The sequence below is a fragment of the Pontibacter sp. E15-1 genome (assembly GCF_022601975.1).
Lineage (GTDB): Bacteria > Bacteroidota > Bacteroidia > Cytophagales > Hymenobacteraceae > Pontibacter.
Map to the genome: position 1 here is coordinate 1 of NZ_JAKVIR010000016.1, position 57,671 is coordinate 57,671.

The 57,671-nt window shown below is 51.2% G+C and carries 41 protein-coding genes and 1 pseudogene (1 of these 42 running past the window's edge); 25 read left to right on the forward strand and 17 right to left on the reverse strand.

Annotation, left to right across the window (positions count from 1 at the left end; translation table 11 throughout):
* Positions 1-152 precede the first annotated feature (152 nt).
* Positions 153-698, reverse strand: coding sequence for a hypothetical protein (locus MKJ04_RS12440; protein ID WP_241641970.1), 546 nt, complete (start codon positions 696-698; stop codon positions 153-155).
* A gap of 624 nt (positions 699-1,322) precedes the next feature.
* Between MKJ04_RS12440 and MKJ04_RS12445 the strand changes: the two genes are divergently transcribed.
* Together MKJ04_RS12445 and MKJ04_RS12450 are read left to right on the forward strand one after the other, a co-directional pair.
* Positions 1,323-1,700 (forward strand): hypothetical protein, encoded by a 378-nt coding sequence (locus MKJ04_RS12445; protein ID WP_241641971.1) that lies wholly within the window; start codon positions 1,323-1,325, stop codon positions 1,698-1,700.
* Between the two features lie 207 nt (positions 1,701-1,907).
* Complete coding sequence (locus tag MKJ04_RS12450) at positions 1,908-2,600, forward strand: hypothetical protein (RefSeq protein WP_241641972.1); 693 nt, start codon at positions 1,908-1,910, stop codon at positions 2,598-2,600.
* Between the two features lie 352 nt (positions 2,601-2,952).
* On the opposite strand, the gene MKJ04_RS12455 is transcribed toward MKJ04_RS12450, so the two are convergent.
* Together MKJ04_RS12455 and MKJ04_RS12460 are read right to left on the reverse strand one after the other, a co-directional pair.
* Positions 2,953-3,654, reverse strand: a complete 702-nt coding sequence (locus MKJ04_RS12455) for a galactosamine-6-phosphate isomerase (protein ID WP_241641973.1) — start codon at positions 3,652-3,654, stop codon at positions 2,953-2,955.
* Positions 3,655-3,800: 146 nt separating this feature from the next.
* Complete coding sequence (locus MKJ04_RS12460) at positions 3,801-4,880, reverse strand: Gfo/Idh/MocA family protein (protein ID WP_241641974.1); 1,080 nt, start codon at positions 4,878-4,880, stop codon at positions 3,801-3,803.
* Between the two features lie 561 nt (positions 4,881-5,441).
* Here MKJ04_RS12460 and MKJ04_RS12465 point away from each other — a divergent pair.
* Together MKJ04_RS12465 and MKJ04_RS12470 are read left to right on the forward strand one after the other, a co-directional pair.
* Positions 5,442-6,122, forward strand: a complete 681-nt coding sequence (locus tag MKJ04_RS12465) for an ISAs1 family transposase (protein WP_241641975.1) — start codon at positions 5,442-5,444, stop codon at positions 6,120-6,122.
* Between the two features lie 9 nt (positions 6,123-6,131).
* Positions 6,132-6,530, forward strand: coding sequence for an ISAs1 family transposase (locus MKJ04_RS12470; protein WP_241641976.1), 399 nt, complete (start codon positions 6,132-6,134; stop codon positions 6,528-6,530).
* A gap of 93 nt (positions 6,531-6,623) precedes the next feature.
* Here the strand turns inward: MKJ04_RS12470 and MKJ04_RS12475 are convergent, their stop codons facing one another.
* Entirely contained in the window at positions 6,624-9,029 is a 2,406-nt protein-coding gene (locus tag MKJ04_RS12475; protein ID WP_241641977.1) for a TonB-dependent receptor plug domain-containing protein, read from the reverse strand.
* Positions 9,030-9,286: 257 nt separating this feature from the next.
* Here MKJ04_RS12475 and MKJ04_RS12480 point away from each other — a divergent pair, with 257 nt between their 5' ends.
* Complete coding sequence (locus MKJ04_RS12480) at positions 9,287-9,520, forward strand: hypothetical protein (RefSeq protein WP_241641978.1); 234 nt, start codon at positions 9,287-9,289, stop codon at positions 9,518-9,520.
* A gap of 170 nt (positions 9,521-9,690) precedes the next feature.
* Here MKJ04_RS12480 and MKJ04_RS12485 read toward each other — a convergent pair whose 3' ends face one another.
* Together MKJ04_RS12485 and MKJ04_RS12490 are read right to left on the reverse strand one after the other, a co-directional pair.
* On the reverse strand, positions 9,691-10,248 hold the full coding sequence (locus tag MKJ04_RS12485) for a PepSY-associated TM helix domain-containing protein (protein ID WP_241641979.1): 558 nt from the start codon (positions 10,246-10,248) through the stop codon (positions 9,691-9,693).
* 228 nt (positions 10,249-10,476) lie between these two features.
* Positions 10,477-13,632, reverse strand: coding sequence for a WD40/YVTN/BNR-like repeat-containing protein (locus tag MKJ04_RS12490; protein ID WP_241641980.1), 3,156 nt, complete (start codon positions 13,630-13,632; stop codon positions 10,477-10,479).
* A gap of 971 nt (positions 13,633-14,603) precedes the next feature.
* On the opposite strand from MKJ04_RS12490, the gene MKJ04_RS12495 reads away from it, so the two are divergent.
* The 3 genes from MKJ04_RS12495 (at position 14,604) to MKJ04_RS12505 (ending at position 22,455) form a co-directional block, all read left to right on the forward strand.
* Positions 14,604-17,570 (forward strand): SusC/RagA family TonB-linked outer membrane protein, encoded by a 2,967-nt coding sequence (locus MKJ04_RS12495; RefSeq protein WP_241641981.1) that lies wholly within the window; start codon positions 14,604-14,606, stop codon positions 17,568-17,570.
* Positions 17,571-17,581: 11 nt separating this feature from the next.
* Positions 17,582-19,063 carry a RagB/SusD family nutrient uptake outer membrane protein gene (locus MKJ04_RS12500; RefSeq protein WP_241641982.1) on the forward strand — a complete coding sequence of 494 codons (1,482 nt, stop codon included), beginning with the start codon at positions 17,582-17,584 and terminating at the stop codon, positions 19,061-19,063.
* Between the two features lie 236 nt (positions 19,064-19,299).
* Positions 19,300-22,455 carry a VPS10 domain-containing protein gene (locus tag MKJ04_RS12505; RefSeq protein WP_241641983.1) on the forward strand — a complete coding sequence of 1,052 codons (3,156 nt, stop codon included), beginning with the start codon at positions 19,300-19,302 and terminating at the stop codon, positions 22,453-22,455.
* A 123-nt stretch (positions 22,456-22,578) separates the two neighbouring features.
* Here MKJ04_RS12505 and MKJ04_RS12510 read toward each other — a convergent pair whose 3' ends face one another.
* The 3 genes and pseudogenes from MKJ04_RS12510 to MKJ04_RS12520 form a co-directional block, all read right to left on the reverse strand.
* A complete protein-coding gene (locus MKJ04_RS12510; protein WP_241641984.1) occupies positions 22,579-22,716 on the reverse strand; it encodes a hypothetical protein in 138 nt (45 codons plus the stop codon).
* A 38-nt stretch (positions 22,717-22,754) separates the two neighbouring features.
* Positions 22,755-23,102 (reverse strand): annotated as a pseudogene (locus MKJ04_RS12515) (transposase); the annotation flags it as partial.
* A 106-nt stretch (positions 23,103-23,208) separates the two neighbouring features.
* On the reverse strand, positions 23,209-23,394 hold the full coding sequence (locus MKJ04_RS12520; RefSeq protein WP_241641986.1) for a hypothetical protein: 186 nt from the start codon (positions 23,392-23,394) through the stop codon (positions 23,209-23,211).
* Positions 23,395-23,599: 205 nt separating this feature from the next.
* Between MKJ04_RS12520 and MKJ04_RS12525 the strand changes: the two genes are divergently transcribed.
* The 10 genes from MKJ04_RS12525 (at position 23,600) to hmpA (ending at position 32,082) form a co-directional block, all read left to right on the forward strand.
* Positions 23,600-24,085 carry a hypothetical protein gene (locus MKJ04_RS12525; protein WP_241641987.1) on the forward strand — a complete coding sequence of 162 codons (486 nt, stop codon included), beginning with the start codon at positions 23,600-23,602 and terminating at the stop codon, positions 24,083-24,085.
* 123 nt (positions 24,086-24,208) lie between these two features.
* On the forward strand, positions 24,209-25,219 hold the full coding sequence (locus tag MKJ04_RS12530) for an SDR family NAD(P)-dependent oxidoreductase (RefSeq protein ID WP_241641988.1): 1,011 nt from the start codon (positions 24,209-24,211) through the stop codon (positions 25,217-25,219).
* Between the two features lie 85 nt (positions 25,220-25,304).
* Positions 25,305-26,069 (forward strand): alpha/beta fold hydrolase, encoded by a 765-nt coding sequence (locus MKJ04_RS12535; protein ID WP_241641989.1) that lies wholly within the window; start codon positions 25,305-25,307, stop codon positions 26,067-26,069.
* 88 nt (positions 26,070-26,157) lie between these two features.
* The gene (locus MKJ04_RS12540; protein ID WP_241641990.1) at positions 26,158-26,628 is read left to right on the forward strand and encodes a hypothetical protein; all 471 of its coding nucleotides are present in this window, start codon (positions 26,158-26,160) and stop codon (positions 26,626-26,628) included.
* 194 nt (positions 26,629-26,822) lie between these two features.
* Complete coding sequence (locus MKJ04_RS22960) at positions 26,823-27,086, forward strand: beta-propeller fold lactonase family protein (RefSeq protein ID WP_410896823.1); 264 nt, start codon at positions 26,823-26,825, stop codon at positions 27,084-27,086.
* Positions 27,087-28,255: 1,169 nt separating this feature from the next.
* On the forward strand, positions 28,256-28,543 hold the full coding sequence (locus MKJ04_RS12545; protein WP_241642063.1) for a hypothetical protein: 288 nt from the start codon (positions 28,256-28,258) through the stop codon (positions 28,541-28,543).
* Positions 28,500-28,673, forward strand: coding sequence for a glutamate synthase-related protein (locus MKJ04_RS12550; protein ID WP_241641991.1), 174 nt, complete (start codon positions 28,500-28,502; stop codon positions 28,671-28,673). Before MKJ04_RS12545 ends, MKJ04_RS12550 begins: the two co-directional genes overlap by 44 nt.
* Positions 28,674-28,734: 61 nt before the next feature.
* A complete protein-coding gene (rnk, locus tag MKJ04_RS12555; protein ID WP_241641992.1) occupies positions 28,735-29,142 on the forward strand; it encodes a nucleoside diphosphate kinase regulator in 408 nt (135 codons plus the stop codon).
* An 85-nt stretch (positions 29,143-29,227) separates the two neighbouring features.
* Positions 29,228-30,250 carry a rod shape-determining protein gene (locus MKJ04_RS12560; protein WP_241641993.1) on the forward strand — a complete coding sequence of 341 codons (1,023 nt, stop codon included), beginning with the start codon at positions 29,228-29,230 and terminating at the stop codon, positions 30,248-30,250.
* Positions 30,251-30,864: 614 nt separating this feature from the next.
* Positions 30,865-32,082 (forward strand): NO-inducible flavohemoprotein, encoded by a 1,218-nt coding sequence (gene hmpA, locus MKJ04_RS12565; protein WP_241641994.1) that lies wholly within the window; start codon positions 30,865-30,867, stop codon positions 32,080-32,082.
* An 84-nt stretch (positions 32,083-32,166) separates the two neighbouring features.
* Here hmpA and MKJ04_RS12570 read toward each other — a convergent pair whose 3' ends face one another.
* The 7 genes from MKJ04_RS12570 to MKJ04_RS12600 form a co-directional block, all read right to left on the reverse strand.
* Positions 32,167-33,828, reverse strand: coding sequence for a helicase associated domain-containing protein (locus tag MKJ04_RS12570; RefSeq protein WP_241641995.1), 1,662 nt, complete (start codon positions 33,826-33,828; stop codon positions 32,167-32,169).
* A 182-nt stretch (positions 33,829-34,010) separates the two neighbouring features.
* Complete coding sequence (locus MKJ04_RS12575) at positions 34,011-35,453, reverse strand: Gfo/Idh/MocA family protein (RefSeq protein ID WP_241641996.1); 1,443 nt, start codon at positions 35,451-35,453, stop codon at positions 34,011-34,013.
* Between the two features lie 58 nt (positions 35,454-35,511).
* On the reverse strand, positions 35,512-36,807 hold the full coding sequence (locus MKJ04_RS12580; RefSeq protein ID WP_241641997.1) for a sugar MFS transporter: 1,296 nt from the start codon (positions 36,805-36,807) through the stop codon (positions 35,512-35,514).
* An 8-nt stretch (positions 36,808-36,815) separates the two neighbouring features.
* Entirely contained in the window at positions 36,816-37,478 is a 663-nt protein-coding gene (locus tag MKJ04_RS12585) for a carbohydrate-binding family 9-like protein (protein ID WP_241641998.1), read from the reverse strand.
* A gap of 4 nt (positions 37,479-37,482) precedes the next feature.
* Positions 37,483-38,631 carry a phosphotransferase enzyme family protein gene (locus MKJ04_RS12590; RefSeq protein ID WP_241641999.1) on the reverse strand — a complete coding sequence of 383 codons (1,149 nt, stop codon included), beginning with the start codon at positions 38,629-38,631 and terminating at the stop codon, positions 37,483-37,485.
* On the reverse strand, positions 38,621-39,559 hold the full coding sequence (locus tag MKJ04_RS12595; protein WP_241642000.1) for an NDP-sugar synthase: 939 nt from the start codon (positions 39,557-39,559) through the stop codon (positions 38,621-38,623). The genes MKJ04_RS12590 and MKJ04_RS12595 overlap by 11 nt, the downstream gene beginning before the upstream one ends.
* A 516-nt stretch (positions 39,560-40,075) precedes the next feature.
* Positions 40,076-41,116 (reverse strand): LacI family DNA-binding transcriptional regulator, encoded by a 1,041-nt coding sequence (locus MKJ04_RS12600; RefSeq protein ID WP_241642001.1) that lies wholly within the window; start codon positions 41,114-41,116, stop codon positions 40,076-40,078.
* A 771-nt stretch (positions 41,117-41,887) separates the two neighbouring features.
* Between MKJ04_RS12600 and MKJ04_RS12605 the strand changes: the two genes are divergently transcribed.
* From MKJ04_RS12605 to MKJ04_RS12615, 3 genes are all read left to right on the forward strand, one after another.
* Complete coding sequence (locus tag MKJ04_RS12605) at positions 41,888-45,010, forward strand: SusC/RagA family TonB-linked outer membrane protein (protein ID WP_241642002.1); 3,123 nt, start codon at positions 41,888-41,890, stop codon at positions 45,008-45,010.
* Between the two features lie 17 nt (positions 45,011-45,027).
* Positions 45,028-46,521, forward strand: a complete 1,494-nt coding sequence (locus tag MKJ04_RS12610) for a RagB/SusD family nutrient uptake outer membrane protein (RefSeq protein WP_241642003.1) — start codon at positions 45,028-45,030, stop codon at positions 46,519-46,521.
* A 139-nt stretch (positions 46,522-46,660) separates the two neighbouring features.
* Positions 46,661-47,983, forward strand: coding sequence for a DUF3472 domain-containing protein (locus MKJ04_RS12615; protein ID WP_241642004.1), 1,323 nt, complete (start codon positions 46,661-46,663; stop codon positions 47,981-47,983).
* A 481-nt stretch (positions 47,984-48,464) separates the two neighbouring features.
* Here MKJ04_RS12615 and MKJ04_RS12620 read toward each other — a convergent pair whose 3' ends face one another.
* Complete coding sequence (locus MKJ04_RS12620; protein WP_241642005.1) at positions 48,465-49,166, reverse strand: FadR/GntR family transcriptional regulator; 702 nt, start codon at positions 49,164-49,166, stop codon at positions 48,465-48,467.
* A gap of 165 nt (positions 49,167-49,331) precedes the next feature.
* Between MKJ04_RS12620 and MKJ04_RS12625 the strand changes: the two genes are divergently transcribed.
* From MKJ04_RS12625 to MKJ04_RS12640, 4 genes are all read left to right on the forward strand, one after another.
* Positions 49,332-52,649: a SusC/RagA family TonB-linked outer membrane protein gene (locus MKJ04_RS12625; RefSeq protein WP_241642006.1), complete on the forward strand. Its 3,318-nt coding sequence runs from the start codon at positions 49,332-49,334 to the stop codon at positions 52,647-52,649.
* A gap of 25 nt (positions 52,650-52,674) precedes the next feature.
* Positions 52,675-54,216 (forward strand): RagB/SusD family nutrient uptake outer membrane protein, encoded by a 1,542-nt coding sequence (locus MKJ04_RS12630; RefSeq protein ID WP_241642007.1) that lies wholly within the window; start codon positions 52,675-52,677, stop codon positions 54,214-54,216.
* Between the two features lie 245 nt (positions 54,217-54,461).
* On the forward strand, positions 54,462-55,400 hold the full coding sequence (locus MKJ04_RS12635) for a dihydrodipicolinate synthase family protein (protein ID WP_241642008.1): 939 nt from the start codon (positions 54,462-54,464) through the stop codon (positions 55,398-55,400).
* A gap of 9 nt (positions 55,401-55,409) precedes the next feature.
* A protein-coding gene (locus MKJ04_RS12640) for a sodium:solute symporter family transporter (protein WP_241642009.1) crosses the window boundary here: on the forward strand, positions 55,410-57,671 show its 5' portion. Its footprint extends 426 nt past the window's final position; 2,262 of the gene's 2,688 nt are visible here — the first part of the coding sequence; its start codon is at positions 55,410-55,412; its stop codon lies beyond the right edge, outside the window.

Consider the following 57,671-nt stretch of genomic DNA (forward strand, 5'->3'; position numbering starts at 1 on the left):
GTAAGGATTCACACCAGTACACCAACAGGGCCAGTAAATTGAAATAATGAAATGACACAGTTTAAATTACACTCCCTTACTTTCCGGAAACCGGCGCTACATAACAAAACATTAATCATTGGCCCTTTTATATATAAACTCAAAGAGTTCCATTAGGGAGAATCTTGGCAACAATTACAATTCTCAAGTAGTCTTTTGGCGCCTTTCTTCAGAGCCTTATCCACTGCCATAGAAACAGTGGAGGCATTGATAGTCGTCCTGCCGCGGTAGCCATCCTCTTGATCCTTGTTTGGCAATGATATTCCAGTCATTTCAGTCGTGGCAGAGAGGGTATAGACAAGTTTTCTTGTCTGGGTGGAGTAAAGCTTAAACCGCACTGTAGCCTTGGTCTCTTCGCGGTCTTGCGTGCTATTATATTGCTTCATCTGCCTGATTTCATCGGCAGTGTTGGAAGCATAGGCCATTCCTTCCGCTAAGCTACCGACGGTTAATTCAAAATAATAGGCATAGCCCATCTGCTGCATCTTGGCCAGGCTACTTGGATCAGTAGCTACCTCGGGTCTTATACCGTACATCCGCAGGTACATATCCTGCTCCACAGCATAGGCTGGCTGCAGCCCAGCCTCCCTGACCTGAGGTTCAAGCTTTTGATACAGTTCATAAGACTGGTTGGCCGATACGCCCACAGGCTCACCCATGAGCACTTTCTCTCCTGACACCAAGGCTACGGGGCACCCTCCAATGGAGGATATGTATCTGGTGGAGGGAATGCAGCCCATTGTGGAAACCATCACGAGTAGTAGAGCGGCAACTTTACGGAAGGAATACTTGACAGGAAGGATCTTCTCACAGATTAACAGTTGCTTTAGAATCAATACCCAAACCTCAGGAGTAAGTTGAACGCCACTTCACCTTGGTCTTCTAAGTCCCCGGCACTTTTTGCGACGATGCATCTATATCCCAACCCAATCCCGGCTCCGAAACTGCAATGGCGTCCGATGCTTCTTCAGACTCTATCCTCACAGAAGGAGGGGGCAGTAGAGGAGAATCATTAAAGGATTTACCCGGTGCTATGGCTATACAAGGGCTTTATTGTGGGACAAAAGTATGCAAAAAGGTACATAAACATAGTACGTGTACCATCATAGTACATGAGATAAGGAATGTGTACCACGATGGCACATAGATCGCCATGGCACTGATCACCGAAAAGTCTTCTGCTATATATAAAAATCGTTATCCTTATTGGCAAAATAAAGGTAGGCGCTTCCGTTTGTTTCTGTGAGTTACACGTTAAGCGGAGTATACGTATTAAAAAACAAATGTCAGAGAAAACCAAAAAGCAATTCGGCGTGTGGCTGGATTCTACCCATGCCACGGTCGTAGGCAGAGAATTAGCCGACAGTGGCGATTTCGTTATTTTGGCTGAGGCTAAGAACGATGGCCCGGGAAGCAACTCGAACGAAAACGCCGCAAACAACGCTGAACAGACCTTGCAGCAGAAATTTTTTAAAGAGATAACCACGCACATGCAGAACGCTGAGGAAGTACACGTAACCGGCACGGGTATTTCTCAGGAACAATTTATGCATTTTTTGGCGCAAACCGCCCAGTTTAAAAACACGGTGGCCACCGACAGTACTTCGCTTAGAATGAGCGACGAAAAACTGGTGGAGTATATTGACCAAAAATTTAAGTAACCGCTAAACTTCTTAAAAAGAGAGCTGACTCAAAATAGTTGAAGCGGCTTTCTTTTCAAGTGTCACCAATCAGGTAAACTGCGCAGGGATTTCCATGGTTTTATACCTGCCCACACAAGTAAGGGCCTATCATGCAGGCTGTTTGCTTTACCCGCACTATAGTCCTGAGTCCCTCCCGCAGTACTTGCCTTCTGAATAATTTACTCCATGAACTATACTATAACAATCAACAGCGCAAACACCGTAGAAGCCGTCTCGGAATATTGGTCAAGCGAGGACTACGTAAATTTACTTTTGAAATTCAATTACCCGGATGCCGAAAACGCAGCCAAAGCTAACTTGGAAGAATTGCTTTTGATGGCTATTACCGATTATGAACCCAATGAAGCAGCCGCAATCGTTCTGGAGTATAAGCTTGCTGACAAATTCAACGAGGGACAAATAAGTCAGATCTCCAATGATATGCTGCTTGACAAGATTTCGGAAGAATACCCCGATATCAGTTTGCACGCCCCGTTGTTCCACATCAACCAGCTTTTGCACAAAGCCTTCAATGGCAAATTCCCTAACGCCAAAGCCACGCAAATAAACCTCTCCGTTACTCCCTTAGACCAAGCGGAAGAGCGCGATTTCACGAAAGAGGATATACTGCACTTACTGGATAAAGGACTTGCTGACAGCAACCTGATCAAGCGGCTTTTCAGCGACCAGATGGCCGGTAACGAATCTTTCCCGGAAGCAGAAAATATTTTATGGCAGCTGGAACCTGTCAGCAACAGCGAGTACAACGTCTTAACATCCGATTATTGGTTGAGTAAGAATGATATAGTGGCAGGTGAATTTGAGGGGGTGCTTGAGCCAACTGCCGACTCAATGGAAATGGACAAAGCGAAAATTTAACCCGTCCCGGAGATGACCACAATAGAATAAGCATCTGACATTCTATGGGAATTGTTTTGGATTGCCTCGCCTACAAGGCAACCTTATTGTTTTGGCTGATTGAAAACACAGCGCCTGCATGCGCTGTAACACGGGTTACACTCCCTTTGCAGCCCCTAAGCGTGCAGTTACCTCGTAGCTGAATCGCCTTAGCCCTGTTGGAATAGATGGAGGAATGCCAAAACCGGCAATGCAGGAGTATACACACGGTAACCCGACCCTTTGCCTGCAGCTAGGAAAAATCCCAATGCTTACAAGGCAGTTTTATAATTCCAAAGACAGGCCTATCTGAAAAGCCTGTGGGGTATAAATATTAACCAACGATCATGCAGTCAACGTGTTGATGTGCCCAAAGGTGGGTGGCAGGATAATCGTTCGTGATCTTTCCTGAAAGCAGCTCCTGTGTAGCCTTTTGCTTGCCCGGCCCTGAGACCAGGAGTATGATGTGTTTGGCAGACAAGATATCTTGTATCCCTAACGTAAGCCCATAGCTTGGCTTTGTTTCCAAGCCAGCTACCATGGTATGGTCTAATGTGCTGGGAGCAAGTGTCGCAATATGGCAGTGCGCCACCAAATGTTCAGCAGGTTCATTCAGGCCAAGGTGCGCGTTCACGCCCATCCCTAAAATGCAGATGTCGATGGGGGATTGCGCAGCTAGTGCTGCCTGCACGCGTTTGCACTCTTCTTCAGGATGCTGTGTGTTGGCATCAAAACCGAAATACCTCCCATTATCAATACCCAATGGCTGCACTATGTGCTTTTGTAAGTAGTATTCGCAAGTGGCAGGGTGCTCCGCATACAAGCCGCCCCACTCATCAAGCTTTATGACACGCAGGCTTTTAAAGTCTTCGGCCCTTTTTATATGGTACTGCTGAAGTTGCCGGTAAAGGCCGGTAGGCGAGTTGCCTGTGGCTGCACAAAGCAGGAGGTTGGGCCTGGCTTGAATGGAAGCATAAACGGTTTGAGCTGCCTGCAGGCTCATGGCTTCATAGTCTTTAAAATATTGGATGTTCATTTGGCTTGGCTACGCAGTATATGAAGAAGTGATCTTGGAAGTTGAAATCCTTTCTGCTCCTGCGCCATACAGAGGGGCAGAAAGGATTTTGCCCAAACAGGTGTGCCTCCCACTATCGTGTTGGCACGGCGGTTGGTCCTGATGCCTTATTTTTTCCAGAGCCTGATAGGCTTTTCAGCATCCGTCTTAAAGGGCAGCGCTATTTTTTTCCCGGTTCCGGCCGATTCGTAGGCTGCAAATATTACCTCCAGCACGGCTTTGCCGTCTTCTCCGGTCACCAGCGGTTGCGTATCGTTTTTCACACAATCCACAAAGTGCTCAAACTCCTGCGGGAAACCATAGTTCCAGATTTCCTCATACATAGTATAGCTCCACCCTACGGTGCTTCCTGCTTTTTCTACGGCGTACCCTACGCCCTTCGTGCTATACGTTTGAATGGAATTGCCCTGGAGCACATCGGCATAGGCTACGCCCTCTGAGCCATGTATCTCTGCCCTGTCGTCCATGCCGCCCAGCTTGGTCCAGCTTTCCTCCATCATGGCCACCACACCGTCCTCAAACTCCAGAATCACGATGGCGTTATCGTCTCCTTTGGTTTTGCCCTGATGCACGGATGTGCTCATATGCGCGTAAACCGACTTGATAGGCACGCCCGGATGTAACCAACGGAAGAACTGGATGCCGTGGCAACCCATGTCCATGGTAACGCCGCCCCCTGATCTTTCAACATCCCAGAAATGATCCGCATGCGGGCCATCGTGTTTTTCGGATTGCTTGAACAGGACGGGTCTGCCCAGAGCGCCTTCGTCTAAGAGGCCTTTCAAACGCACATATTTGGGGGTAAAGCAAAGCTCTTCGGCATACATCAGTTTGACATTTGCCTTGTGACAGGCCGCTATCATCCGGTCGGCCTCCTCCAGATTCATAGATAGGGGTTTCTCCACCACGATATGTTTGCCAGCCTCGGCTATCTTCAGGGTTATATCGCAGTGGAGGTAATTCGGAGCCCCGATAACGATCATATCCAACGCGTCCATTTGTAACATTTCATCCAGATCGGTAAAGTAATTCGGGATGTTGAACTTTTCCGCAAAGCTTTTGGCGTTTCCCGCAGTGGGCGACATGACGGCCAGTACTTCAGCGTCTGCCACTTTCTTTAGCGCTTCAGCATGTATTGTGGAGATAAACCGTGACCCGATCAGGCCTACACCTACTTTCTTTTCCATAGATAGCTTGTTTTGTGATTTTATGTATTTGAATATGGCAAAGCGCCAAGGACTGCTATGGCGCTACGCGTTCTATACAGTAGTTAAAATCCTTCTTGCTTCAGGAAAGAGAAAGAATGGGCTCTCAGGTTATGGTTTTATTCCCAGTTTGCCTGCAGGCTATTTTTATAAAGGTATAGTCTTCTTCCTGTCTTCAATAGGCTTATACTAACGTAATCCTCCTTGCACACGTCAAAACGCTTTCCGGAGTTGTTTCGCCAACGGCAGCATTTGAAGGTATGCCCGTTCTTGTTGATACACAACGTTTAAGGTCTGTTTTTTTGATCCGAGTTTGTCGGTTTCTGAGGTAGTCAGGCTGTTAAGGGTTTAGGCCAGCTTGGGGTATCTAATTGCAGACTGCATATTTCCTTTCCTGTTTGGAGATGTAATTACTAATCTACAGTGGATAAGCCCATGAGGATAAAAAATGTCTTTTCGAGTTTTGATACGTTCAAATGCAGATTAAACGCATCAAATTTCCTTTTTTTGGATCAAAAGCAAGAAGGGCGTTGTTGAGCTGCGATGGAATGGCAACACTTTTTTGCAGGAGTGCCTGATTTTCGGATAGAGCGCAGCAAGCTGCACAAGCGGAGTGATATTCTGATGCTGAGCTTATGCGCCGTTTTGTGCGGTGCGGAGGACTTTGAGGACATCGCCACCTACGGGAGGCAGAAGGAGGCGTTTCTCCGCCGGTTCCTGCACCTTCCCCATGGCATCCCCTCCCATGACACGATCAACAGGGCCTTCAGCAGGCTGTACAAGGACAAGTTTGCCCAGAGCCTCTACAACTGGTCGGGGGAGCTGCTGGGCGTGGTGGAGCACTACCAGATCGCTGTAGACGGCAAAGTGCTTCGGGCCACGGCCACCCCGGGCAAGCGCAACAGCGGCATCTGCCTGGTGAGCGCCTGGGCCCAGGAGCAGCGCCTGGTGCTGGGCCAGCAGCGGGTGGAGGGGAAGAGCAACGAGAAAACAGCCATTCCCGAGCTGCTCGAAGGGCTGGAGCTAAAAGGGGCGGTGGTGAGCATTGACGCCATGGCCTGCCACAGCACCGTGGCCGAGCAGGTAACAGCGGATGCGGGGACTACCTGCTGGCGCTCAAGAAGAACAACAAGGGGCTTTATAAGCAGGTCAGCGAGCACATGCTGCGGCGAAAGGGGCAGCTGCCCAAGGACGAGTGGCTTGACTTCGGCAGCGGCCGGATAGAGAAGCTACGTGTGCGGGGACCTGGCGCTGCTTGACGGCCTGGATGGTTGGCCAGCCATCAGCAGGGTGGTGATGGTGGAGGCAGGCAGGGAGAAGCAGGGGCAGCTTACCGAGCAGACCCGCTTCTACCTGAGCAGCCTGGAGGCTGATGCACAGACCTTCAACCGGCTGGTGCGCAACCACTGGGGCATCGAGAACAAGCTCCACTGGATGCTGGACGTCTACTTCGCCGAGGACAGATGCCGCACCCGCAAAGGCAACGGGGCAGATAACACGGCGACCCTGAGGAAGATGGCCCTGCAGGTGCTTAACCAGCAAAAGGACAAAGAAAGCATCAAGAGCAGAAGGAAAATGGCAGGATGGAATGATCAGTATCTGCTAACCATGATCCAAAACATCAAATTTTGATGCGTTTAACCTGTTCTATATAACCTTTACTTTGTCCCTACTTTAACAATGCCCCGCATCTACCACATGTATGGTAAACACGGGGCATTTGGTTTAAAAACTGGCCCTTAGGGAGAGTATAAAGTTTCTGCCTGGCGCTACAATGCCAGAAGAATATGGCTTGTAGCGCTGGTTGGTAATATTTTCGAGGCCGGCACTTGCCAATAAATGGTCTGATATTTTGTAAAGCGCCTTAAAGTTTAAGGTTACCCAAGAGGGGGAGTAGGGTTGGCCGTTTTCATCGATGGCATACATGTAATCCTTGTCCTGCTCCTCTGGGGCCAGATTTGCATTGGTTATTTCGCCGTTGAATAGAGCATATGCATCTGCCTTGAACCGGTTTATACTATAGGTAAGGTGTGTGGCTCCGAACCATGGGGCTGCATGGCGTAAAGGGGCTGTGCTGCCATTCTCAAGCTCTTCTTCGCCTTTTTGGTAGTTAAACCTTGAGGAAAGCCCAAGACCGCAATGGCTAGTAAGCTCAACTCTTGCCTGAACGCCCCATACTTTCGCGTTTGCAGCGTTTTGTAGTGCTTGCACCTGACTCCGTTCGCCCTCATAAGTAATACTATCCTGGCCGTTTAGCAAAAAGTTGCGCCGTACCAGGGCATTGTTCAGGTAAGTATAAAATGCTGATGCATCCACCTTTAAAAAACTTCCGAACGTTTTCGCCATGCCAAAGTCAACATTGTAAGCATACTCTGACTTTAGGTCTGGATTTGGAACTAGCACGCTGCCCGGGGCGGAGTCAAACACTTTCCCGATGTCGTCGATGTTCGGGGAGCGAAAACCGGTAGACATGTTGGTGCTGAGTTGCCACGAAGGCGCAGGGTAATATACCAAACCTGCACTGCCTGTGAGTGCCCCGGCGTTTATTTCTGCTTTAGAAAAGGGGAAGGGGTAAAACGTGTTATCGAATGCGGCATGAAGTATAAAGTGGTTGTACCTGGCTCCGGTTTGCAGGCTAAGCTTTTCGGTTGCTTTAAACTGATAGGTGGCAAAAGCTGCGTAGGAGCTCCAGTCGGAGCCATCTGGGTAGCGTGCCGGGCCCGGCACTTTCTGTCCGCTGAGCACGTTCTCATCCGTACCCGTTGAGCTTACGGTGTTATAAACGGCCTCGGCGCCATATAAGAGCACATGCCTTTCGGAAAGCTGCTTTTCAAAATCCAGGTTGGCGGACCATGCATGCACTTTTTCAGTGCGGTTATACCTGGTGGTTTTGCCCAGGTCACGGTCGTGGCGGCTTTCTTCAAAAAACTGGTGTGCCAGGTTTATACTTAGCTTGTCGTATAGTTTACTACCCGCCTCATGGCCAATCTTAAGGTGATTCATCATCCATTCCTGTGGCCCGTAATACCACTCCGCTGAGCGCAGCGTACCTTTGCGATAACGTATCAGGCGGTCATACCTTGGGTAATCAGAAGTGGTGGAGTAATGGAAGCCATAGTTTATGTCCCAATGCTCCGTGGGGCTAAATCTTACTTTCTGCATCAGGTTCAGCTGGCTATACCCCGAGTACACCTGCTCTCGCGGGTCCGGGTTGTCTAATACCTCATCGGTGCCATTTACCGTTCTGGCATACTCCGGGCGCAGGTACTCTTCGGGGCCGTTGGCTCCCATGGTCAGGTCATTGAAATCGCTGTAGGTGGCGCTGGTTAAGAAAGCCCATTTTCTTAACCCAACGGAGAAATCAACGTGGCCAGTCTTCTCGTTGTTAGCCGATGACCAGCGGCTAACGGCACTGCCTTTTACAATTGCCTCGCCCGTGGTTGCCCGTTGCGGCGATAACGTATAAAAGCTCATAACCCCGCCAATGGCGTCACTGCCATAACTTACAGAGCCCGGTCCAAACAGCACTTCGGTTCTGTCAAGGGCAAAGGGGTCCAGGGAGATGACGTTTTGTAGGTTGCCGCTTCTGAAAATGGCCGTGTTCATCCGGACGCCATCTACAGCCAGCAGTACGCGGTTCGTGGCAAAACCGCGGATCATCGGGCTGCCGCCGCCCAGTTGGCTTTTCTGGATGTATACCTCCCCACTGGCTCCGAGCATGTCGGCAGCTGTTTGCGGGTTTTGCAACAAAACCTCAGCCGGGCTAATAGTACTCACCTTACCGGGCACTTCTCTTTTCTCCTGTTTCCAGCGGGATGCCGAAATCACCACTGCATTCAGCGATACATTGTCTTCGGGGAGCAGTACCTGAAACTTGATGTTTTCGAGCTCGGCAAAGCTTAGCGAAACGCTTTTGTATCCAATGCTGCGCACAGTAATACGTGCGGCACCCCGCAGGGCACTAATATCAGCCTGGCCCTGGCCATTGGTAAGTATAGCCTCTTCTGAGTTACTGTATACCAGTACCGCTTCCAGTGGAAGGTGCGTTACCTGGTCTTTTATGGTTACTGTTTGCGCACGCGAGGCAGTAGCTAGCAAGAGTAACACGCCTATGTATAAAAATATCTTCATGCTGATTGCGTATTTAAGTTATCCGTTTCAGGGCATAGCTGCGCCAGCAGCGTAGATGAGCATGCGCCTGTTTCTGTTTTTTACAACAACGATGTAACTGTATTAGACTCGGGAGGTGGGGTAGGGGGTGTTTTCGCCCTACATAAAGGATGGCAGAAAGTGTACGTCTTTGGCCTTGGTGCGGGTAGTGCAGCCACATGGGTTTTGCTAGGGCTAGAGGCCAAAAAAGGGGTTTTCAGCAAGTGCTTAAAGAGCTCATGGCTAGCCTGCGGGGTTTTGGCTGTTTCCGCTGCGTTGCCAGCCAGTCTGTCAAGTGTAGCCATCAGCCTGGTTTCCTCTTCATCCGAAACGCACCAGTACCAGGTGGTGTCGCCGTGAACCTCCTGTCGCACGACATCATACATATTGCCTTTATACCTGAATTCGCGGGCATGCATGCGTCTGAATTCAGTGCCTGGGTTGTCTTCCAGGGCTCGTGGTATTTTCAGTAAAACCAACAGTTCTTCGTTAACCCCTGCTTCAATCCGCCCCTGCTTTTCCTGCTGTATATACCGCTGCTGCACCTTCAAAGAAAAGTAAAGGCTGCTCACAGGCAGGCAAAAGACTACCAGAAAAAAAATGGAGACAATTTTAGGCATGCATGTGAATAGCGTGTTGTTCCTTATTTTTTGAGTTGCCTGACCTTTCTGGGGAACAGCCAAAGTATGAACCCGGAAATGGCCAGTGCCAGCAAGCCAAGGCCCAGCAAATTCATACTTACCAGTTTAAACCCATCGCTGATGATGGAGCCGTCGTGCAGTTGTTCTATCCAGTCGGAGTGACGGCGGGCCACGGAGAGCACGTTTCCTGTGCTGGCGTCCAATTGCACTTCCCAGTAGCCTTCTGCAAAAAGCACTTTCACGATGCCTTTGTCGGGCCGGGCTTCCAGGCGGTCTATGCGGGTGTCTGGGAGCTGCTGTGCAGAATCCAGGGCAGCCTGAGCGATAGTAGCCATCTCGGCCAGCGAAATCCACTGGCGTAAATCAGTAGTTATGCCTTTTTGGGTTGGTGGCTGTAGCAGGTCAATGTCCTTTTTCCAGCCCAGCAAAAAGCCGGTAAAGCTGCTTATAATCAAAAAAACACCGAGGCCAATTCCCAGGTAACGATGGTATACCCGGTACGAGCGAAGTATACCTGTAAGCTGTTTTATCTTTGTTTTATGTGCTTGGGTGGTACTCAAGTATGATATCTTTAAATGTATGTTCGTTGCAGAGATGCTTAATGTGTAATTTAAATCAGCTTGTGGCGTTTTGCAATTGCTGCCTGTTGGACTTAAGGTATGCTTTTATACTTACTGAATTTTTGGTTGGCACATTGTTGTCAAAAGTAAAAGCATCCCCCAGCCATAAAATCCTGCTGAGAGATGCTGCTTATACAGATACGCCACATTAAAGCGCGCTGCTCAAAACTACTCTATAGAAGAGGTTGCCTTGCTTTGGGCGTTTTCTTTATCAAGACTGATCGCGTTCACACCCTTTTCTTTCACCAGCTTGTTCAGGGCCGGAACATCCTGGGCTTTTACTTGCTTAAAGGCAGTCAGCTGCTCATTAATTTTAGCTGTTACCTCCTGCTTAAACTCATGGGCCTGCTTGGTTGGCGCAAAATCGCCGGAGCCTACCTGCGTGGCCAGGTTTGCCAATTTGTTGTTCAACCGGATTGGGAAATTCAGAGGGTCCTGGTTGCTGCGGTTTTTAGTCTGGTACAGCGTTTCCTCGATGGCGGTTATTTTCTTATCAATCGCTTTGGCCGATTCCACCACGTCAGCATAAGCGTCCTGGCCTTTCAGGTTACTGTTCAGGGTGTTCAGCTGTGCCCGGATTGCTCTGATCTCCTTGATGGCATCATGCGTTTCACTCAGTTTATCGCGCACATCCCGCATAAATGCGAATTGGGCCTGCAGGTCTTCTGGCGTTGCGTTAGAGCGTGGGTCTTTCAGTATCGTAAAGGCAGTTTCCTGGCTCTCGCCCCCGACAGTCAGCCTGGCTTTGTACGTACCAGGTATTGCTTTAGGTGCTAAGTTGCTTCGCGCTCCCCAAAGGATCATGCCGTCAAAGCTGCTAGCGGGCAGGTAATGCATATCCCAAACAAAGCGGTTGAGCCCTTTTTTTACTTCCAGCTTCTCCTTTTTTTCTTTAGCATCAGTCGCGTAACTGCTGATAAGCTTACCGCTCTGGTCCAAGATCTCCAGTTTCACCACATTGGCTGAGTCTGGCTTGGCAGGCAGGTAGTAGTGCACCATCACACCACCCGGGTGGTTTTGACCGGTGGTTTTGCTCTCTTCGCGGCTGCCGCCATTCATCTTGTAGGAGTCCATTGGCTTGTAAAGGTGGAACTTGCTGTTTGCAACTTCTTTGTTCAGTTGGTGCAGCGGCGTCAGGTCATCTACAATCCAGAAGCTACGGCCTTGCGTGGCGGCAATCAGGTTGTCGTTTTTGATGGTCAGGTCCGTGATCGGCACAACCGGCAGGTTTTGCTGGAATGGCTGCCAGTTGCCTCCGTCGTCAAATGACACATACATACCATACTCGGTGCCTGCATACAGTAATCCAGCGCGTTTAGGGTCCAGGCGAACCACCCGGGTGAAGTGCGTGCTCGGGATGCCATCCGTTATCTTGGTCCAGCTTTTACCGTAGTCTGAGGTTTTGTACAAGTAGGGGCTAAAGTCGCCAGTTTTATACTTGGTGCCAGCCACATAGGCAGTGCCTTTTATACTTGGGTGCACGTCAATGCTATTGATCATCATCCACTCCGGCATGCCTTTTGGCGTTATGTTCGTCCAGTTTTTGCCACCGTCGCGGGTAAGGTGGAGGAGGCCGTCGTCAGAGCCCGTCCAGATCACGCCTTCTTCCACCGGTGACTCATTGATGGCGAAGATAGTGCCGTAATATTCCACGCTGGTGTTATCCTGCGTGATGGGCCCACCTGAAGTGCCAAGTTTAGAGGCATCGTTACGGGTCAGGTCCGGGCTGATCGTTTCCCAAGACTGGCCATTGTCAGTGGTGTAGTGCAGGTGGTTAGAGGCCGCGTACAGCTTTTTAGAGTTGTGGGGCGAGTATGTAATCGGGAAGTTCCACTGAAACCTGTACTTCATGCTTTCTGCCCCGGCCCCCATTGGGTTGTCGGGCCATACGTTTACAACGCGCTGCTGCCCGTTTTCGTGGTTCACCATCTCCAAGAAGCCGCCATAGTTACCACCAAACACAATATCCGGGTTTTCAGGGCTTACAGCCAGGTGGGCACTTTCGGCACCAGCTGTCTCCTCCCAATCGTTTTCGGTAATGGCGTTGCCGCTGGAACGATGCGAAATACGGATGGTTGAGTTATCCTGCTGCGCCCCATAAATACGGTATGGGAAGTGGTTATCGGTGGTAACGCGGTAAAACTGGGCTGTTGGCTGGTTCATCATGGTTGTCCAGTTTTCTCCACCGTCCGTGGATACCTGTGCGCCTCCGTCGTCGGCAATGACCATGCGCTGCGGATTTTCAGGGGCAATCCAGAGGTCGTGGTGGTCGCCGTGCGGTGCGTTAAAGCTTTCGAATGTTTTGCCACCATCCTTGCTGCGGTGGTATGATACGTTCATCACATATACCTGATCCTCGTTTTTAGGGTCGGCGTAGATGCGCGTATAGTACCAGGCCCGTTGGCGCAGGTTGCGGTCATCATTCACCTTTTGCCAGGTCTCGCCTGCATCATCCGACCGGAAAAGTCCGCCTTCTTCAGCCTCTACCATGGCAAACACCCTACGCGGGTTAACCGGAGAAACTGTAACGCCAATAATACCAAGTGTTCCTTTGGGAAGACCTTCGTTATTAGATAGTTCTTTCCACGTCTCGCCGCTGTCTGTGCTTTTCCATATTCCAGAGCCGGGGCCACCCGAGGAGAAGCTATAGGGTGTGCGCCGTACGTTCCAGGTGGTCGCGTACAGGTTCCTGGCGTTGGATGGGTCTATGATAAGGTCAACGGCTCCTGCATCTTTGTTGGCAAAGAGTGTTTTTCGCCAGGTTTTGCCGCCGTCAGTACTCTTGAATACCCCGCGCTCTTCGGTAGGCTTATAGAGGTCGCCCATTGCGGCTACGTATACTATGTCCGGATTGTCAGGGTGTATGCGGATGCGGCCGATGTGCCTGGTGTCTTTAAGGCCAATGTGTTGCCAGGTTTTACCGGCATCCACCGATTTCCAAAGGCCAAACCCCGATGAGACGTTACCCCGAACGGTTTGCTCACCCTCACCTACATAAATTACGTTGGGGTCGGCCTCGCTCACGGCAATAGCCCCTATGGAGCCACCAAAGTAACCGTCCGAAATATTCTCCCAAGTAGAGCCGCCATCCATGGTGCGCCAAACGCCGCCTCCGGTTGCGCCACCATAGTATAGGTTAGGGTGGCCGGGCACACCGGTTACGCTGCTCATGCGGCCACCTCTATAGGGGCCAATAGAGCGCCAGTTCAATCCATCATAAAGTTCCTGTGGGAAAGTGGCTTTGTCAGACTTCCGGTCTTTGGATCTCTTTTGAGCCTCTGCCGGCTGGCTGGCAACGATAAGCGCTAAAGCTGTAGCAATCATAAGCTGTCGGGGCTTAAGCGCCGAACGTAAAGCTGTGATCATATCTGAAGTTTATAGTTTATAAAAAGTTTAGTTTTTTTATGTTGTGCTAGCACTGGTGGTGTAAGCTTTGGCCTGGCGGATGTTGTTATAACTATAGCAATGTATGAGTTAGGTATAATAACTTGTTTTTGCAACTATTCAAATATGAATATTTGCAAATTGTGTCAGTGGATTTGTACAGTTTCTATTAACATGTAATATACATTTTGGGAATACAGAAATAGTATAAGGAATAGGAAAATGGTGTTCAGCTATTGAATTGCGGGTTTTTCGGGTGTTTGGACAAGCATGTTGCCACAGAAAATATTGTATAAGAATCTCGCTGAAGTTGTTGAAGTATTATCGCAGTGGCCGTCAGGCTTAAAATTTGTTTGTTAAAATGTTGGTTTGATGAAAAATAAGAAATATACTTACAACTGTAAGCCTAGTAAATCGGTGAGGAAAGGGGAGCAGCAGTTTAAAAAATACCGTGCCCTATTTCAAAATATTACTTTGGAATAGGTGTAAGGCCCCATTCTTGATATTTGAACCTGCTTCAAGCCTGTTGCCAAAGTTCTTTTAGTTTTATACTGTTTATTTAACGCATTCATCCCGCTTTCCGGGTTTTTTTCAGTTACATAACAGTGCTTGCCAGCGTTTCCTTACGGCTAGGTGTATGCGCCTTATCAAAAGCTGGCTACATTTCTTTTTTTTCGCATACAATTGATTTAATGCTGGTTGTGTAGCTGTGCTTCTTTCAAGCGCAACGGGTAGAAGCCACAAAATTCTGAAATTATTTTTCTTTTTTAAACCTGTTATAGTACTTATAAATTGCATTTTTAAAAGGATGCGCTATAGGCGAAGCTGTGCCTTTTGGTGATGTGGTTTTGTGTTATATCCTTTTTCAACGGAGCTTAATTGATTTTATATAACAAGTAAATGATTTACTTATGAAACACTTTTTACTGATTTTATTTTTAACCCTATCCGCACCCTGCCTGCATGTTGCTCTGGCGCAGGGGCGCACCGTTTCGGGTAAAGTAACCTCCGAAGCAGACGGGTCTGACCTTCCTGGTGTTAGCGTAATTCTGAAAGGTACCACTACCGGTGTAACCACAGGCATAGATGGATCTTACCAACTAAACGTACCTGATAAAGCAGGAACGCTAATTTTTCGCTACATCGGTTTCCAGTCGAAAGAGGTTGAAATCGGCAGCCAAAGCGTTATTAACGTGCGTCTGTCTTCAGACGTGAAGCTGCTTAAAGAGATTGTGGTTACAGGGTATGGAGAGCAGGATCGCAAAACCCTCACAAGTGCGCAAACCTCGGTTAGCTCTGAGGAAATCGCGAACCTGCCTGCTGCCAGCAGCGACCAGCTTTTGCAAGGACGTGCAGCGGGCGTCAATGTGTCTGCCAACTCGGGTACACCGGGAGGTGGCGTGTTCGTGCGCGTGCGCGGCTCATCTTCGATCAACGGTTCCAGCGACCCGCTCTATGTGGTGGATGGTATTCCGATTCAGGCCAACAACTTATCTGGTGTAGATCTTGGGGGCGGCACGACAAGCCCTATTGCCGATATTAACCCTGCCGATATTGAGTCGATGGAGATTTTGAAGGATGCCTCGGCCACTGCCATATACGGTGCCAGAGCTGCAAACGGTGTGGTGCTCATTACCACCAAACGCGGGAGCAGCGGCAAAGCAAAAGTTAGCCTGGGGGTCTACTACGGTGTACAGAACGCCCCGAGAAAACCCGATGTGGTGGATGGCCCTACCTATGAACGCCTCATCAACGAAGCGTTTGTAAACAATGGCAAACCTGCGCCTTATGCAAACCCGGATGCAGCTATTTCAACGGATTGGTCTGATCCAATCTTCAGATCGGCAAGCATTTCTAACTTCGACTTATCGGTAAGCGGGGGCTCTGATAAAGTGCATTACCTGGTATCTGGTAACCATTTCGATCAGGAGGGGGTGCTTGTAGGCTCGGATTTCAAAAGAAACAGTGCCCGCATAAATCTTGATTTTTATCCGATGGATAAATTGAAGGTTGGCACGAGCATTTTATATTCCAATAATAAGCGTAACCGCTTGAGAAATGATGATAACATTTCGGGAGCGATGCCAGGCGCGATCAACTTTCCATCTAACCGGCCATACTATCAGCCAGACGGGTCATACTCGAAATTCAGCATTTTTGAGAACCCAATTGCTGCCGTGTTGGAGAGCGACATTCAGATGAATACCAACCGCTTTCTGGGTAGCTTGTATGCAGAGCTTGAAATAACTAACGGACTGCGCCTTCGATCCAGTTTTAGTATAGATAACAGCTCTGTGCAGGAAGACTTGTATGATAATACTTTGCTAAACAACGGAGCAGGTTCAAATGGCTACGGCTTGTCTCAGGCAACACGAAACGAGAACTGGATACAGGAAAACGTTTTAAGCTATGAGTTTGACAAAAACGATCACTCATTTAATGTCCTTTTAGGAACTTCTCTACAGGAATCAGGCTTCTCTATCACCGAAGCCATTGGGGAGCAATTTCCAAGTAACGATTTCAGGAAAATTACTTCAGCCGCAGTGCAGCGTGCGAGATCTGACGCCTCAAGCTGGGGAATTGCCTCCCTGTTTACACGCATCGGTTATGATTACAAGGATAAATACCTGGCTACTTTAAATGTGCGCCGCGACGCATCTTCCCGTTTCGGTAAGGATAATCGATGGGGTACATTCCCTTCCCTGGCCTTAGGCTGGATTATATCGGAAGAAGCCTTCTTTGAGCCAGTGCCTGATTTTGTTGGCGACATTAAACTCAGAGCAAGTTATGGTATCACGGGTAACCAAAGTGGCATCAACGACTTCCAGTCACTGGGGCTCTGGACGGGTTCATCAGCGTATGCAGATCTGCCTGGTATCAGCCCGTCTCAACTCGCAAACCCTGACCTGAAATGGGAAACAACGGCACAATATGATATTGGCTTGGATATTAGTATGTTTAATGAGCGCGTTAATATTGTAGCAGATTATTATGTGAAGAAAACATCGGATTTGCTCTTAGCCGTACCGCTTCCCAAAACTTCAGGTTTTAACTCGCTCGTGCAAAACTTCGGAAGCCTCGAAAACAAAGGCATTGAGTTTGCTGTAATCGCTAGTATTATCAATACCCCCAATTTTTCCTGGAATACCAACTTCAACATTGCCTCTAACAAAAACAAGGTAACGAAGCTGGCGGCTCCTTTCAACGTCTATAACCGCGACCTGTTCAGGTATCAGGAAGGTTACCCGATGTACTCTTTTTACTTCCATGAGCAAACTGGTGTAGACCCTGCAACAGGAGACATACAGTTCGCAGATATAGATGGAGACGGTGAGTTTGACCCGAACGTAGACCGCAAAATTGTTGGAGACGCAAACCCGGATTTCTTTGGGGGATTCACAAACACGTTCAAGTATAAAGCGATTGACCTTTCCTTTTTCCTGCAATACTCTTACGGAAACGACCAGTTGAACTGGAACCGTTTCTTTAATGAGCACGGCGGTACACGCGACTTTAATTTCAATGTCAGCCAGCTAGACAGATGGCAGAAACCGGGAGACCAAACCATGATCCCGAAAATGGCCGCGGCCAACTATGCAGGTAACCTACGGCCTTCCCGCTTCTTGGAAGATGGCTCATACATGCGCCTCAAAAACATCACGCTTGGCTATACGTTGCCGCAAACATTGCTAGGCAAAGTGGGCATATCTTCAGCGCGTGTTTACTTAACCGGCCAGAACGTGTTTACTGTGACTAACTACACCGGTCTGGACCCAGAGCTGACGGGTATCGGGGATAACTCTTTAGTACAAGGCGTAGAGTTCTTCAGCCTTCCACAGCCTCGTGTATTTATGGGTGGTTTCAATGTTAGCTTTTAAGGATTATTTTTATGCAGACAACTATAAACAGATCAATGGCAAGAGCAGCCAGAAAGCTTAAAAATAAATTTGTTAGGGAGGTTTCCAGAAAAAACGTAGCCTACATGATCGGGTTGGCTTGTCTGTTCGGCAGCACCAGTGCGTGTGATGTGCTGGACCAAGAGCCACAGGCTGAAGTATCCGAAGACACGGCTATCTCTAACCGAAAAGGAGCACAGGCTGCTTTGGCAGGAATGTACAATCAGCTACAGAGCAGTAACTACTATGGCGGTAATTTTCTGATCATGGGGGATGTGTCATCCGATATAGCACAAAGTATAGGCTCCTGGGATTTTTACCGGGAAATGGATACTTACCTTATCGATAAAAGTAACCTAGAGAACGGTAACCTCTGGACCAGAGCTTACAGCGCAATAAATGTTGCCAACAATATTATTGATCAGGTGCCACCGCTGGCAGATATTCCACAGGAAGAGCAAAACTCTATACTTGGCCAGGCATATTTTGTTAGAGGTTTGGCTTATTTCGATCTGTCAAGAGTATACGGCGGTGTGCCGGGTGTTATAGGTACCCTAGGTGTCCCGATCGTTACTACGCCATCCAGAAAAGTAGATGAATCGTTCTTCCCGTCCAGAGCAAGTCTAGGGGAGTCATATGGGCAGGCAGAAGCAGACTTACTGAAAGCACTTGAACTGTTACCCGAAAATCATAATTCTGATCGGGTAACGAGGTCTCAGGCAGTAAAAGGAGCGGCGAGGGCACTACTCTCCAGATATTACCTGTATGTTAATAAGCCAGAGCTGGCCGAAAGTTATGCAGATGCCGTAATTTCAGACGGTAAGTATGTTTTATCTCCCAGCTTCGCCAATATCTTTACTAGTAAGTTTACCTCTGAGGCTATTTTCGAGCTCAACTTTAACAGCGCAGACCAGAGCACAGTAAACAACTGGTATTTCCCGTCCTCTAAAGGCGGGCGCGGTGATGTGGCAGCCCATACCAATTTTTATGAGGAGGCAACCGCTAACCCGAACGATGTGCGCGGGAAGATGTTTGGCTACTACGAAAGTAAGAACGTGTATTACCCGACAAGGTATGGCAATACCACAGGGATAGATAATATCCATATTATCAGACTCGGCGAAGTATACCTGAACCGTGCAGAGGCAAGAGCTGAAAGCGGTGACATTGACGGCGCCCTGGAGGATTTGAACAAGATCAGAGAGCGGGCAGGAATAAACCCTATCAAGGATCTGACAGGTAAGCAGGAAGTGCTGGAGGCTATCTGGAAGGAAAGAAAGCTCGAACTAGCCTTTGAAGGTCACAGCTTCTTTGACTTGGTGCGTACCGGCCAGGCACTGAGCGAGATCACAGGTGTGCCACGTGTCAATGGTCCGGATGTAGACCTGATAGACCCAAACAGACAGGTCTTCCCTATCCCGGCATTTGATATTGATGCGAACAGCAATCTGGTGCAAAACGACGCTTACAGATAGGATGTGATGAACAAGCCAAACGACATATTGCCTAAGCGCATGCACGTGCATCAGATTTCATAAGTAATCAAGTATAAATCGGTGTAGGGCCTTCCTACACCGATTTTTTTGTGCCCAGGCCCGGCTAGCAGCAAGCTGGTAGCTACTCAGAAACATGCTGCCGACAATTCTGGTCATGTTTATCCTTACGCATAGTTAATTTAAATCTTATAGCTACACCATAAAAGACAATGCTGATGAAAAGTATACTTACACTTATTTTTTTGATAGGCTTGGTCTGGCAACCACTTACAGTGGAAGCGCAACGGAGCAAGAAAAAATCTACGGCTAGTGCAGGAAAGACAGACGCTGCTGAGCCTGAGTTTTACAAAGCGCTTGAGTGGCGTAACATTGGGCCTTACCGGGGTGGCCGCTCAGTAGCTATTACGGGTGTGCCAACCAAGCCAAGCACGTTTTACGCTGGCTATACCGGCGGCGGACTCTGGAAAACAACTGACTCTGGAAGCTCATGGAAAAACATCTCAGATGGTTACTTTACATCCAGCTCTATTGGAGCCATTGCCGTGGCTGACAGTGATCCCAACGTGGTGTATGTAGGCACCGGCGAAGCTGCCGTGCGCGGCGTCATGACAGTTCATGGGGATGGCGTCTACAAATCAACGGATGGTGGCCAAACCTGGAAGAATGTGGGCCTTAGTAACACCAGGCAAATTTCCCGGGTGAGGATCGACCCTAAAAACGCAGACATTGTTTACGTAGCCGCTCAAGGTAGCCCCTATGGCGCTAATAAAGAACGGGGCATCTATCGCTCAAAAGATGGCGGCAAAAATTGGGAATTGGTATTGCACGTGGATGAAAACACTGGCGCCAGCGACCTAAGCATGGATGTGACGAACCCGAACGTGCTGTATGCCGCTTTATGGCAGCATCGCCGCTACCCTTGGAAAGTAGAGAGCGGTGGCCCGGGAAGCGCGATCTATAAATCCACAGATGGCGGCGATACCTGGAACAAGCTGGAGAATGGCCTGCCAAAGTTGATGGGTAAAATAGGAGTGGCCGTATCACCGGCCAACCCGGAGCGGGTTTGGGCTATTGTAGAGGCTGAAGAAGGCGGACTTTTCCGGTCTGATGATGGTGGTAAATCCTGGGCAAACATCAACAAAGAGCGCGTGCTAAGAGCCCGTGGATGGTATTACATGCACGTATTTGCTGACCCCGTGGACGAGAACAAAGTATATGTGATGAATGCGCCGTTCCTGAAGTCGTTGGATGGGGGCAAGAACTTTACAAAGCTGGAAACGCCGCACGGGGATAACCATTTTGTATGGATAAACCCCTTGCAGCCCCATATCTGGGCAAACTCCAACGATGGCGGCGGCAATATCTCGCATAACAGCGGCGAAACCTGGTCTACACAGCAAAACCAGCCTACAGCGCAGTTCTACCGCGTGAACGCCGACAACAAATTCCCCTATACCGTTTACGGAGGGCAGCAGGATAACTCAACCGTAGCGATCCCCAACGCCTATTCGGGGCCGGGCATACCTTGGTCTGCTTTTTATCCGGTAGGCGGCTGCGAGTCGGCTTACGTGGCATTTAATCCTGACGACCCGGCCTATATCTATGCTGGTTGCTACCAAGGCATCATCAGTGAATGGAACGCCGCGACCAAAAGCACACAGGATGTGATGGCTTACCCTTACTTAGGACTTGGTTCTAAACCCCTGGACCAAAAATATCGCTTCAACTGGAATGCGCCTATTATCGTGTCGAAGTTCGATCCGTCGGTGATTTACCATGCTGGCAATGTGGTGCTTCGCTCCAAAGACAGAGGTCAATCATGGGAGGAAGTCAGCCCGGACCTGACGCGCAACAAACCGGAGTTTCTGGATTATGGCGGTGGCCCGATAACTAACGAAGGGGCAGGCGGTGAAGTTTACCAAACCATCTACTACCTGATAGAGTCGCCGCATGACCCAAAGGTACTTTGGGCTGGCTCTGATGACGGGTTAGTGCATGTAACCAAGGATGGCGGAAAAAGCTGGCAACAGGTGACACCGAAGGGCCTTACCTCCACAACGCTCATCAATGCCATTGAAGTATCGCCGCATGAGCCTAATACAGTTTACCTGGCTGTAAATGATTATAAATCCAACGATTTTACGCCGCATGTTTTTAAAACCACTGATAGCGGTAAAAGCTGGAAACGCATTGTAAACGGCATCCGGTCAGAGCATTTTACAAGGGTGGTAAGGGAAGACCCTAAGCGGAAGGACCTGTTATACTTAGGCACCGAATCCGGCATGTATGTTTCGTTTAACGGAGGCGAGAAGTGGAAGCCTTTTCAGTCGAACCTGCCCATAACGCCCATACTTGACCTAAAGGTGCATCAGAATGATTTAATTGCCGCCACCGCTGGCCGCGCCTTCTGGATTCTGGATGACCTAACGCCGCTGCATGAGGAGCAGCGCCAACTTACTTCCTCGGATGTTGTGCTGTTGAAGCCAGCAGATGCCATCAGGGCTGACTTTATACAGGGTAAGAAAGCAGCAGAGTCATTGCTGGGAGAGAACCCGCCGCATGGGGCCTTGATCCATTTTACGTTGAACAAAGCGGTAGACACCACCGCTCTGAAGCTGGAGATTTATGACGCAGCGGGCAAATTACTTAGAACCCTGTCTACCAAAGCCGAAAACGAAAAGGATAAAGAAAACGAAAAGGATAAAATCAAAGTAGTGCAGGGCTTAAACAGAGTGCTGTGGGACCTGAGCATTCAGGCAGCGAAACGCCCTGACGGCTTACTGGCCGGTTTTGGGGAAGGGACCTACCGTGCAGTGCCCGGCAACTATAAAGTGAAGTTGACCTATGGTGATAAAGTGCTGGAGGAAGACTTTACCGTGAAGGGCGATCCTCGTTACCAGGTACCGGCCATGGCCTATGCAGATCAGGGCAAAATGCTGGAATCCATACAATCCAACATTAAAGAAATTTACCAGTATGTGAACAATCTCAGGCTGGTAAAAAAACAGGTAAACCTTGTGAAGGAGATTGTGAAGAACACCGATAAAAATGAAGCGCTTTTGGCATACTCCGACACAATTTTGAAACGCACCGAGGAGATGGAAAAGCTATTGGTGCAGCCACGGCAGGAAACGTTTCAGGATGTTATAAACTTCGACAACAAGCTGGATAACCACTTTATACACCTCAACGGGCTGGTTGATGAGGCCATTCCGCCGGTTACCAGTGGGCAAAAGCAACGCTTCAACGACTTGCAGGCGCAGTGGCTGGCTGCCAAAATTAAGATCGATTTGTTTATGAAAGAGGACATGAAGCGCTACCACGAAAAAGTGCAGCAGCAAAACGTAACTCTGATCGGGCTCGTGAATTAAAGCATGCTGCCTTATAGGGGAGTGTAATTCTAACTGTGTCATTCCACTATTTCAATTTACTGGCCCTGTTGGTGTACTGGTGTGAATCCTTACAGCAACAGGGCCACCCTTTTGAAGTGCGTCTCACTTCAAGTCCGGTTGCATCCTGTCTCCAAACCAGATGGCCAGCTGCTGGGCTGTCTGGCTCCAGTTGGCAAGGGGCATGCCCCACTTTTGGCTGATGTTCTGGTGAGAGAGGTAAATCAGCTTCAGCAGGGCCATGTCCGAGGGGAAAGCGCCCTTGCCTGCCACTCCTTGACCTAAGGCACGATCTTCTCCGTCAGGGCGGCGAGCGTGTCGTGGGAAATGTCCATGTCGTACACCTCCTTTAGGTGCGAGGAGATATCCCGAAGGCTCATGCCCAGCCCGTACATGCTCAGGATGCGCGGCTCGAGGTTCTCGGCCAGCACCGTTTCCCGCTTTCGGATGATCTGCGGCTCGAAGCTTGCCGAGCGGTCCCGCGAGCTTTCCACTTCGATGATGCCATCCGAGGTGCGTACCTGTTTTGAGACCTGGCCGTTGCGGCGGTTCCCTTGCTGCCGCTCTCCTGCGTCCAGGTGCAGGTCCATCTCCGTGTCAAGGCGGCTTCCAGGAAGTGTTTTAACAAGGGACCTAAGGCGCCGTCCTTGCCGAAGGTGGGCTTGCCGCTCTGGAACTCCTCCAGGAACTGCTGCTTGATCTTTGCCAGATCCAGTTGGCTTTTCTCTTCCATGTCTACTGTGTTAAAGGTAGTGCTCCTGATCCTTCGACACAGTTCATTTTACAGCCTCTAACAATCGAAGCATTTTGCATCGGTCTTGCCATACAAATTCGGCCTGCTTCTAAAAACTTCAGTTTTGTCGTGTAGCTGACAAAGCTGCTGTCAGCGGCTTTTTTAGCGTCCTCTACCGCATTTTCCATACCTCATGTCTTCTGAATTCCTGCCGGGAGCGTTTCAAAATGTACTTCTAAACGCTCTTAGAATAACTATGCAAGGAGGCGATAAGTATAACAAAAGCACTAAACAAGTTTCACCTTAGAAACTCATACTGTGAGAAAAAACATACTTCCCAGCAGATTTTTCTTATTGGTCTTTCTTCTGATTGTAGCAACCGGATGCTCTCAGATGAAGACAAAGCAAGGCAACATTGCCATAGAACGAACTGTGCAGGCGGGCGACGTACAGGTACCGGCAAGCTACAAAGTAGAGGCCGCTGCCACCCGCCTTGCCGTTCCTTCAGGGATTGCCTTTGATGAGCAGGGCAACGTATTCTTCATTGAGGCAGGTTATTCGTGTATAGACGTGTTCAAGAAGCCGCGCCTGGTGCAGCTAATGCCTAACGGCGAAACAAGAACGATCGCAGAGGGGAATATAAAGCAGGGTGGCCGCATCCTCAGGATCTCGAAAGATGGAAAGATTACGACCATGGTGGAAAACCTACCCCGCTTCGGTGACCATCAGACCAACGGCCCTGCCATCGGCAACGATGTCTATATTTACTTTGGCCAAGGCACGACAACCAACTCCGCCATAGTGGGCAAAGACAATTACCTGATGGGCTGGCTGGCAAAAAATGAGCAACTCCCAACATACTCTCAGGCACGCGCATGATGGCAAGGGCATGTACATCGCAGGAAGGAACTGGGGTTATCTGGAAGATCACCAAGCAGTAAACCGGAACGATTGGGTGGAGCATCATTCAGGCAGTTCCGGATTTAAATGCAACATCCCGTTATGCCTCTTTTCCATGACATCGGGGAAAAGCCTAAACGGGTTATCGCAGGCATACCGACAGTGAGTGGCAGGGACTTGCAGCTTTATAAAATCAGTTACACAGGTAACGGGCCTACTTCTACTGACCATACGCAGTTTTCCCTTTTGCAGGAAAGCAACATGAATTTAAACAGAGCTATTAACAACAAAACAACTATGGATTTAAAGATAAAAGGCAAAACAGCCGTCATCACAGGAGGAGATTCCGGAATGGGGCTCGCAACAGCAAAGATACTTGCCAGCGAAGGCGTAAACATTGTTCTTAGCGACAAAACGCACGAAGAACTGGAAAAAGCCGCTGAAGAAGTCAGGGCTCAGGCTAAAAACGATTCCAAGGTAATTGCCATTTCGGCAGATTTAACTATCAATGGCGAAGTGTTGAAGCTGGCCGACCAAACCAAGGCGGAGTTTGGCGGGGCTGATATGCTGGTGAATTGTGCCGGTATCCGGGGTGCTGCCGGAGATTTCCTGAACCTCAGCGACGAAGACTGGTATACTTCTATTGATGTAGATTTGATGGGAGCCGTTCGGGTTTGCAGAGCTTTCATTCCGCAAATGCAGGAGAAAAAATGGGGCCGCATTGTGCTTATCGCTTCTGAAAACGCCATGCAGTCTTACGAAGAAGAAAGCCCATATAATGCCTGTAAGGCTGGCATCGTAAACCTTACAAACTGTTTAACAAGGGCGTATGCCCGGGAGGGGCTTATGATTAATTGTGTATCGCCTGCTTATGTTGCCACTCCCATGACCGATGCGATGATGGACCAGTTAGCCAAGGAACGAAACTCCTCCAAAGAAGAAGCCATCCAGTGGTTCTTGAAAAACAAGCGCCCCAATATTGTAGTTGACAGACGGGGCAAACCAGAAGAGGTAGCAGCTGTAATTGCTTTTCTGTGTTCTGAACATGTTAGCTATGTAACGGGTAGCAACTACCGGGTGGACGGGGGAGCTGTGGGAACGGCTTTTGGCTGATAAGTTTCTTTGCAGGTTACCTGGTTTTATGGTCCCAAAACGTACCTGATTTTAACTACATAACTTCATTTCAAATTACGGAAATATGACCGATGATAAAGCAGTGAAACAGTGGGGAGACCAAGGGGAGACTCTGGTCTTTCTGCACTACTTTGGTGGCTCTGCCGAAAGTTGGCAATGGGTTGCTGAAGAACTATCTCAGGAGTACCGCTGCATCGCTTTGAACTTTCCTGGCTTTGGTGGTAATGCTCCTTTGCCAACACCTTCCATTCAAGGCTTCGCAACTTTTGTGCAGGAAGAGCTTGACCAATTAGGAGTGAAATCCTATACCTTAATCGGGCATTCCATGGGCGGCAAGATTGCCATGCAGGTGGCGGCAAATGCGGCGGCAGGTTTAGTTAAGCGATTAATTTTAGTTGCCCCGTCGCCACCAACAACAGAGCCGATGCTTGAAAAGGAAAAAACACGCATGCTAAAACATCCGGACCGGGGAGTAGCCGAAAATACAGTGGATGGCGCCACCATAAAAACCCTGGATAAAGAAAAGTATAACCTGGCTGTAGAAACCCAGCTAATAATTGACCCAAACACCTGGAAATGGTGGATTCAGCAGGGCATGGATAATTCTATTGCCAATGAACTAAAGACACTCAAAATTCCCCTTACTGTTCTCGCTTCTACCGATGACCCTGTTATGACTCCGGAAGTGATACAGGAGCGGGTAATGGCAGAACTGGAGCATGCAAAACTTATTAATACAGAAGGGGTTGGGCATTTAATTCCTCTGGAAGCACCAGACTGGACTGCAGCACAGATCAGAAAAATACTGGAAGGTAGTAAAGAAAATTAAGCGGCTTTTCATTTCCCTCAAATATCCAGAAAATTAGCAGGGTTAGAAAACCGGAAAAAAGTAAGTTTAAATTTTTTGTATTGTCAGTATGTCGAAAACAAATCTAGATCAGGGTGACAAGCCAATATTTACGTACTGGCACGTCTGGACCGATGAGGAAGGAGTGAGCCACCAGACCCGCGCGGAACTTACAGATTTTAAGAAAGAAAGTATGGGAGGTGATGCCGATGAGCAGTGGAACAACCACCTGCTGGCGGCCGAAGCAAAAGTGCTTTTTACAGAGCTTCCTGTTGGGTGGATGGGCACCTGGCACGAGAATCCAAAGCCACAGTGGATTATACCACTCTCAGGCAAGTGGTATGTAGAAACCATGGACGGGCAGCATGTAGAAATGGGGCCGGGCGAGGTTTCCTTTGGAGGTGACCAAAACACGACGGCCAATGCGCAGGGCCATAAAGGGCACGTTTCGGGTACAGTAGGTGAAGAACCCGCTAAACTCATGATTATTCAGCTACTGGAAGAAAAATGGATAGGTGCAAAACCTGGCGACTTTTCCTGACTACAGAGATAAAAGCACTTATGGAAAAACCTGCGACATCTTTAGTATACATAGGCCCTTATGCTGACGCCGACCAGGAAAGTATTTTTCTGTACTAGCTAAACCCGCAGACAGGTGAATTACATTAGCTAAAGGGCTTTGCAGAAGGCAAAAAAACCCACACATGACTTTAGATAAGCCGCATCTTTATTTATATGTGGTTATGGGTTAATGAGCGGGAAGATTACGAGGATAGAGAAAGTGGTGCGGTGTGCTCCTTTCATATTAACCGGCAAACAGGTTGTCTCACCCTCCTGAACAGGGTTCCTTCGTTGGGAAGCCTGCCGGTATACATTGCGGCGGAGCACAGCGGAAATGCGGTTATAGTAGCCAACAATAAATCCGGTAACGTAGCAGTTTTTCCGGAACTGGAGAATGGGAAATTAGCAGACGCCTCTGACCTAAGTTCATCTCGTTGATGAGGCCCCAGCGGCTCAGGTTGGTGAAGTTGCACCTACCACGCAGGCTGAGCAGCAAAGTCATCAGGTGAATGAAAAATTCTCGCTGCCGCTTAGTAAGTTTGGGCATTTTGTGCTGGTGAGTGTTTCGATGCTCATAGGTGAACGTCTGTTGAGGTGTCGTTACCACAAACTACGGCTTTCACCTTTTTTTATCCTTCTAACAGCTAAAAACGCTGCAGACTATTGATTATAACGGGTTGATTATAAATTATTTGCTACATTATATTTTGTTTGAGTTATGCGCAGTTGTTTGATAAATACAGTTCCTCACTCTCTGCCTGCAGCGGTATCAAAATCAATTAATAGCCTGCAAATCTAGTATTTGCAGGCTATTTTTCTTTCCAGGCAACACTGAATTATTTACTTTTTCGCATAACATAATAGAAGTGTGTCATCTGGTAAGTTCGACTGAGGGTATAATTTACTCACCGAATTTCACATAATAAATTGATTTACAAGATGTACAGTTGCTGTGCATCCAGACGAGGAGTGACTGCAAAACTATATTTGTTTAACTTTTAAAGTCATTGCTACGTCTGTCAACGTCAGCCTCCTTTTTTACCTAAAAAAACAAATGAATTACCGCCTGGGCTCGGTCTACCTGCGCTTCCGGTACACATGCCTTTTCCAAGTATAGGAACGCTTACCAGGACTGCCTGTAAGCGAAAGTGTATGAGGTGCACTGCCAGTTAGTGGATGCCACAGGCCTGGTCACGGCAACATATATCAACATCCTGTTCCATGGCAAGAAAGGCACGACTGACAGAGTTAATCTGCTGCCCATATATACTGCCAATCTATACATTTAAACTCTGTAAAAGAATTGCATGTGTGCCTCGCATTTGCGTACTTTGATACAGACGTTTTAATAGACCGTGCTGCCCTACCACAGATTGCATTCTTCTTTCCCAAAGCCACTCTCCGGTTTTGTTGCAGCGTCACATCACGTTTCCCTGAGTGATGTGCTGAACGGGTATTGCCTTTATTTTTATAGTGCCCTCAAGGACTTTAACAGTTAAGCCGGAAATCTCCGGCATCCAACCCATTCTTTTTGAAACAAGCTTTACATATGCTTTGAAAGTGCTGTAGGCTTTAAGGTTATGTTTTAGTTCTAACGACTTTGGGGTATGGCTCTAGAAATTAGCGCAAGGCAGATTTTTGCTTTTGCGTTCATCGCCATTTATGTAGGTATTGCCATCAGTGGTCTCGAGCAAGCTATTGTTCTGTGGTTGCTCGCACTTGTTATACCCCTGCATCTGATTTATTGGCAGGACATCCGCCAGGGCCGGCATACGCTCCTGCGTAACTATCCGCTTGTGGGGTATCTTCGCTACTTTTTCGAAAGTATTCGTCCGGCGATAAGACAGTATTTTGATCTGGCAGGTTGGCACCGGTTATTTCGGCTGTCGCAATGAGCAGGGCAGCTTCTGCGAGCGGCTTTTTAGAGAACAGGCCCTGCATCCGCACATCAAGATGGTAGAACGAAAGCTTTCGCAGGGAGCCAAGCCCGGGCATGGCGGTCTACTTCCGGCAGCTGTGTTTTAGAAAGACGGAGAGTGAGGCAACGCATAAGATATTCCATAAACTAAACTAAACTAAACTGAATATGAACACAATCTATTTAACCGAGAAAGATCACCAGCGGCTGCATGCTCTAGTGCAGGCGCAACGCCAGACCACCGGCACGCACGCAGTAGAAGCGCTCTGCAAAGAGCTGAAGCGGGCCAAAGTGGTCCCATCCGAGGAAATTCCGGTGGACGTTGTCACGATGAACTCCTTTCTGCGGCTCAGGGAATTGAAGAGTTCCTCTGTGATGGAGATAACGATTACCTATCCTAAAGACGCTGATCTTGCCAGTCGCAAGATTTCCGTGTTGGCCCCCGTTGCCACGGCTATACTGGGTTGCAGGGTAGGGGATGAGATAGAGTGGCCTGCGCCTAATGGCAGCACCGTAACTTACAAAGTGGAAGAGATTCTATATCAGCCGGAGGCGGCAGGCGACTTTTACCTTTAACTTTCTGTCTGGCGCCTTATAGGTTGGCTACAGGCCAACTTATAGGGCGCAGGACTAAGAATCGTGCTATACTGACACCTGTTAAATGAGAATATTGAATTTTTTCACAGAGGATATTGCCATCGATTTGGGCACTGCGAATTTCCTAGTTGTGCACAAGGACCGCGTGGTCGTGGACGAGCCCTCTATTGTGGCTTTTGATAGAAGGTCTGGCAAGACGATTGCCGTTGGTCGGAAGGCCATGCAGATGGAAGGTAGGGAGCACGAGAACATCAGGATTAGCCGACCGCTCCAAAACGGAGTGATTGGCGATTTCTATGCAGCCGAGCATATGATCAAGGGTATGCTGCAGTTGATCAAAAAATCGATGAGCGGGTTTAAGCCGGCTTATAAGATGGTGGTATGTGTGCCAGCCGGTATCACAGAAGTGGAGAAGCGGGCCATCCGTGACTCCATGATGATTGCCGGTGCACGGGAAGTCTATCTGGTGCATGAGCCTATCGCTGCGGCAGTAGGTATAGGGCTAGATGTGGAGGAGCCCACCGGGCACATGGTTATTGATATTGGGGGAGGCACTACGGAGATTGCCGTGATAGCCTTAAGCGGGATTGTCTGCGATCAGTCTGTGCGCGTGGCGGGCAGTACATTCGACGCTGACATTATGCACTACGTGCGCCAGCAACATAATATCCTGATTGGCCAGCCAACAGCAGAACGGGTAAAGCTAGAGGTAGGGGCTGCGCTGCAAGAGGTGCAGAACCCGCCAGCGGATTTCGCAATAAGAGGGCGCGACCTGATGACAGGGCTACCCAAGCAGGTGCTTATATCCTATACTGATATAGCCTGCTGCCTCGATCGGTCCCTGGCCAAGATAGAGGAGGCTATACTGAAAACGCTGGAGATTACCCCGCCCGAGCTTTCTGCGGATATCCACCACTCCGGGATTTACCTTACCGGGGGCGGGGCCCTGCTTCGTGGCCTGGACAAAAGGATCTCCTCCAAAACAAAGCTGCCAACGCATGTGGTGGAGAATCCGCTCCTTGCCGTTGTGAGAGGCACAGGTATTGCCCTAAAAAACATTGGCCGCTTCAGGTTCCTTATGCGCTAGAAGAATACTTCCGGGAAAGAAAACACAGCTCCAGGTCGTAACAGTGGCTCCACGGGCAAAAAGCATCCTTTGTTACTGAGCCTTGATAACCGGGCTAACAACTCCTTTGGTCATGGTATGGACTTGTTACGCTACCCATCCGGAGCTAAAGGTTTGCCTTAATCCAGAGAACATAGGTTTGGTGGAGATACCATATGGTGGTTACTCCGTTACACCTGGCTGCATATTGGTCAATGGTGTTTTTGGAATTAAGAAAAGCCGGTGATGCTGGCAGACATGATCGGAACAAACTAGAGTAACCTGGTAAAGCTAAAAAGCAGAATGGGGTGCGCCCCACCACTTTCTTCATGTAAAACGGGACATTAAAATTAGTATACAGGCTGTGGGCAGTGGCGCAGGATGAAGATGAACAACCAACCTTCCGCGGTGTCTGCCAAGGCGTATAGCTCGGATTTTATTCTGTAGCGACCAGAAAACATGCGGGGCCAACGCCAATAGGTGAGGCAGCCTGATAACCTCAACGGAATATAAGAGGCAGATCTTTAATGGTGACGGATGTCATTTTTAGCCGCTTTTTAAAGTCGTAACTTTCATGCACTTTAAAATATCCTAATATGATTACTACAGATCAAAAAGAACTTATAAAAGCAACCGTGCCGGTGTTGCGGGAGCATGGTGTTGCCTTAACCACGCATTTTTACAGCCGCATGTTTACCCATAACCCTGAGCTGAAGAACGTGTTTAACATGGGCAATCAGGGTAACGGCAAGCAGCAACTGTCACTAGCGATGGCTGTGCTTGCCTATGCCGAGAATATAGAAGATCCTTCTGTGCTGGTGTCTGCCGTCATGAAAATCGGTCACAAGCACATGAGCCTGGACATCCGCCCGGAGCACTATACCATTGTGGGCAAGCACTTGTTGGCTTCCATAAGCGAGGTACTGGGCGAGGGCGCCACGCCTGAACTGATCGAGGCCTGGGCGGTAGCTTACCAGCAACTGGCCGACCTGATGATTGGGCTGGAGCAAAATCTTTATCTTGAGTCGGTAGCCAAGAAAGGCGGCTGGACTGGCTGGAGACCTTTCCTGGTAAAGCAGAAGGTGAAAGAGTCGGAGGAGATCACCTCCTTTTACCTATACCCTGCCGACGGCGGAAAGGTGGCTGATTTTATGCCCGGTCAGTACCTCAGCGTGCGTTTGTTCCTGCCGGAGCTGAACCTGCTCCAGCCACGCCAGTACAGCCTTTCCAGCGCACCAAACGAAGCGTATTACCGCATCTCGGTGAAAAAAGAAGCCGGCAAAACGGAACATCCGAACGGCCTGATCAGCAATAGGCTACACGAGACAGTGCTGGAGGGCGATGTGATTGAGATAGCCCCGCCTGCCGGAGATTTCATACTTGACACGATGAAAGACACACCAGTCGTGTTCATCAGCGGCGGCGTGGGGCAAACTCCACTGCTGAGCATGCTGGAGTACCTGGCCAGCACCGAGAGCAATCGTGAAATAGTATGGGTGCACGGTGCCAGAAACAGACAGGTGCACGCCTTCCGGGAGCCGCTGACGACGCTAGAGGGGCAGCACGGAAAGTTAAAAAAGCATATCTTCTATGATACGCTGGATGAGCTGATGCAGGTAGAGGGCGGCTACTATGAAGGAATAGTGGAGTTGGGCAAGCTCAAAGATGTGGCCCTTTTGAAAGATGCAGATTACTACATTTGCGGCCCTGCCCCTTTCATCAAAAAGCAGTTTTATGACCTTGCTGCCATGGGTGTAAACAAAGAGGCCATTCATTATGAGGAGTTTGGCCCGGCTAACCTGGTCCTCTCTTAAGCTACTGTTGGTATATGAAATCGAACCAGTCCACTGATATTGCCCTGTACATGTGCATGTACAGGGTATAGATGCAGCCATGCATTAGAGTCGTCTGCCCAAATCGAACGCTATTTCATCTAAAAGAGCGATGCGTGCAGGAGCGAGTTTGTCTTTATCAGAGCGCATCCTGCTCACCCATTTGCCCAGCTTAGGGTCTTCTGGCCATTTAACCGGCACGCGCGTATGCCCATGTTCCTTTCTAAAAGCCAAGAGGCGTTCATACATGGCCGTCCAGGGGATCGCGTTTTTTTTAATCAGGGTCCAGTCGAAATGAATATCATTCAATAATTTGACCTGCCGTGAAGTCAGCTGCTTCCTGTTCAACTTTATTCGATAGACCCATGCAGCTAGCGTAGGGGTAGCGTGCCACCGGGATGGTACGCTCGAATGCCCAAACTCTTTGTAAAATGCTGCCAAAGCCCGGTACATTTGCATCCAGTAGCTATCCTGTACGCTCCAGGGAAACATAATCGTGTTCAGCTTGTCTATCCGGTCGGCAGGCAACCGCCCCTGATGAAAGTATTGGCGCTGCAAGCTTGTCCAGCGCTGGAGGGCAGGGGCCGTTTTCAGGGAAACCTGGCATGTGCCGTGCGCTCTGCTGTATGCTTTCAGCTTTTCAAAATTAACCTCCCATTGGGCGTCATAAATAGCGTGTATTTGGCGCTGTGTATCCCTGCTCCACACGAAACCCAATTCATCAAGCTTTTTCTTTTTTATCGGCTCAAGCCTGCCATTCGCTTCCAGCCCCCTTTGCGACGCCACCCAGTTACCGAGTTTTTTGTTCTCGCTGAAATTTATAGGAACAAAGCTGTGGCCGTTTTTTTGCTGAAACGCCTGTAATTGGGCATAGCGCTTGTCCCAGGTTTTGCTCTTAATGGTATCAAAGCTCCAGATAAAGTTGAGCTTGTCCAGCCGTTTTTTGCGTTCTGCGGAGAGCCGGTTCTTCTTCTTCGAAATCCTTTGCCTTTCTACCCATTTCCCTAAGCTTTGATGATTGCCCGGAACTTTGCAATGCCCATGGGCTTGCTGGAAAAACAATAGTTCCTGAAAATGGGCCTCCCATTGGGCGTCATATTCGGATTTTACGCACCACATAAACCCTAGCGCGCTCAGTAAGCGAAGGCGATCCTCACGCAATTTATCCTTTGTGCGCATTTTCCGCTGATTCGTTACCCAAAGCGCAAGCTGCTTGTCCTGTTCCCACTTTTGAGGTACCCGGCAATGGCCAAATGCATTATGGAAATCTTTCAGTTTTAAATACATTTGCCTCCATCTGTGGTCTTTACTGATCGGAGTATCCCAATCCACGCCCAGACGGTTCAGCCTTTGGTATTGACTTTCTGACAGGAGCCTTTGATTTAAGATTTGCCTTACCAGCCAGTCTTTCAACCCTGCCAGCTTCGGTTCAGGAGGCAAACAAACGTGACCGTTTCTCTCTGAGAAATGCGATAACTGCCTGTACATACCCTCCCAAGAAAGGGTTTCTTCGTCATGCCTGAGCTTTAAGGCAGCTAACCTGATTTTTAGTTCAGCAGGCAGCAGGTATCCGAGGCTTTTTTGGGTGTTTGTCCATCGTGCCAGCGCACTATTATCCTCAGTGGCGAATGAATTATCCTGATTGCTTAAAGTTTCCCCTTGTTCATATTTGTTATTCCACTGCACCAGGATCTTATCGTCTAGCAGTTCCTCTCCAAACTTTTCCACAGCTCAACTAATTATCTTTTTCTTATGTCAACTTTAAGACAGCAATAACCATTTTGTCTTTTCATCATCACCCGCTTGAGGTATAGCATCAGGGCACGTTTAAATTTCGCTTTCAAAACCGAATTTTAAACGTGCTCTTCCCTAGTTCAAGTGCCATACTGCTTTCTTTAATCAGCGCAAGATCATGCTTTGACGGTTGTAGTGCCACCGCCTGCCAGCGACAGGTTCACAGGGGCATTTGTCTGCCAGGCGCCAGCTGTGAAGTCAGGCATGTCGATGGAATTGGAGCGGTTTGCCACCGACCACTCGCTCAGGAGGCCTACCGCCGTCCACGAGGCGGCGTCATACACATCCTGGTCCAGGGGCAGGCCGTTGCGCAGGCAGTCGATCAGCCGCCAGTCCATCATAAAGTCCATACCCCCGTGGCCACCGATTTTCTTGGCCATCTCCCCGATTCGCTTCACAATCTCCGGGGTATACTGGGCTTCCAGGGCCTTCATCTCGTCCTCGGAAAGCCAGCTGTGCCCCTTCGCGATTTTCTGCTCAGGCCATTTGCGGGCAATAGCCTTGGTGCCGCTCACCAGATGGATTCTGGAGTAGGGGCGGGGCGAAGTCACGTCATGCTGGATCATGATGGTTTTGCCTTTTTTGGTGCGGATGGTCGTGGTGTTCATGTTGCCGCGGTAGTTGTCTGAAACAAACTCTTTGTAGAATGAGTCATTGGCAGCCCGCGCCTGTGCTTCCTCATACATCTGGAAATCATCGCTGGACACGGAGGTCAGGTAATCCATCGCGTCCCCGCGGTTTATGTTCATCACCTGGCAGATGGGGCCCAGGCCATGGGTAGGGTATAGGTTGCCGTTGCGGCCCAGGTTCTCCCGCAGGCGCCACATATTCTGATAACCATTCTTGTCAAAGTTTAGGTCCAGCAGTTGGTGGATGTATGCTCCCTCGCCATGTATGATCTCCCCGAAATAGCCCTGGCGGGCCATGTTCAGTGTCAGGATCTCGAAGAAGTCGTAGCAGCAGTTCTCCAGCATCATGCAGTGCTTTTTGGTTCGTTCGGAAGTCTCCACCAATTGCCAGCACTCCTCCAAACTGAGCGCGGCAGGCACTTCTGTGGCGGCATGCTTGCCCTGCTCCATGGCATACACCGCCATGGGGGTATGCAGGTGCCAGGGCGTGGTGATATAGATCAGGTCAATATCGTCACGCTCGCACATGGTTTTCCAGGCGTCCTCCCTGCCCGAGTATAGGGTAGGGTTATGGGCGGAACCGGTCTTTTCCTGTAGCTGGTTTTTTACCTTTTCCGCCCGCTCCGGCATCAGGTCGCAGAGTGCTTTTATCTCCACGCCCTCTATGTTGCTCATGCGGAGAACGGCACCTGGGCCTCTCATGCCCATCCCCACGAACCCTATGCGCACCTTGTTAAGCTTGGGGGCGCGGTAGCCGCTCATATTAAAGCGTTGCGTATACTTGCGTTTCGCTTGCTTCTCGATCTGAGCCAGGTTAGATGTGTATGCCTCAGCGCTGGTTGGGGCACAGCCTCCGAGCAAGCTTGTACCGGCTAAGCCTATACCAGCCAGACCGGAAAATTTTAAGAATTCTCTGCGGTTACTACTCATGGTTTAATTGGGTTAGATTGTTAAGCTGATATGCATGTGAAATAAATGCCAGGTATACTTACTTGCCGATTTTATGTCCGGCGGTTGCGTAGAACCAGATAAACAGGTAGCATGGCACCATAATCCAGTATGCCTGCTGCGGGGTCCATGCGTCGGCCAGGGCGCCGTAGGCCAAAGGAACCACCGCCCCGCCCGCGATGCCCATCACAAGCAGTGAGGAGGCTGCCTTGGTGAAGCGGCCCACACCTGCCAGTGCCAGTGGCCAGATAGCGGGCCACATAAGCGAGTTAGCCAGGCCCAGCAGCGCGATGAAGGCCACTGACACGTAGCCCGAGGTGAGGGTGGCCCCTACAGAGAAGAGCACCCCCAAGGTGGCGCAGAGCTTCAGGGCATTTTCCTGCCTGATGTACCTGGGTATGGCCACTATACCGATCCCGTAGCCGACGATCATCGAAACCATGGTGGCGGTGGTAAAGAACTTGGCTGTCTCCAGCGGAATACCCTGTGAGGAACCGTAGCTGATGATCGAGTCACCGGCCATCACCTCCACACCCACATACAGGAACATGGTAAACACACCCAGCAGCACGTGCGGAAATTCGAAGACGCTCTTTTTCCCGGTGTTGCTGTGTGCCACCGCCTTGTCCTCCCGGTCTGTATCAATCTCAGGCAGCGAGGAGCGGTTGATCAGCAGGGCCATCAGGGCCAGCACGCAGATGATGACGATATAAGGCACAATCACCCGGGCGGCCAGGGCGTCCAGCTCTGCTGCCTTGGCCACTGCCTCCATGGTGAGGACTCTCTCTTTTATAACATCCGCGTCTTTAAGCATGATGGCGCCTAGCGCGATAGGGGCAATGCCGCCAGCCAGTTTGTTGCAGATACCCATGATGCTGATGCGCTTGGCCGCGCTTTCGGCCGGGCCAACAATGGTGATGTAGGGATTGGAGGCTGTTTGCAGAATAGCCAGGCCACTGCCCTGTATAAACAGTCCGATCAGGAAGAGCACGTATGTCCGGGATATGGCAGCCGGTATAAAGAGTGCCGCACCCACCGCCATTATACCTAGCCCCACCGCCATACCATTCTTAAAGCCAAGAACCTTAAGTGCCTTGGTGGAGAGCGGGGCCATGACGAGGTAAGCGATATAGAACGCAAAGGCTACCAGATAGGACTGGAAGTGGTTAAGCTCGCAGGCAATCTGCAGGTAGGGTATGAGTACCGAGTTGAGCCACGTAACAAAGCCGAAGATGAAGAAAAGCGTGCCGATGATGGCCATGGCACTGCCGGAGCCGGACTGTCGGCCGAGCTCCGGTATAGCGGCCGGTTTGGGCTTGATGGAAGTCTCTACCATTGTGTCGTTTATTGTTCGTGTTCTGATAAAAAGGTTACTTGCCCGAAGCACTGCGGGCGGTGAAAGTCAGGCGCAGGCGCCTCTACTGGGTGCCAGGCCAGGTAATGGGGCTCTGGTAGGTCGTCGCCGCATTTATAAAAGTTCACGCGCCCTTTCTGGCCATCAAAGCGCTCATGCCTGTGCTCCGAAAAAACCGAGGCAGGTATAACCAGCGTCAGCTCCCATACTTTGGCGCCCTGGCCATCAGCCGCCACTTTTAGTTGCGCGGAATGCCTTATCCCGGAAACTACCTCTGTGGGCAGCAGCTTTCTGCCGTCTCTGTTTTGGCCGAAGCCCACCCGGCAGGTGCCCAGGCAGTTCGCCTCCAGGTTGTAATAGTCGCTGTCTTCCCCAAAAGCTATAAAAAACTCCACGCAACTGTCTTTGTAAACAGGGTCATTTATGGTTCTGTATCTTGCCAGCACGGCTTGTTCCCGCACGTGGTACTTCAGGAACAGACACCCCTCATTGTGCGCGAGTGTAAACATCACCTCCGGTTTCACTCCGTTAGAAGTAGCCCAGTGGGCAATGGCGATAGGCTGCTTTGGAAGAGCATCGAGCGTGGCTGACACCCATGAGAGTGGGCTGTCGGGGTATAACTCGCGAATAGTGGGGACGAGTAGCTGTTTCATCTCTTTATTTTTGCTGATTCAGGAGTAGTGCCCTATGAGAAGTTGAAGCTTGCTGTATAGTATGTTGTACCGTTTCTATATTCTCTTCCAGTACCTGCACCAGCCTGAACTGCGCGCGCGCGCGCTGCAGGTTGTGCTCCGGGAAATTAATCTTATAGTAGTTGTCCCCATCGATGTAGTCTGTCAGGAACCGAAGCCCCATGATAAAGGGAAGCAGCGTTACGCCAAGGGAAAGCGAGGCTATTTCCTCGTCTGTCAGCATAGCGCTGGTTTCCTTGAGAAAGCCCTCTGTAAAGGCTTTAAACAGACGAAGGTCAACCGTTATCTTGTCCAGGTCTGCCTCGTCCTCGGCGGCTTTGTTCACGGTCGTGCGGATGGCATCGCCAAAGTCGTAGGCTACATACCCCGGCATCACGGTATCGAGGTCGATCACACATTGTGCCCTGTCATGCTTGTCGAGCAGCACGTTGTTGAACTTTGTGTCGTTGTGCGTTACGCGGAGCGGGAGTTTGCCTTCGCGGCCAAGCCTGCAAATGGTGCTCATCCCCTCTGCCCGCTGTTGCACGAAAGCAATCTCCTCAGGCACGTGCTTCACCCTGCCTGCAAGGTTCTGCCTGATGGCAGTTTCAAAAAGCCGCAGCCGGCTTTCTACATTATGAAAGTCGGGGATGGATTCGTGCAGGTGCGTGATGTCCAGGTCTGCCAGTAGTGCCAGAAACTTCCCGAAGGCTTTACCACCCTCATAAGCCTGCTGCGGATTCTCCACGATATCGTAGCTGCGTGTGTCCTCCAACAGAAGGTATACCCTCCAAAAGTTACCCCCGGCGTCGGCGTGGAAGCTGCGGTGCTTGTGAGTTTGCACCAGGCGAAGCACTTCTTCGTCAGGCCTTGCGCCGGGCATGCCTTCAAGCTTGTTTCGGAGGTGCAGGGTCACCTGCTCAATGTTGTCCATCAACAGCGGCACGTTCTTGAAAACATGGTGGTTTATGCGCTGCAACAGGTAATTAGGGCAGCCCGTGATCCCGTTCTTTACAAAATAGGTGTCGTGGATATGGCCTGACCCATAAGGGCTTATCTCGGCTATGCTACCCCTCAGTGTAAAATGAGCGAGTACCTCGCGGAGCTGTGATGGGACCATTGCGTTATCTTTCATGCTGTACAGCGTGGGGGTTTGTCCATAGGTTTTGTGGGTAGTTGCCCGTGCCTACCAGCGCCATGATCTGCTGCACGGCCGTCTGCTTGTCTTCCGGGTAAGTTACCCCAAACCACTTCTCGGGGGTTGGTATCACTTGCACGCGCGCTGCCCCCGTTGCCAGCATGTCGTTTACCACCGACGGCAGGTAAAACTCAGCTTTTGACTCATGGCTGCGCGTATCCAAAAATTCCATCAGGCATTTCTCAAAGTAGGGGAAGACACTGGGTTTGAAGGCCATCAAATTCATCGAGACGATTTCATCGCCCAACAGCTGCTTATACTGCGTATCCTGGTCTTGCACCAGAATACTGCCATCCTCGTTGCGTGTGATTTTTGTCAGCTCTGTTAATGAGGTAAGTGCATGGTTAGGGCCAAAGGCGCAAATACCACGCGACACGCTGCCGTGCTCGGAGAGGGTGTTTGCTATCCTGAACCCTACCAGGCCGTACGTTGTATCGTCAGAGTTGCTTTTCAGGAATTCGGCGGCTAACCTGAATGATTCATACCCATAGAAGTCGTCGGCGTTTATCACTGCGAAAGGTTCCTGTATGCTGGCGGAAGCCACCCACACGGCATGGCCCGTTCCCCATGGCTTTGTGCGGCCTTCAGGAACGCGATAGCCGGCGGGCAGTATGTCAAGTTCCTGAGTGATGTACTCCACTTGTAGCTGGGCGGGCAATCTGTCCTGCATCACCGACCTGAATGCCGCTTCTATTGACTTTCTGATGACGAACACGATTTTCCCGAACCCTGCTTTTACAGCATCATGGATGGAGTAGTCGATGATGGTTTCGCCGTTTGGCCCGAAAGCATCCAACTGCTTTAAGCTGCCATACCGCGTTGCCATGCCCGCCGCCAGTATTAATAAAGTTGGGCTTGTATGCATAGAACAAAGATTTAATCTATATAATGAGTAGGGTAAAACCCTATAAATACACAGTATAAGTGAGGTGGCTGCCTTTCACTAAATCCTTTCAGGCTGGTACTGAGGCCGTAAGACTTGATTTAGCTTTCGGTTTCTGCGCTTTACATCTTCTCCGGGAACCGGGCTCGGGTATGGGTTTTCGGCTGTAGTTAAGAGAATAGTCTCTAAAAGTAAACAGCTGTATAATACGAAACAAGAAAAAAGTGCATAATGTATACGAACACGCAGCTGTATAAGGCAATAATACCCTATACGTAAACCAAGGATCCGGATGGAAGGCAGCTGCTGCATGAGAAACAAGCATGTATGGTGTCTACATCTTGTAGCAAGTGCATGGGCTACCAAAAGGAGGGCGCGGCTATAGCCCACGAGCCATGTGGATGATAGGACCTGGGGGCGTACTGCAAACCCACACGCTTGTATCCAAAGCAAGCGCTCCCAGTGGAGCGTGCCCCTATATGAGGCCATTCGGATGGGCTATGGCTTATTTTGCGGATTATGACTCTCCATGAGCTGCGATTCCACTGTGACATTATAGAAGGCCTGCCGCCGCTGGTGCTGCTCTCCTTTGGCGCATAAGAGGTCTAACAGGATTTCAGTGGCTTTTCGGCCTTGCTGATAGGGAAACTGCTCTACCGAGGCAAGGGGGGCGTCATCCATATACTCCATCATCGGGAGGTTAGCATAACTCACAAACTCAAGGTCTTGGTTGATTTTTATACCCAGTTCGCTGGCGTGCTTCTGTGCATGAAGCCACACGTAGTCGTTGAAGGTGACAATGGCCGTGACCTTGCGCTTGCTGGCTAACAACTCATTGAAGGCCGCGATGGCTCCCGTCTTCGTTAAATCGCAGCTCACGATGAGGGATGGGTCGAACTTGAGTCTGTTTTTCAACATCGCCTTGATGTAGCCCTCCCGCCTTTCTGCGCTGGCCAGAAGCGTATCGGGGCCATTGATTATGCCAATGGCACGGTGGCCTTTCTTCAAAAGATAGGTAACTGCCTCAATTGTCCCGGTTATCATGTTACAGGCAACCGAGTGTATGCCATCCATGGGAGGGATGCGGTCGAAGAATACGACAGGAATGTTGTATTGGCTCAGACTGCTGAAGTGCTCGAACGAGGACGTGGTTTTCGCCACTGAAACCAGCAGGCCATCCACGCGATGGCTCTTCATCTTTTCCACCAGCTGCTTCTCCTTTTGCGCATCGTCATGAGACTGAGCGAGCAGCACGGTATAGTTTCGCTTATAGGCGGTATCCTCTATGGCACTTACAGCAGAGGAAAAGAAAGCTTCGGACAACTCCGGTAAGATAACGCCTAATGTATACGTTTTGCCCTGCTGGAAATAAACGGCCGTTTGGTTTCGCTGGTAGTTCAATTCCTTAGCCAGCTGTTTTACCTTCAGGCTGGTGGCCACGCCAATGCTCGGATGGTCGTGCAACGCCCTGGAAACAGTAGAAACAGACACATGCAGCATCTTGGCAATTACTTTTATCGTTACTGGTTTTTCAGGCATATGACGAAAATTAGGCGGTTTATAAACAATAGGCGCAGGGTGCCTGCTAATGAAACAACCGGGAGCAAGATCAGCTTAGCGAATAAAGTGAAAATAATCTTACTAAGCCTTGTGTGCACGCGCACAATTTGTGAATTCGTTACAAGCTGGGTTTTGCAGTGAGTTTCAATGTTTGCGGTAAGTATCTTGATGTTACGAATCCATCAGGGTATGAAACGAGCACCCGCCTACCCCAAAAGACAGATGTATCAGCTATAAATCCTGTGTTTCTTTTGCGCCACAGCGAAAATCACCGCCTCCCCGCTACTTAACTCTTCGCAAACGCTTGCTTAAAGTTTTTGTAATCCTAACCTGTTGCCTACCCCATGTCCGTGACTGCTGCCTCAGGATGCGTGAAGCGTTACGGATCCGCCAATGGTTTAATCCGTATCGATCGATATCAAAAAGCCCTTTAGTGCTTCCTTTCAACGAATAAAGCAATTTTCCCGACTTTGGGCAATTCATACGTTTTACTTTGGCAGCAATCTGGGTAGCCGCAGCTTGCGACGTTATGTGGCGATATACCTGGTTAAGTTAGATAGCCACTGGCTGCCTTGTGTGATCAATGCTATAGCGGAGACTTAAAAACAGTAGTAAACAAACGTTTGTGCATTCTTTTACGGGTAATTTTTGCAGGGTTGTTTAGGATTAATTCTATCTTAAGCTATGCGTTAACGACAACACGCATATACTTTACCCTGAATTTCTCTAAGTAACCAAACCGTAAGAAGTATGAAGAAACGTTACAGAAAGGATGGATCTATTCTGAGCAGGATACTCCATCTGTTAAAGCGAGGGTGCACAAAGCCCGCACAGGCACTCCCTATACTAGGCGTGCTTTACTTTCTCGTTGCCCTTGGTACTGGTTATGGGCAAAGTGGGCAGCAGGTGGTGGGTAAAGTGGTGGATGCGCAGAACCAACCCCTCATAGGCCTGACAATAGTAGTAAAGAATACAAGTATGGGTACGGCAACCGGGGCAGACGGCACGTTTCGTATCGCCGCGGCCCCTACCGATGTGCTTGTATTTTCCTATATAGGCTACGAAACGCAGCAGGTAACAGTAGGGAGCCGATCTACCCTGAACATAACCATGAAAACTGACGCCAAAAGTTTGGAGGAAGTAGTGGTAGTAGGGTACTCGAGTAAATCACAGTCGGAGCTGGTGAGCTCTGTTTCAGTTGTAAGCGGCAACGAGCTGCGGGATGTGACCACGAACAACACGGCTACCATGCTGCAAGGCAAGGCTTCCGGCGTGACCGTGTCGAGTGGAAGCGGGCAGCCTGGTGAAGCGCCAAAGGTGCGTATTCGGGGCACAGGTTCTATCTCAGCCGGGGCCGATCCGCTGTATGTGGTGGACGGCGTGATCGGCGGTACGGCCAACCCCACAGACATAGAGAGTATAACAGTGCTGAAAGACGCCGCCGCGACGGGCTTGTACGGTTCCAGGGCAGCCAATGGGGTGATCGTGATCACCACCAAGCGGGGCAAAGCTGGTAAAACGCGTGTGTCTTACAACGGAACAACTGGCGTGAGCCAACGCACAACAGGCAATTTTGAGGTGATGGACGGGCAGCAGCTGTATGGCTATACCAACGGGCTATACCAGAACGACTATACTGGCAAGCGCAACAGTCATATCGCGGCCTTGAGCAAAACAAACCCTAATCCTTCAGAAGCGGAGATTAACGCTTACCTGGCATCTAAGAATTTTCCGCTTACTTACGGAGCCTATGCCGAAGGAGTGCTTCCTGTAGAACCGGGAAACACCAACTGGTTGGATGAAGCTTTCCGTACCGGCATCACAAACAATCATCAGTTGTCTGTTTCCGGAGGGTCCGAGAAAACCAGGTTCTATTTAAGCGGGAACTACTTCCAGGAAGAAGGAACGGTGGTGAACACCAGCTATGAGCAGACAAACTTCAGGGCCAACATCGACCATGATATCAACGATAAGCTCACCGTGTCTGCCCGCGTGAACACAAAGTTTTCTAACCGCGACAACGACCCGTCAGGAGCGCTTTACCAGTCCTTTATTAACTTACCCTGGGATAACCCATACAACGACGATGGCACAATCCGGCGTGTAGACGCCGGCACCGCCGGGTGGTATGGCCGCGACAAGAGCAACTTTTTGTATACCAGCCAATACAACTACAACAGAAGCAGAGGGCAATCGCTGGATGGCGACCTGAAGCTAGAGTATAGGGTTGCGGATTGGCTTGCCTTCTCTACCACAAACCGCTACAGCGTGAACAATTCCCGCTCCGAGTCTAACAACGACTCGCGTACTCCGGGGGGAAAGGCATCTAACGGCTCGCTGAGCAATTCCTACGGCTACAGCAACAGCTTTCTCACGTCCAACCTCCTAACCGCCAGCAAACAGTATGGCTCCCACAACCTGCAGGGCATACTGGGTGCCGAGTATCAGAAGAATTATACAGATGGCATGAGTGCCTCCGGGCAAGGGATATTCCCGAGTTTGGAAGTGCTGGATGCTGTGGCCAAGCCAGTGAACATTGGCGGGTATAAATCCGAGAGCAAATTTATGTCCGGCTTCCTGAATGTGGATTATGATTTTGACAGCCGGTATTTTGCCACTGTCTCTTACAGAAGAGATGGCTCTTCCCGTTTTGGCCGGGATAAACGCTTCGGAGACTTTTACTCTGTGGGAACTGCCTGGGCCATCTCGAAGGAGGATTTCTTTGAAGGGTTAAATTCTAAGGTAAACCTCCTGAAGCTGAGAAGCAGCTATGGCGTAACGGGTAACGCCAACATCGGTGATTTTGCCGCCCTGGACCTTTACCAGTTCAATGTGCAGTATGCTGACCAGCCGGGTGGCTTTCCTCGCCGCCTCGTAAACCGGGACCTGACCTGGGAAAAGGCTCATACGTTTGATGTGGGTATAGAACTCGGGTTGTACAACCGGGTAAGCCTTACATTGGACTTCTACAACAGAACCAACAAGGCCATTCTTCAGGATGTGCCGCTCTCCTCGGCCACTGGCTTTTACTGGCAGACGCAGAACATCGGCTCTGTTAGAAACCAGGGCCTGGACATCGAGCTAAGCACAAAAAACATCGAGGGCGTTTTTGCATGGGAGACAGACTTTAACATCTCCTTTAACCGCAACAAGGTGCTGGAACTGTACGGCGGCCAGCCAATTGACCAGGGCAGCCAGCGCATTGAGGAAGGCAGGCCTATCGGCTCCTGGTTTATGAGGGATTGGCAGGGCGTTGACCCAGCCACAGGAGACCCGCTCTGGTTGCTGAAGCAATACGATGACAGCGGGAATTTTGTGCAGGACACGGTAACTAACTCCTACAATAAGGCTACAAGGGTATACACCGGCACCACAACGCCTAAATTTGCCGGAGGTATACGCAATACCGTTGTCTACAAAGACTTCACGCTTTCTGCTTTCATGAACTTCGTGTACGGCAACAAGGTGTACAACTACAACAGAGAGCTTTTTGATGCCGACGGCGCCTATCCAACTTATAACAGCATGGTGCTGCAGGACGGCTGGAGCCGCTGGGAAAAGGAAGGCGATGTAGCCACACATCCCAAGGCTGTGCTGAACGGCAACAGGGCTTCCAACAAAACATCATCGCGCTACCTGGAAGACGGCAGTTATCTGCGCCTGCGCAATATCACGCTTTCTTACAGCTTGCCTGAGGCGGTTGCCGGCAGACTCAGGTCGGAAGGAATCCGCGTGTTTGTAAGCGGCGACAACCTCTGGACCTGGACTGATTTTTCTGGTATAGACCCGGAGGTAGACCTCACCTCGGGCTACTCAAGCACCCGATACCCAGGCAGCAAGAAGCTTATGTTCGGCGTTAACATCGACTTTTAACCCTAAACTACTGCGTCATGAAATTTAACTTCAAAAAATATCTATACCCAGCCATACTTAGTGCCCTTGTGCTTGCCGGTTGCTCCGATAATTTGGAGGTTGAGCCATACGATGGCCTCACGATCGACCAAACCACTGGCACGCCCGAGGGCTTGAAGGCCGCCACTATCGGTAACTATAACTACATCAAAGACAGTTACTACACGCGCAATTTCCATATGCTGGCAGAGTACCCGGCCGATAACGTGGCGCTGAGCGGCACCACCACAGACCCGTTGTTCTATGCGTATAATTACCAGCACCTCACCGCGATGTCTATCACCGGCAATTTCTTCCGGAAGGCATACCAGGCGATCTATGGCACCAATGTGGTTATTGAGAAGCTGCAGGAAGGGCAGTCGGCGGACCTGGACCAGGTGCTGGGCGAAAACTACTTTCTGCGGGCCATGGTGCACTTCGATTTAGTGAACATCTTCGGCAGGCCGTATGCGCAGGACCAGGGCGCCTCGCCTGGAGTGATGATTCGGGACAACACAGATATAAACGACCTGCCGCCGCGCAGCACCGTGAAAGAAACCTACGCGTTTATAGTGAAAGACCTGGAGAAAGCGTCAAACCTGATGGGCAGCACCAAGGGCAGCAGCTTTGCCTCCAGGGAGGTAGCGTACGCGCTCCTCTCGCGGGTGCACCTGTACATGGAAAACAACGAGAAAGCCATTGAGTATGCCGATCTGGTAATTAACTCCGGCCGCTATACGTTGCTGGCCACCGCCGATCTGCCTAACTACTTCACGTACGCCAACGAGACGAACAAAGAAACCATCTTTGCCATAAGGCACACGCTGCAGGACGACCAGACCTGGGGCTCGATCGGTTCCATGTACCTGAGCGATGGCGTAGGCTACGGCGAGATGTATGCCTCAGAGAGCTACCGCAACCTGATTGATAAATTTCAGGAGGACAAGCGCAGGGACTTCATCGTGCCAGTGTATGAGAAGGATGCCGACGGCTCAATCAAAACCGGGCCCGATGGTAAGCCTGTGCTGGCGACAAGAAACGGTTACCCGAAGTACTACATTACCAAATACTCTTACCAGGAAGGCGTGGTCTCGCTGAGCTCTCCGGTATACCTCCGCCTGGCCGAGATGTACCTGAACCGCGCCGAGGCCAACGCCAAGCTGGGCAACGACGCGGCGGCGCTGGAGGACGTAAACCTCATCCGAAGGAGGGCAGGTTTGTCCGGTGACGCCCTCTTCTCCGCTTCTAACATGCTGGGCTATGCCAATGCGCTGGATATCGTGCTGGATGAGCGCCGCCTGGAGCTAGCCTGGGAGGCGCAGCGAAAGTATGATGTGTTCCGCAACAAGCGCACGATGGTCCGCAATTACCCGGGCACGCATCTCGCTTCGGGAACGAACACGCAGGAGATCCCATACACTCACCCGCGCGTGGTGTACTTTATACCGGAGCAGGAAATCATCCTGAACCCGAAGCTGGAGCAGAACCCATAACTGCCGCTGGCACAAGAAGAAGAAGACACAGGTGGGTATGGCCTGACAAAGCGGGCCTCTTACCCATCTGTGTCTAAAATAGCCATCGTCTATCGCCTGAAACATGACTCACAGCAAGTTTTTACATAAGGTCAGCGTGATGTTTGCAGCCTCACTGTTGATTGCCTGCAAGGCAAACGAAACCCCTCCGGGCTATACCGGGCAAGCAATAGAAACCGTGATACTCACGGCGGGTGCAGCCGTGGTGCCACTGGGAGGCAACACCTGGAAATCCGGGAAGGAGGGCGCGGGCGGAATGATTGACGAGCACGGCATTACCGGCTGGTCTGACGGGCAGGTATACTTTACCACCTATGCCAGGGTAGCGCAGAAAGGCCCCATGAAAGTATGGCTGAACCTACGGGTACCGGAAGGCACCTCCAAACTCCAACTGGAGGCATTGGGTAAAACGAAGACAATTACGGTGCAGGGCAACACACTGCAGAATCGCTATGCAGGGGAGTGGCTGGTGGCGGATACCGGCTATGTGGCCTTCACTGTAAATGGGCTTTCTAAACAAGGGGATGCCTTTGCAGACGTGGCGAGTATAAAGCTGCAAGGGGATGCGATTGATGAGAAGACAACCTATGTCAAGAATAACGAAGACAACTTCTTTTACTGGGGCCGTCGGGGGCCATCGGTGCACCTGAATTACGCGCTTCCGGAGAACGCAGCTATTGAGTGGTTTTACAACGAGGTAACCGTTCCGGAGGGAAATGACGTGGTTGGGTCCTACTATATGGCCAACGGTTTTGCGGAAGGCTATTTTGGGATACAGGTGAACTCCGAAACAGAAAGGCGCATCCTCTTCTCCGTCTGGAGCCCCTTTAATACCGATGATCCCAATAGCATACCCGACGATCAAAAAATAAAGCTCCTGAAAAAAGGCACCGGCGTGTACACGGGCGAGTTTGGCAACGAAGGCTCGGGCGGGCAAAGTTTCCTGAGGTATAACTGGAAGGCGGGCACCACCTATAAGTTTCTGCTCCAGGGAAAACCAGACGGCCAGGACCATACGACCTATACCGCCTATTTCTTTGCCCCGGAGAGAAACGAGTGGATGCTGATTGCCAGCTTTAAACGGCCCAAAACGAACACCTACCTCAAGCGCACGCATTCTTTTATGGAGAACTTTATACCCGAGTATGGCGATGTGGAGCGAAAAGTGCTGTTCTCCAACCAATGGGCGCGCGATGCGAACGGCAACTGGATAGAGCTGGCAAATGCCCATTTTACGGCAGACAACACCGCACGCGCTGGCTACAGAATGGACTATGCCGGAGGGCAGTCCGGAGATGATTTCTACCTTCGCAACTGCGGCTTCTTCAACAACTATACCCCCATCGGAAGCCGGTTTAAACGGCCCCTTAAAGGCAAAGCCCCGCAGGTTAACTTAGCTGGTTTAGCTGCCGCAAATCAATAGCCGCGTTGTTGTTAACACAAAGAGGGCGAAGTAAAAACGCCAGGCAAGTGCAGCATCCGTATTTTGGAAGCGGCTTTCCAACGTGCGCATAGGGATAAAGATGGATAAGGCACGATTCGAATATATGCCTCAGATGGCAGGGAGCCTGGCTCTTGGTTCGATGAAAATATGGAAAACTGATCGGAGTGCGAGGTAGTAATGCTGCGCAAACGTTTGTGTGGCCCTGAGTTTCAGCTTTTCTCAGTTTATGGATGTTTCAGCATTCTAGCCATAGGCTTTTGCCTCTATGCTGATTTACTGGATACATACCCTTCCAGCTAGCCTGTAACATGGAGGTCCCGGCAGGCGTGTCGCAAATGCTGTTACAGTCGCAGGCCGGGGGTATGGATTTATGGCCGAGCGGAGCGGTGGAGGGCTATACAGGCGGGCCAGATGGAATCTACTTATGCGCTTGTCTATCGGGCCACCTCAGCCTAGCCTTTTAACTGAAAATTCTGGCAAAGTGATTCTCCAGATGGTTGCGCATCCCGTTCCGAAGCATTTCAGCAGAGCCATGCTCGATGATGTCCACCAAACCTTTGTGTGAGACAAACTTCTTCACGACAGCCTTCTTGTTGAGAAGGCCGCTGCTGTGCACGTGCTCAAAAACCGGCAGGAGCATTTTCTGAAACTTCCTCAGCGTGGTATTGCCGGAGATCTCATAGAGTTTGCCATGGAAGTTTATCTCGTGCTGAATCTGAAAGTGCAACGAGTCGGAGAGGTCTGGCTCATCGGCCACAATTTTCTGCAGCTCTTCAATATCCTGTTTTGTGACACGCTCCATTATAAAGTCGGCCATTCCGATCTCCAGCACCAGGCGTAGCTCAAACACCTCCCGTAGCGTGGCCTCATCAAGCACCTGCGGAATCATGCGTTTCTCTACCAGAGAAAGCAGGTCAGGGCTGGTGATCACAGCGCCGCGGTGCTTTTTAGACTCAATCAAACCCACCATCCTGAGGCGCAGCAGGGCCTCCCGAATCACTGTGCGGCTCACGCCCAGGCTGCTTGCCAAGTCTACTTCCTTGGGTATGGCATCACCGACTTTGAGGTTCTGCTGAACCAGCAGTTCAAGTAAGTTATTTTCTACCCTGTCCACCAGCGAGCTGGTATCCACTGCCTTCATATTGTCCGCGAACTTGTCCATAGGGAGTAGTTATGTATAACTTATATAGGGCTGGGATAACCCGATCCTGCCAATCCATACAAATTTAAAACATATTTTTTTTAAAAAAACGATTCACACGGTTGAAAGTGTAAAAATAAAGCCATACATTTATTATGTCATACTTAATACATTAGATTTAAGCATATGAATGTTAAACACTTACTACGGTTTTTCCTGTTGGGGCTGGGCATGCTCCTGAGCCCTCATCTGTACGCGCAGCTAACCACAATAAGCGGGCGCGTGATCTCATCCGATGACAAACAGCCGCTGATTGGCGTTAGTCTAAACGTAAAGGGTACTGACAGGGGTACCCAGACGGACGTGGATGGGAAGTTTGTGCTTCAAGCCTCCGTTGGGGACTTGTTGGTTGTGCGGTACCTTGGATTTGAGCCGCGCACCGTGCCGGTAGAAAGCGCCACAGCGCCAATGGAGGTTACGCTGGAGTCCGCGACGGCTAAGCTGCAGGAAGTGGTAGTGGTGGGCTATGGCACGCAGAGCAGGGCAACGCTTTCCGGCGCGGTGTCGACTGTGGATGAGCAGGTGCTGAAGTCGGCGCCGCGCACCAACGTGGCCACGGCGCTGCAGGGCACCGTAACGGGCCTGCGGGTGCAGCAAACCACCGGTCAGCCCGGGGCCACGCCGAATATCACGTTTCGGGGCGGTACCAGCTTCAGCGGGCAGGGTTCTCCGCTGGTGATTGTGGATGGGGTGATTTTCCCCTCTCTGTACGGCATCAACTCAGAGGACATCGAAACGATCAACGTGCTCAAGGATGCCGCATCCACCGCTATCTACGGAGCGAGGGCAGCCAACGGCGTTATCCTGATCACGACCAAAAAGGGTATAAAAGGCCGCTCGCAGGTAACCTACAGTTTGAAACATGCCCAGAACTACGTGCGCAGAAATTCAATAGATTATATGAGTGCTGCGGACTATATCCTCTGGAACAGAAGGGGGCTGGGCAGCAGGTATGAGGCGGCTCTGGCCGACGGCAACACGGCTGAGGCAAACAACACGCGCAACCAGCTGACGGGCTCCTGGGGCTGGGCCCTGAGCCCTGCCTGGACCTCGCCCAGCGGCAAGTACTCCACGCAGCTGGTTACAGACAACAACCGCCAATTGCTGCGCGACCCGCGCTGGAATCTGCTGGTGGACAGAAACCCGTTCAACCCCGGGCAGACAGACAGCATCCTATACCTATCGACCTCGCAGAAAGAGCTGGAGGACATGATCCTGCAAGAGAGCACCCTCCAGGAGCACTACCTCAACTTCTCCGGGGGCGGCGACAAGGGCACGTTCTCGCTGGGGCTGGGCACTGTAAAAGACGTGGGCATCGTGCTGGGCTCTTCGCTCAAGCGCTATAACCTGAATTTTAACGGTGACCTGGACGTGAACGAGGATTTTAAGGTGAGCCTGAGCCTGTCGGCCTACAACGACAAGAACGCGCCCTCATACCTCACGGCGGATGGCGACGGTGGCCTTACGGGAGGATTGATTCAGCGCTTTGGCGGTATTGCGCCAACCGCCCGTTTTATCCACGACGAAACAGGAGAGATTCTGCCCGGTGTGGACGGCGGTACCCTGGGCAATCCGCAGTATCTGCGCGACAAGTTCATCAACAAAAACGAGGAGCAGCGCTACTCAGGCAGCCTGAACCTGAAGTATAGCATCCTGCCCACGTTAAAGCTCCTGGCTTCGGCCTCTGGCTTTATGCGTTACTCCACCCGCGAGAGCTTTACCAAGGCCTATCAAAACGGCACCGGCGGCGCTGTGGTCTCCACCAGAAACGCCTCTTTTTCGCTACCGCAGGCCAACCAGCACTCCTACAACGCGTTTCTGCAGTACGATAACACCTTTGGTAAGCACACGGTGAGTTTGCTGGGCGGCGGGGAGTTTTTTGAAGGCCGCTTCTCGCAGTATAGCGCCGCTGCCCGCGGTGCCTCCACCGACTTTATACCCTACCTGTCGGCTTCCACAGAAGCGGTGGGCATTCCCTACTCGGGTTTCTACTCCTGGAACCGCCTGGTGTCGGGCATTGGCCGGGTGACCTACGACTACGACGCGCGCTACCTGCTAAACGTGAACCTGCGCTACGATGGCACCTCACGCCTGGCTGACAACCGGTATGGCCTGTTTCCCGGTATCTCGGCGGGCTGGAACCTGCATAACGAAACTTTCTTCAGCAACTCATTTCTTAGCGACTATATCACAACCATTAAGCCGCGCGTAAGCTGGGGCCAGAACGGAAGTATAGACCCCCTTGATGATTTTGCCACGGCGGCCACTTACGGCGGCACCGGCATTTATGGCGGTAACGCAGGGTTTGCGCCGAACTTCCTGGTCAACACCGCCTTGAAGTGGGAGCGGGCCTCCTCGCTAAACTTTGGTCTGGACTTGGGGCTGCTCGACAACCGGATTGCCTTTATAGGCGACTATTTTATCCGCGACATCTACGACAAGATCACCTCCCTGGACATACCCAGCTGGACGGGCTACGGCAGTTTTACGACCAATCTGGGCCAGCTGCAGAACCGTGGCGTGGAGCTGGAGGTTCGGGCCAGCGTGATCCGGCCAACAAACCCCGGCGGCTTTAGCTGGGATGTGAGCGCAAACTTCTTCCACGTGAAAAACTACGCCAAGGAGCTGCCCGACAATGGCCTGGAAAACAACAGGCAAGGGGCTACACAGGTGTATGACCCTGCCAGCGGCAAGCTGGTGTACGTGGCGGGCCTGCAGGAGGGCAAGCGCATAGGGCTGGATGAGATTTGGGCGCCGATTTACGACGGCTTATACCTAACGGACGCCGAGCTGGAGACAGACACAGACCTCTACAACGAGTACCTGCCCTACCGCGACAAAACGGTGAAGCTGCTGGGCGACGCCCGCTGGCGCGACCTGGACCAGAACGATACTATCGACTTCCGCGACCGGGTTTTTGTGGGCCGGACTATCCCAACCGTGCAGGGCGGCTTTTCCACCAACTTCGGCTGGAAAGGCTTTACCCTCTACTCCCAGCTTGACTTCGCCCTTGGGCACATGGTACTGAACCAGGCCAAGCTGAGAGGGTTGTCGCAGGTGCAGGGCTCGCAGAACGGGCCGGTGGACGTGACCAACACCTGGCACCCCGACAACCCCAACGGCACGCTACCCCGCTATTACTGGGCCAACTATGGCCGTAACTACTTCCAGGATGCTGGGGGGCGCACCAACTCGTTTGCCAACTTCTACGAGAAAGGCGACTACCTGGCCCTGCGGGAGATTACGCTGGGCTACCAGATACCGCAGGCATTTCTGCAGAACGTGCTCCGCGACAAGATAAAGGGGTTGCGCCTGCATGTTACCGGCACCAACCTGGTGTACTTTACTGGGTATAGCGGCACCTTCCCTGAGGTGGGGGGCAACGATGTGGGCCGCTTCCCGTTGCCGCGCACCGTCACCACTGGCTTAAACGTGACACTTTAATCAAGGCTTAACTCAAAAAACAGATATGAAACGATACCTGTCAACTATAAAATACGCACTGGGGCTCACGCTTGCGCTCGGCACAACAGGCTGTAGCGACCAGCTGGATGAGGTGCAGCCGCAGACCTCCCTTAACCGGGACCTGATCCTTTCGGACCCGAACGCGGCCATGACGCTCTACTATGGCGTGTACGGCTCCTTCCGCTCCTACCACGGCACCTTGTTCTCGCTGGGTGAGATGCGCTCCGAAATTTGGGCTGATGGTCTGTTCACGGAGTCGGAGGACGGCGGCTTCCGGAACTACTACACGCACAACCTCAGTGCCAATAACGTGCCCGCCGGCAACTGGGCAGGGTTCTACAGCCTGCTGGACAAGATCAACACGGCCATTAAACTGTTTCCGCAGACCCCGGTGCCCGAAGACCAGCGCAACAGGGTGCTGGCCGAGTTGCACGGTATGCGCGCCTATGTATACTATACCATGCTGAAGACCTGGGGCGGCGTGCCCCTAACCACGGAGCCCGTGACGGAGGTGGGCAGCCTGCCCGACCTTTACCGCGAGCGGGCCACCCCTGCGGCTGTGATGGCACAGGTGAAAGCGGATGTTGAGCAGTCGCTGGCCTTGTTCAACGGCGATAATACCTTGAGCGCCAGCTTTACGGGCACCTCCAAGCATATTTATTGGAGCCGCACGGCCACGCTTACGCTCAAGGGTGATGCAAACATCTGGTCGGGCACGCACATGGGCGGTGGGGCAGCCGATTTTGCATCGGCGCAGCAGGCCCTGGAGGAGGTAACCACTATCGGTGGGCTGGGGCTGGCGGCGAACTACGCCGACATCTTCAACTCAACAAAGGAGGTCAGCAACCCTGAGATCATTTTTGCCATCAGTTACGAGAAGGACGAGGCGACGACGGGCGTGTACTCAAGCTTCCGGGTAAACACCACCCAGGCCAGCACGCTGTTGCTGGACCCGTTCACAGACCCGAAGCCCGTGTCGGATGTATACCCCTACGTGTCGGGCGCGAGCCGGGTGGGTTTGTCGGCGGCCATGATCGAGAAGCTGCGTGACCCCGAGGACGAGCGCATCGCGGCGTCTTACGAGATCATGTACCGCAACGCGCCGCCAACGTTCCCGATAGCCGGTGTGCTGCTCACCAAGTTTGTGGGCCGACAGGATGCCGGGGCGCAGCTGTACGACGTGGACTTTCCGATTTACCGCTTCGCTGATGTGCTGCTGCTCCTGGCCGAGGCCAAGACAAAGCAGGGCCTGGATCCTTCCACAGAAATCAACCTGATACGGGAACGAGCTTATGGCAGCGATTTCATACCTTACCAGAACGGCAGCCAGCAGGAAAACATGCGCGCCATACTGGAGGAGGACTTGCGCGAGTTTATTGGTGAGGGCAAGCGCTGGTGGTCGCTCCGAAGAGCAGGCGATGCGTGGGTCTTCGCGTACGTGGACCCGGTATACCTGGCACCTGGGCAGGAGTATAAGTTCCTGCTGCCGATTACGGTAGGCATGCTCAACGCTGACCCGAAACTGGAACAGACGCCCGGATACTAATCCGCCAGACACTAAAACACTACATGAATACCTCTTCTGTTTTGCTGAAAGGGCCCAGCTTTGTGCCTCGGTCATGGCTGGTGCCCCTTCAGCACAATAGAAAAGCCAGCGCCTGGTCAGGAGAGTTGCTTCACACCGCATTAGCGCGCAGGCGTTTTAGGCTTACTGATGCAGGGTGTGGATTTTGTAGACGCAGCGTATAATTCTGACACCTGCATGTCATCTCGAACATTATAGATACTTCAATGAAAATAGAACACTTACACGGGCTTATCGCCGCTCCTTTCACGCCCATGCACCCCGACGGCAGTCTGCACCTGGAGCTGGTTCCGGCCTATTACAGCCTGCTGAAAACAAACGGAAATACAGGGGCGTTTATCTGCGGCTCTACAGGCGAGGGCGTCTCGCTGACAATGGAGGAGAAAAAAAGCGTGGCCAGCGCCTGGGCAGACGCAACAATGGGCGATCCCGACTTTAAGGTGATTACGCTGGTGGGCGGCACCTGCCTGCAGGATGCCATAGCGCTTGCGCAGCATGCCCAACGTATAAACCTGTACGCGGTTTCATTCACGGGGCCATCCTATTTTAAGCCTGCCAGCGTGCAGCTGCTTGCCCAGTGCTGCAAGGCCGTGGCGGACGCCGTGCCGCAGATGCCCTTTTACTACTATCACATCCCTGTCCTCACGGGGGTGGGCTTCGCCATGATAGACCTGTTGCAGGAGGTGGGGGATATCCCTAACTTCGTTGGTATCAAGTATACCCATGAGGACTTCATGGACTTCCTCTCTTGCCTTCGCTTCGGCAACGGCACCTATGACATGCTGTGGGGCCGCGACGAGAACCTGCTGTCGGCACTGGTGCTGGGCGCGAAGGGGGGAGTAGGCAGCACCTATAACTATGCCGCGCCGCTTTACACAGGGCTGATTGGCGCTTTTAACGAAGGGGACCTGGAGAAGGCCCAGCGCCTGCAGCAACAGTCTATCGACATGATTCGCCTCCTGGGCAAGTATGGCGGCATCGCCACGGGCAAAGCCTACATGAGGCTGATTGGCCTCGACTGCGGGGAGTTCCGCCTGCCGGTTCGCAACATGAGCACGGCGCAGTTCCAGTCTTTTACGAAGGATGTTGCGGCGCTTGGATTTGATGACTTCTGTTCCCGTACCCCAGCGTTGGAACATGCCTAACACAGCCTGATGAAAAATACCCTGACCATACTTCTGATTCTCTGCGCCATTACCCTTGGAAAGGCCCAGCACGACAAACCCAACAGCATCGCGTGGTCAGTTGCCGCCACCTTGCCTGGCGCGTCTGGCCAGGCAGTGCAGCCGGGGCTGGCTGGCCCGCTGGGTGGCGTGCACAACAGCGCGCTGCTGGTGGCCGGAGGGGCCAACTTCCCGGAGGGGAAACCCTGGGAAGGGGGCAAAAAGAAGTTTGGGCAGGATGTTTTTGTGCTGCTGCGGGATGAGAGCGGCAAGTATACCTGGCACGACAAAACCTTTCGGCTGCCGCAGCCGCTGGCTTACAGTGCCAATGTGAGCATGGCACAGGGCGTTATCAGTATAGGCGGCGAAAACGCGCAGGGCCTACAGCACACCGTGCAGCGCCTGCAGTGGGACCCTGCATCAAAACAAGTAGCCATAGAAGCGCTGCCCCCGTTGCCCTTGCCGCTCGCCAATGCCGCTGCCGCAGTGATCGATAACCAGGTGTTCGTGGTTGGCGGCGAGACGACAGGCCGCGTCTCCAGCGGGTTCTATCGCCTGGACCTCTCAAACCAAGCGGGGGGCTGGGTTAGACTGCCGGACGTGCCAACCGCGCTGTCGCACGCGGTGGCGCTCGTGCAGTCTAACGGCGAGTATCCGGCTTTATACCTGATTGGCGGCCGGGCGAGGACTGCCTCGGGGGTGAGTGCGCTGTATGGGGCCACCTTTCGATACGACCCGAAGAAGAATACATGGACACAGCTTAGCAACATCTCCGACGGCAAGGGGCACGAGACGCCGCTTTCAGCGGCAACCGGAGCGGTAGCCGGAGCCAACTATATCCTGATTTTCGGGGGAGACAAAGGCGATGTTTTCACGCAGATAGAGCAGCACAACGCAGCCATTGCCCGCACCACCGACGAAGCCGAAAAGCAAAAACTGGAGGCGGAGCGGCTGCGGCTACAGACCCGGCACGCAGGCTTCAGCAAGGACATCTACCTCTACAACACCATTACCGACGCCTGGACCAAAACCGGCACCCTGCCTTACGCGCCCGTTACCACCTTTGCCACGCGCTGGGGCGATGATATCTTAATTCCTTCCGGAGAAATAAAGCCGGGGGTGCGCACGCCCGAGGTGCTGAAGGGCAGCCTCACGCCCCAGCATTACTTTGCCTGGCTCGATTACGTGGTGGTGGTCCTATACCTGCTGCTGATGGTGGGCATTGGCATGTGGACCTCCCGGCACCAGGACACGACCGACGATTACTTTCGGGGCGGGCAGCGCATACCGGGTTGGGCGGCTGGCTTGAGTATATACGGTACGCAGCTGAGCGCCATCACTTTCATGGCAATCCCTGCAAAGACCTACGCCACCAACTGGAGCTACTTTCTGCTGCAGCTAACAATCCTCCTGGTGCTGCCCATCATCACAAACTACTTCATCCCCTTTTACCGCAGGCTGCAGATTACCTCTGCCTACGAGTACCTGGAGATGCGCTTTAATTATGTTGCCCGGGCCATGGCTTCGCTTTTGTACATTATGCTGCAGTTGGGAAGGCTGGCTATTGTGCTGCTGCTGCCGAGCCTGGCGCTAACGTTGGTGACAGGTATAAACGTGAACCTGTGCATCGTGTTGATGGGGGCTATCACGATTTTCTATACCATGAAAGGGGGTATAGAGGCCGTGATCTGGACTGATGTGGCCCAGGTGGTGATCCTGATGGGCGGCGCGCTGGTATGCCTCATCATGATCCCGCTTCAGTTGGAGGGAGATGCGTCTGCGATCTGGCGAACGATCCAGCAGAACGATAAGCTGGATATCATCAATGCCTCATTCAACTTCAGCGAGCCTACCCTGTGGGTGGTGATATTGGGGGGCGTGGCTATCAACGTGATCTCTTACGGGGCCGACCAGTCGGTGGTGCAGCGCTTTATCACCACAAAAGACGAGGCTACCGCCAAGAAGAGCATGCGCCTGGGAGCCTGGATGGTGCTGCCGTCAGCCATCATTTTCTTCTCTATCGGCACGCTGCTGTACCTCTTCTTCAAAGAGCACCCCGAGAAGGTGAACTACCAGTTGCAGAGCCAGGACTCTATTTTCCCGTGGTATATTGTCACGGAGCTGCCCCCCGGCATCACCGGTCTCCTGATCGCGGCAATATTTGCCGCGGCCATGTCTACGCTCAGCAGCAGCCTGAACTCTGTTACGACTGCGTTGATCACTGATTTCTACAGGAAGTTCTCTCCGAACCAG

Excerpts from the sequence above, each read along its gene's own strand:
- MKJ04_RS12440 (WP_241641970.1), bottom strand. The coding sequence starts at position 698 with ATGGGTGAGCCTGTGGGCGTATCGGCCAACCAGTCTTATGAACTGTAT.
- MKJ04_RS12445 (WP_241641971.1), top strand. The coding sequence starts at position 1,323 with ATGTCAGAGAAAACCAAAAAGCAATTCGGCGTGTGGCTGGATTCTACC.
- MKJ04_RS12450 (WP_241641972.1), top strand. The coding sequence starts at position 1,908 with ATGAACTATACTATAACAATCAACAGCGCAAACACCGTAGAAGCCGTC.
- MKJ04_RS12455 (WP_241641973.1), bottom strand. The coding sequence starts at position 3,654 with ATGAACATCCAATATTTTAAAGACTATGAAGCCATGAGCCTGCAGGCA.
- MKJ04_RS12460 (WP_241641974.1), bottom strand. The coding sequence starts at position 4,880 with ATGGAAAAGAAAGTAGGTGTAGGCCTGATCGGGTCACGGTTTATCTCC.
- MKJ04_RS12465 (WP_241641975.1), top strand. The coding sequence starts at position 5,442 with ATGGAATGGCAACACTTTTTTGCAGGAGTGCCTGATTTTCGGATAGAG.
- MKJ04_RS12475 (WP_241641977.1), bottom strand. The coding sequence starts at position 9,029 with ATGAAGATATTTTTATACATAGGCGTGTTACTCTTGCTAGCTACTGCC.
- MKJ04_RS12480 (WP_241641978.1), top strand. The coding sequence starts at position 9,287 with ATGGCTAGCCTGCGGGGTTTTGGCTGTTTCCGCTGCGTTGCCAGCCAG.
- MKJ04_RS12490 (WP_241641980.1), bottom strand. The coding sequence starts at position 13,632 with ATGATTGCTACAGCTTTAGCGCTTATCGTTGCCAGCCAGCCGGCAGAG.
- MKJ04_RS12495 (WP_241641981.1), top strand. The coding sequence starts at position 14,604 with ATGAAACACTTTTTACTGATTTTATTTTTAACCCTATCCGCACCCTGC.
- MKJ04_RS12500 (WP_241641982.1), top strand. The coding sequence starts at position 17,582 with ATGCAGACAACTATAAACAGATCAATGGCAAGAGCAGCCAGAAAGCTT.
- MKJ04_RS12505 (WP_241641983.1), top strand. The coding sequence starts at position 19,300 with ATGAAAAGTATACTTACACTTATTTTTTTGATAGGCTTGGTCTGGCAA.
- MKJ04_RS12510 (WP_241641984.1), bottom strand. The coding sequence starts at position 22,716 with ATGGCCCTGCTGAAGCTGATTTACCTCTCTCACCAGAACATCAGCCAA.
- MKJ04_RS12520 (WP_241641986.1), bottom strand. The coding sequence starts at position 23,394 with ATGGAAAATGCGGTAGAGGACGCTAAAAAAGCCGCTGACAGCAGCTTT.
- MKJ04_RS12525 (WP_241641987.1), top strand. The coding sequence starts at position 23,600 with ATGAAGACAAAGCAAGGCAACATTGCCATAGAACGAACTGTGCAGGCG.
- MKJ04_RS12530 (WP_241641988.1), top strand. The coding sequence starts at position 24,209 with ATGCCTCTTTTCCATGACATCGGGGAAAAGCCTAAACGGGTTATCGCA.
- MKJ04_RS12535 (WP_241641989.1), top strand. The coding sequence starts at position 25,305 with ATGACCGATGATAAAGCAGTGAAACAGTGGGGAGACCAAGGGGAGACT.
- MKJ04_RS12540 (WP_241641990.1), top strand. The coding sequence starts at position 26,158 with ATGTCGAAAACAAATCTAGATCAGGGTGACAAGCCAATATTTACGTAC.
- MKJ04_RS22960 (WP_410896823.1), top strand. The coding sequence starts at position 26,823 with ATGTGGTTATGGGTTAATGAGCGGGAAGATTACGAGGATAGAGAAAGT.
- MKJ04_RS12545 (WP_241642063.1), top strand. The coding sequence starts at position 28,256 with ATGGCTCTAGAAATTAGCGCAAGGCAGATTTTTGCTTTTGCGTTCATC.
- rnk (WP_241641992.1), top strand. The coding sequence starts at position 28,735 with ATGAACACAATCTATTTAACCGAGAAAGATCACCAGCGGCTGCATGCT.
- MKJ04_RS12560 (WP_241641993.1), top strand. The coding sequence starts at position 29,228 with ATGAGAATATTGAATTTTTTCACAGAGGATATTGCCATCGATTTGGGC.
- hmpA (WP_241641994.1), top strand. The coding sequence starts at position 30,865 with ATGATTACTACAGATCAAAAAGAACTTATAAAAGCAACCGTGCCGGTG.
- MKJ04_RS12575 (WP_241641996.1), bottom strand. The coding sequence starts at position 35,453 with ATGAGTAGTAACCGCAGAGAATTCTTAAAATTTTCCGGTCTGGCTGGT.
- MKJ04_RS12580 (WP_241641997.1), bottom strand. The coding sequence starts at position 36,807 with ATGGTAGAGACTTCCATCAAGCCCAAACCGGCCGCTATACCGGAGCTC.
- MKJ04_RS12585 (WP_241641998.1), bottom strand. The coding sequence starts at position 37,478 with ATGAAACAGCTACTCGTCCCCACTATTCGCGAGTTATACCCCGACAGC.
- MKJ04_RS12590 (WP_241641999.1), bottom strand. The coding sequence starts at position 38,631 with ATGAAAGATAACGCAATGGTCCCATCACAGCTCCGCGAGGTACTCGCT.
- MKJ04_RS12595 (WP_241642000.1), bottom strand. The coding sequence starts at position 39,559 with ATGCATACAAGCCCAACTTTATTAATACTGGCGGCGGGCATGGCAACG.
- MKJ04_RS12600 (WP_241642001.1), bottom strand. The coding sequence starts at position 41,116 with ATGCCTGAAAAACCAGTAACGATAAAAGTAATTGCCAAGATGCTGCAT.
- MKJ04_RS12605 (WP_241642002.1), top strand. The coding sequence starts at position 41,888 with ATGAAGAAACGTTACAGAAAGGATGGATCTATTCTGAGCAGGATACTC.
- MKJ04_RS12610 (WP_241642003.1), top strand. The coding sequence starts at position 45,028 with ATGAAATTTAACTTCAAAAAATATCTATACCCAGCCATACTTAGTGCC.
- MKJ04_RS12615 (WP_241642004.1), top strand. The coding sequence starts at position 46,661 with ATGTTTGCAGCCTCACTGTTGATTGCCTGCAAGGCAAACGAAACCCCT.
- MKJ04_RS12620 (WP_241642005.1), bottom strand. The coding sequence starts at position 49,166 with ATGGACAAGTTCGCGGACAATATGAAGGCAGTGGATACCAGCTCGCTG.
- MKJ04_RS12625 (WP_241642006.1), top strand. The coding sequence starts at position 49,332 with ATGAATGTTAAACACTTACTACGGTTTTTCCTGTTGGGGCTGGGCATG.
- MKJ04_RS12630 (WP_241642007.1), top strand. The coding sequence starts at position 52,675 with ATGAAACGATACCTGTCAACTATAAAATACGCACTGGGGCTCACGCTT.
- MKJ04_RS12635 (WP_241642008.1), top strand. The coding sequence starts at position 54,462 with ATGAAAATAGAACACTTACACGGGCTTATCGCCGCTCCTTTCACGCCC.